General features: G+C 45.3%; 55 protein-coding genes (2 of these 55 running past the window's edge). 18 read left to right on the forward strand and 37 right to left on the reverse strand.

Going from position 1 to position 57,671, the window contains the following annotated elements:
- The 11 genes from FEM55_RS06805 to flxA all read right to left on the reverse strand — a co-directional run.
- Window positions 1-1,157, reverse strand: partial view of a beta-ketoacyl-[acyl-carrier-protein] synthase family protein gene (locus tag FEM55_RS06805; protein ID WP_138280524.1) — the 5' portion only. 28 nt of this gene lie to the left of the window's left edge; 1,157 of the gene's 1,185 nt are visible here — the first part of the coding sequence; it begins with the start codon at window positions 1,155-1,157; its stop codon lies beyond the left edge, outside the window.
- Window positions 1,158-1,174: 17 nt separating this feature from the next.
- Entirely contained in the window at window positions 1,175-1,432 is a 258-nt protein-coding gene (locus tag FEM55_RS06810; RefSeq protein WP_138280525.1) for a phosphopantetheine-binding protein, read from the reverse strand.
- A gap of 2 nt (window positions 1,433-1,434) precedes the next feature.
- The gene (locus FEM55_RS06815) at window positions 1,435-2,085 is read right to left on the reverse strand and encodes a hypothetical protein (protein WP_138280526.1); all 651 of its coding nucleotides are present in this window, start codon (window positions 2,083-2,085) and stop codon (window positions 1,435-1,437) included.
- Window positions 2,082-3,092 (reverse strand): beta-ketoacyl synthase N-terminal-like domain-containing protein, encoded by a 1,011-nt coding sequence (locus tag FEM55_RS06820; protein ID WP_229209113.1) that lies wholly within the window; start codon window positions 3,090-3,092, stop codon window positions 2,082-2,084. The genes FEM55_RS06815 and FEM55_RS06820 overlap by 4 nt, the downstream gene beginning before the upstream one ends.
- A 93-nt stretch (window positions 3,093-3,185) precedes the next feature.
- Window positions 3,186-3,605, reverse strand: a complete 420-nt coding sequence (locus tag FEM55_RS06825) for an acyl-CoA thioesterase (protein ID WP_138280528.1) — start codon at window positions 3,603-3,605, stop codon at window positions 3,186-3,188.
- Between the two features lie 20 nt (window positions 3,606-3,625).
- Window positions 3,626-4,045, reverse strand: a complete 420-nt coding sequence (locus tag FEM55_RS06830) for a hotdog family protein (protein WP_138280529.1) — start codon at window positions 4,043-4,045, stop codon at window positions 3,626-3,628.
- Complete coding sequence (locus FEM55_RS06835; RefSeq protein WP_138280530.1) at window positions 4,045-4,911, reverse strand: lysophospholipid acyltransferase family protein; 867 nt, start codon at window positions 4,909-4,911, stop codon at window positions 4,045-4,047. Before FEM55_RS06835 ends, FEM55_RS06830 begins: the two co-directional genes overlap by 1 nt.
- A gap of 3 nt (window positions 4,912-4,914) precedes the next feature.
- Entirely contained in the window at window positions 4,915-5,160 is a 246-nt protein-coding gene (locus FEM55_RS06840; RefSeq protein ID WP_171036487.1) for a phosphopantetheine-binding protein, read from the reverse strand.
- A gap of 217 nt (window positions 5,161-5,377) precedes the next feature.
- Complete coding sequence (locus FEM55_RS06845) at window positions 5,378-6,595, reverse strand: beta-ketoacyl-[acyl-carrier-protein] synthase family protein (protein ID WP_138280532.1); 1,218 nt, start codon at window positions 6,593-6,595, stop codon at window positions 5,378-5,380.
- Window positions 6,596-7,327, reverse strand: a complete 732-nt coding sequence (flxB, locus tag FEM55_RS06850; RefSeq protein ID WP_138280533.1) for a flexirubin biosynthesis SDR family reductase FlxB — start codon at window positions 7,325-7,327, stop codon at window positions 6,596-6,598.
- Window positions 7,324-8,853: a flexirubin biosynthesis tyrosine ammonia-lyase FlxA gene (flxA, locus tag FEM55_RS06855; RefSeq protein WP_138280534.1), complete on the reverse strand. Its 1,530-nt coding sequence runs from the start codon at window positions 8,851-8,853 to the stop codon at window positions 7,324-7,326. Before flxA ends, flxB begins: the two co-directional genes overlap by 4 nt.
- A gap of 143 nt (window positions 8,854-8,996) precedes the next feature.
- Here flxA and FEM55_RS06860 point away from each other — a divergent pair, with 143 nt between their 5' ends.
- From FEM55_RS06860 to FEM55_RS06870, 3 genes are read left to right on the forward strand one after another with little or no spacing between them, the layout of a single operon-like run.
- Window positions 8,997-12,848 (forward strand): trifunctional MMPL family transporter/lysophospholipid acyltransferase/class I SAM-dependent methyltransferase, encoded by a 3,852-nt coding sequence (locus tag FEM55_RS06860; RefSeq protein WP_138280535.1) that lies wholly within the window; start codon window positions 8,997-8,999, stop codon window positions 12,846-12,848.
- 38 nt (window positions 12,849-12,886) lie between these two features.
- Entirely contained in the window at window positions 12,887-14,419 is a 1,533-nt protein-coding gene (locus FEM55_RS06865) for a phytoene desaturase family protein (protein WP_138280536.1), read from the forward strand.
- Window positions 14,420-14,421: 2 nt separating this feature from the next.
- Complete coding sequence (locus FEM55_RS06870) at window positions 14,422-15,672, forward strand: NAD(P)/FAD-dependent oxidoreductase (protein ID WP_138280537.1); 1,251 nt, start codon at window positions 14,422-14,424, stop codon at window positions 15,670-15,672.
- A gap of 120 nt (window positions 15,673-15,792) precedes the next feature.
- Here the strand turns inward: FEM55_RS06870 and FEM55_RS06875 are convergent, their stop codons facing one another.
- Entirely contained in the window at window positions 15,793-17,424 is a 1,632-nt protein-coding gene (locus tag FEM55_RS06875) for a glycerol-3-phosphate dehydrogenase/oxidase (RefSeq protein WP_138280538.1), read from the reverse strand.
- Window positions 17,425-17,614: 190 nt separating this feature from the next.
- On the opposite strand from FEM55_RS06875, the gene lysM reads away from it, so the two are divergent.
- A complete protein-coding gene (gene lysM / locus FEM55_RS06880; protein ID WP_138280539.1) occupies window positions 17,615-18,073 on the forward strand; it encodes a peptidoglycan-binding protein LysM in 459 nt (152 codons plus the stop codon).
- Between the two features lie 99 nt (window positions 18,074-18,172).
- Here lysM and rplI read toward each other — a convergent pair whose 3' ends face one another.
- The 4 genes from rplI to FEM55_RS06900 form a co-directional block, all read right to left on the reverse strand.
- Complete coding sequence (gene rplI / locus FEM55_RS06885) at window positions 18,173-18,619, reverse strand: 50S ribosomal protein L9 (RefSeq protein ID WP_138280540.1); 447 nt, start codon at window positions 18,617-18,619, stop codon at window positions 18,173-18,175.
- A 20-nt stretch (window positions 18,620-18,639) separates the two neighbouring features.
- Window positions 18,640-18,891 (reverse strand): 30S ribosomal protein S18, encoded by a 252-nt coding sequence (rpsR, locus tag FEM55_RS06890; RefSeq protein ID WP_138280541.1) that lies wholly within the window; start codon window positions 18,889-18,891, stop codon window positions 18,640-18,642.
- A 3-nt stretch (window positions 18,892-18,894) separates the two neighbouring features.
- The gene (gene rpsF, locus FEM55_RS06895; RefSeq protein WP_138280542.1) at window positions 18,895-19,275 is read right to left on the reverse strand and encodes a 30S ribosomal protein S6; all 381 of its coding nucleotides are present in this window, start codon (window positions 19,273-19,275) and stop codon (window positions 18,895-18,897) included.
- A gap of 140 nt (window positions 19,276-19,415) precedes the next feature.
- On the reverse strand, window positions 19,416-20,357 hold the full coding sequence (locus FEM55_RS06900) for a DUF8428 domain-containing protein (RefSeq protein ID WP_138280543.1): 942 nt from the start codon (window positions 20,355-20,357) through the stop codon (window positions 19,416-19,418).
- A 138-nt stretch (window positions 20,358-20,495) separates the two neighbouring features.
- On the opposite strand from FEM55_RS06900, the gene FEM55_RS06905 reads away from it, so the two are divergent.
- On the forward strand, window positions 20,496-21,158 hold the full coding sequence (locus FEM55_RS06905; protein WP_138280544.1) for a YggS family pyridoxal phosphate-dependent enzyme: 663 nt from the start codon (window positions 20,496-20,498) through the stop codon (window positions 21,156-21,158).
- 4 nt (window positions 21,159-21,162) lie between these two features.
- On the opposite strand, the gene FEM55_RS06910 is transcribed toward FEM55_RS06905, so the two are convergent.
- A complete protein-coding gene (locus tag FEM55_RS06910) occupies window positions 21,163-22,227 on the reverse strand; it encodes a glycosyltransferase family 9 protein (RefSeq protein ID WP_138280545.1) in 1,065 nt (354 codons plus the stop codon).
- A gap of 183 nt (window positions 22,228-22,410) precedes the next feature.
- Between FEM55_RS06910 and FEM55_RS06915 the strand changes: the two genes are divergently transcribed.
- Window positions 22,411-22,788, forward strand: coding sequence for a DUF423 domain-containing protein (locus tag FEM55_RS06915; RefSeq protein WP_138280546.1), 378 nt, complete (start codon window positions 22,411-22,413; stop codon window positions 22,786-22,788).
- Window positions 22,789-22,792: 4 nt separating this feature from the next.
- Here FEM55_RS06915 and rodA read toward each other — a convergent pair whose 3' ends face one another.
- From rodA to ruvC, 8 genes are all read right to left on the reverse strand, one after another.
- Complete coding sequence (rodA, locus tag FEM55_RS06920) at window positions 22,793-24,076, reverse strand: rod shape-determining protein RodA (protein ID WP_138280547.1); 1,284 nt, start codon at window positions 24,074-24,076, stop codon at window positions 22,793-22,795.
- A gap of 39 nt (window positions 24,077-24,115) precedes the next feature.
- Entirely contained in the window at window positions 24,116-26,011 is a 1,896-nt protein-coding gene (gene mrdA / locus FEM55_RS06925; protein WP_229209114.1) for a penicillin-binding protein 2, read from the reverse strand.
- A gap of 67 nt (window positions 26,012-26,078) precedes the next feature.
- Window positions 26,079-27,650, reverse strand: a complete 1,572-nt coding sequence (locus FEM55_RS06930; protein WP_138280548.1) for an NFACT RNA binding domain-containing protein — start codon at window positions 27,648-27,650, stop codon at window positions 26,079-26,081.
- 191 nt (window positions 27,651-27,841) lie between these two features.
- The gene (locus FEM55_RS06935; RefSeq protein ID WP_138280549.1) at window positions 27,842-29,416 is read right to left on the reverse strand and encodes a DHA2 family efflux MFS transporter permease subunit; all 1,575 of its coding nucleotides are present in this window, start codon (window positions 29,414-29,416) and stop codon (window positions 27,842-27,844) included.
- A 33-nt stretch (window positions 29,417-29,449) separates the two neighbouring features.
- The gene (locus FEM55_RS06940) at window positions 29,450-30,562 is read right to left on the reverse strand and encodes an HlyD family secretion protein (protein ID WP_138280550.1); all 1,113 of its coding nucleotides are present in this window, start codon (window positions 30,560-30,562) and stop codon (window positions 29,450-29,452) included.
- Window positions 30,563-30,623: 61 nt separating this feature from the next.
- Entirely contained in the window at window positions 30,624-31,967 is a 1,344-nt protein-coding gene (locus tag FEM55_RS06945) for a TolC family protein (protein ID WP_229209115.1), read from the reverse strand.
- Window positions 31,945-32,589: a TetR/AcrR family transcriptional regulator gene (locus FEM55_RS06950; protein WP_138280551.1), complete on the reverse strand. Its 645-nt coding sequence runs from the start codon at window positions 32,587-32,589 to the stop codon at window positions 31,945-31,947. Before FEM55_RS06950 ends, FEM55_RS06945 begins: the two co-directional genes overlap by 23 nt.
- Before the next feature lie 193 nt (window positions 32,590-32,782).
- Complete coding sequence (gene ruvC, locus FEM55_RS06955) at window positions 32,783-33,367, reverse strand: crossover junction endodeoxyribonuclease RuvC (RefSeq protein ID WP_138280552.1); 585 nt, start codon at window positions 33,365-33,367, stop codon at window positions 32,783-32,785.
- A gap of 67 nt (window positions 33,368-33,434) precedes the next feature.
- On the opposite strand from ruvC, the gene FEM55_RS06960 reads away from it, so the two are divergent.
- Window positions 33,435-34,388, forward strand: coding sequence for a lysylphosphatidylglycerol synthase domain-containing protein (locus tag FEM55_RS06960; RefSeq protein WP_229209116.1), 954 nt, complete (start codon window positions 33,435-33,437; stop codon window positions 34,386-34,388).
- Between the two features lie 12 nt (window positions 34,389-34,400).
- The gene (locus FEM55_RS06965; protein ID WP_138280554.1) at window positions 34,401-35,549 is read left to right on the forward strand and encodes a glycosyltransferase; all 1,149 of its coding nucleotides are present in this window, start codon (window positions 34,401-34,403) and stop codon (window positions 35,547-35,549) included.
- Between the two features lie 17 nt (window positions 35,550-35,566).
- Here the strand turns inward: FEM55_RS06965 and FEM55_RS06970 are convergent, their stop codons facing one another.
- A complete protein-coding gene (locus FEM55_RS06970; RefSeq protein WP_138280555.1) occupies window positions 35,567-36,376 on the reverse strand; it encodes an XRE family transcriptional regulator in 810 nt (269 codons plus the stop codon).
- A gap of 135 nt (window positions 36,377-36,511) precedes the next feature.
- Here FEM55_RS06970 and FEM55_RS06975 point away from each other — a divergent pair, with 135 nt between their 5' ends.
- From FEM55_RS06975 to FEM55_RS25165, 7 genes are all read left to right on the forward strand, one after another.
- The gene (locus FEM55_RS06975) at window positions 36,512-37,402 is read left to right on the forward strand and encodes a MerR family transcriptional regulator (RefSeq protein WP_138280556.1); all 891 of its coding nucleotides are present in this window, start codon (window positions 36,512-36,514) and stop codon (window positions 37,400-37,402) included.
- Window positions 37,392-38,897, forward strand: coding sequence for a bifunctional phytoene desaturase/3,4-desaturase (gene crtID / locus FEM55_RS06980; protein ID WP_138280557.1), 1,506 nt, complete (start codon window positions 37,392-37,394; stop codon window positions 38,895-38,897). The genes FEM55_RS06975 and crtID overlap by 11 nt, the downstream gene beginning before the upstream one ends.
- A gap of 3 nt (window positions 38,898-38,900) precedes the next feature.
- Window positions 38,901-39,737, forward strand: coding sequence for a phytoene/squalene synthase family protein (locus FEM55_RS06985; protein WP_138280558.1), 837 nt, complete (start codon window positions 38,901-38,903; stop codon window positions 39,735-39,737).
- A gap of 71 nt (window positions 39,738-39,808) precedes the next feature.
- On the forward strand, window positions 39,809-40,330 hold the full coding sequence (gene idi / locus FEM55_RS06990; RefSeq protein WP_138280559.1) for an isopentenyl-diphosphate Delta-isomerase: 522 nt from the start codon (window positions 39,809-39,811) through the stop codon (window positions 40,328-40,330).
- Window positions 40,331-40,378: 48 nt separating this feature from the next.
- Window positions 40,379-40,852 carry a sterol desaturase family protein gene (locus tag FEM55_RS06995; protein ID WP_138280560.1) on the forward strand — a complete coding sequence of 158 codons (474 nt, stop codon included), beginning with the start codon at window positions 40,379-40,381 and terminating at the stop codon, window positions 40,850-40,852.
- Window positions 40,849-41,163, forward strand: a complete 315-nt coding sequence (locus FEM55_RS25160; protein WP_229209117.1) for a lycopene cyclase domain-containing protein — start codon at window positions 40,849-40,851, stop codon at window positions 41,161-41,163. The genes FEM55_RS06995 and FEM55_RS25160 overlap by 4 nt, the downstream gene beginning before the upstream one ends.
- On the forward strand, window positions 41,109-41,573 hold the full coding sequence (locus FEM55_RS25165; protein ID WP_229209118.1) for a lycopene cyclase domain-containing protein: 465 nt from the start codon (window positions 41,109-41,111) through the stop codon (window positions 41,571-41,573). The genes FEM55_RS25160 and FEM55_RS25165 overlap by 55 nt, the downstream gene beginning before the upstream one ends.
- On the opposite strand, the gene FEM55_RS07005 is transcribed toward FEM55_RS25165, so the two are convergent.
- From FEM55_RS07005 to FEM55_RS07025, 3 genes are all read right to left on the reverse strand, one after another.
- Complete coding sequence (locus FEM55_RS07005) at window positions 41,550-42,683, reverse strand: NAD(P)/FAD-dependent oxidoreductase (RefSeq protein WP_229209119.1); 1,134 nt, start codon at window positions 42,681-42,683, stop codon at window positions 41,550-41,552. The two genes, FEM55_RS25165 and FEM55_RS07005, sit on opposite strands and share 24 nt — an antisense overlap.
- Window positions 42,684-43,084: 401 nt before the next feature.
- The gene (locus tag FEM55_RS07020; RefSeq protein ID WP_138280562.1) at window positions 43,085-43,999 is read right to left on the reverse strand and encodes a family 2A encapsulin nanocompartment shell protein; all 915 of its coding nucleotides are present in this window, start codon (window positions 43,997-43,999) and stop codon (window positions 43,085-43,087) included.
- 178 nt (window positions 44,000-44,177) lie between these two features.
- Window positions 44,178-45,287 carry a glycoside hydrolase family 26 protein gene (locus FEM55_RS07025; protein ID WP_138280563.1) on the reverse strand — a complete coding sequence of 370 codons (1,110 nt, stop codon included), beginning with the start codon at window positions 45,285-45,287 and terminating at the stop codon, window positions 44,178-44,180.
- A 195-nt stretch (window positions 45,288-45,482) separates the two neighbouring features.
- On the opposite strand from FEM55_RS07025, the gene FEM55_RS07030 reads away from it, so the two are divergent.
- Entirely contained in the window at window positions 45,483-46,433 is a 951-nt protein-coding gene (locus FEM55_RS07030; RefSeq protein WP_138280564.1) for an EamA family transporter, read from the forward strand.
- A gap of 142 nt (window positions 46,434-46,575) precedes the next feature.
- Here the strand turns inward: FEM55_RS07030 and FEM55_RS07035 are convergent, their stop codons facing one another.
- Genes FEM55_RS07035 through FEM55_RS07050 form a run of 4 tightly spaced genes read right to left on the reverse strand, consistent with a single transcriptional unit; the run spans window position 46,576 to window position 49,151 of the window.
- Window positions 46,576-47,472: a ThuA domain-containing protein gene (locus FEM55_RS07035; RefSeq protein ID WP_138280565.1), complete on the reverse strand. Its 897-nt coding sequence runs from the start codon at window positions 47,470-47,472 to the stop codon at window positions 46,576-46,578.
- 26 nt (window positions 47,473-47,498) lie between these two features.
- The gene (locus FEM55_RS07040; RefSeq protein WP_138280566.1) at window positions 47,499-47,693 is read right to left on the reverse strand and encodes a TBP family protein; all 195 of its coding nucleotides are present in this window, start codon (window positions 47,691-47,693) and stop codon (window positions 47,499-47,501) included.
- Window positions 47,694-47,749: 56 nt separating this feature from the next.
- A complete protein-coding gene (locus FEM55_RS07045) occupies window positions 47,750-48,442 on the reverse strand; it encodes a DUF421 domain-containing protein (RefSeq protein WP_171036488.1) in 693 nt (230 codons plus the stop codon).
- A 13-nt stretch (window positions 48,443-48,455) separates the two neighbouring features.
- Entirely contained in the window at window positions 48,456-49,151 is a 696-nt protein-coding gene (locus FEM55_RS07050) for a DUF421 domain-containing protein (RefSeq protein WP_138280568.1), read from the reverse strand.
- A 178-nt stretch (window positions 49,152-49,329) separates the two neighbouring features.
- On the opposite strand from FEM55_RS07050, the gene FEM55_RS24910 reads away from it, so the two are divergent.
- Window positions 49,330-49,686, forward strand: a complete 357-nt coding sequence (locus tag FEM55_RS24910; RefSeq protein WP_171036489.1) for a hypothetical protein — start codon at window positions 49,330-49,332, stop codon at window positions 49,684-49,686.
- 661 nt (window positions 49,687-50,347) lie between these two features.
- A complete protein-coding gene (locus tag FEM55_RS07060) occupies window positions 50,348-52,561 on the forward strand; it encodes an outer membrane protein assembly factor BamB family protein (RefSeq protein ID WP_229209121.1) in 2,214 nt (737 codons plus the stop codon).
- Between the two features lie 37 nt (window positions 52,562-52,598).
- On the opposite strand, the gene FEM55_RS07065 is transcribed toward FEM55_RS07060, so the two are convergent.
- From FEM55_RS07065 to FEM55_RS07080, 4 genes are all read right to left on the reverse strand, one after another.
- Entirely contained in the window at window positions 52,599-53,471 is an 873-nt protein-coding gene (locus FEM55_RS07065; RefSeq protein ID WP_138280570.1) for a hypothetical protein, read from the reverse strand.
- A gap of 402 nt (window positions 53,472-53,873) precedes the next feature.
- Entirely contained in the window at window positions 53,874-54,065 is a 192-nt protein-coding gene (locus FEM55_RS07070; protein WP_138280571.1) for an SH3 domain-containing protein, read from the reverse strand.
- A 15-nt stretch (window positions 54,066-54,080) separates the two neighbouring features.
- On the reverse strand, window positions 54,081-57,056 hold the full coding sequence (locus FEM55_RS07075; protein WP_138280572.1) for a glycosyltransferase family 117 protein: 2,976 nt from the start codon (window positions 57,054-57,056) through the stop codon (window positions 54,081-54,083).
- Window positions 57,057-57,479: 423 nt separating this feature from the next.
- A protein-coding gene (locus tag FEM55_RS07080) for a hypothetical protein (protein WP_138280573.1) crosses the window boundary here: on the reverse strand, window positions 57,480-57,671 show its 3' portion. 15 nt of this gene lie beyond the right edge of the window; the window shows 192 of its 207 coding nt (coding positions 16-207); its start codon lies beyond the right edge, outside the window; it ends in the stop codon at window positions 57,480-57,482.

Here is a 57,671-nt window from a genome sequence, read left to right on the forward strand (position 1 = left end):
GAATTGTTTCCGCCGAAGCCGAAAGAGTTGGAAAGCACCGCATGAACCGGCTTTTCTGTCTGCATAATCGTGACCGGTTCAAGTCCGGTTTCCATTATCGGAGTTCTGAAATGGATATTGGGATAAATCAGCTGGTTCTGAATGGCGAGAACGGAAAAAATGGCTTCAATGGCGCCGGCAGCTGCGAGCGTATGGCCTGTAAACGATTTGGTTGAGCTGAATGCGGGCACCTGATCACCAAATACATTTATCAACGCAACAGATTCCGAAAGATCATTGTTTTTTGTACCGGTTCCATGTGCATTGATGTACGAAATCTGTGACAGACTGATACCGGATTTTTCTATTGCTTTCTGCATAGCGAGTGTTGCGCCTTTTCCTTCCGGCGAAGAAGCCGTCTGGTGATAAGCATCCGCTGCATTTGCCCAGCCGTTCAGAAAAGCCAGCGTTTTGTTACCGGAAAAGCGGATGCTTTTTTCATTTTCAAGCAGCAGAAATGCGGCCCCTTCTCCAAGGTTCAGTCCTTCCCGGGATGCGTCAAACGGCCGGCACCATTGTTCGTCGTAAATCATCAGCGAGCGAAAACCGTTTACGGTAAAATTCGTCAGCGCGTCTGCTCCGCCAACCAGAACCCGGTCCAGTTTTCCCTGCATCAGCAATCTTGCCCCGAGCATTATGGCATTCGCGCCGGACGAACAAGCCGTAGAAAGCGTGTTCATGTAGCCCGAAATTCTCAGCTCTGCGGCAATATGTTCCGTTGTGCTTCCGCTGTCATGCGCTTTGAGCATTGCAAAATCCGCATCCGTTCCGTTCAGATATGCCTGATAAAACTGTTCGCTGAGATCCATTCCGCCAACCGAGGTTGCGGAAATAATGCCCGTTCTGATCTGATCGTGATGCTTTGCGCTTCCATATGCCTCCCGCGCAGCTTTCAGGCCAAGCAAGGTAGTACGCGAGATATATTGGCTTTTCGTTTGTAATTCCTTTTTTAAAACCGGATTTGTTGCTTTAACCGCCCCGGCCATAAACATCTTATCCTCATCCGGAAACGAGAACGGCATAATGCCGGTTCTGCTTTCTTTTAAGGCAAGCAGATTTTCCTGAACACCTAGTCCGATGGCAGAAACGATTCCGATCCCGGTTATGCGCACACTCATGGATAATTCGGGTAAAATCAGTTTTGTCGTTTGCGAATGTACTCGGCCATCGAATTGACTGACCTGAAAACTTCCTTGCCTTCCTCCGGTTTTGTTACCTGGATGCCGTGGTATTTTTCAAGCAGCACAATGAGTTCCAGCGCATCAATCGAATCCAGACCAAGACCTTTGTCGCTGAACAGCAAAGTGTTGTCGTCAATATCAGCCGGTGTAATTTCTTCCAGATTGAGCTGCTCGATCAGTTGCCTTTTAAGTTCTTCCTTTAAATCATCCATGACTAGTAGTAATAATTGGCGTTAATTTCAGTTTTATGAAAATTGCCTTCAAAGGCAATTTTTGACAAGGTATTTGTGGTCAGTTCAAACCTGCTTTCACCTTCTTTTTCAATCAGAAACGTAAAAACATCAATTTGGTTTCCTGCTATCTCATGCCAGCTGCAAAGTACTGCTTCCGAACCTGCCGAAAGCAATAGATTACAATGATTTATATAAAACTCCGCATCAAATGCAGGCAAAACGGCAAACAGGCTTTCTCCGTACCATTTGTTGAGAATGGCAATTTCACCCATGACGATATTAGGCAAAGTATACACAAACAGCGACGGACTCGGCGTACCGTTCTGATAAGCATGAACAAATTTCTGATCCGTTTCGGCGCTGCCTGACCTGTTGGCAAAAAGCATTGCTATTTCGTCATCCTTATACTTTCCGGCAAATTGCGGATTAGCCCGTTTGATCAGTTCCGAAGTCAGGAATCCAGCCTGCGAAAGCACGTCCATCTTGTGAAATTTGGGATAAACGAATTCCTGTTCCTTGTAAATTTGCCTGAACCACGGGTCGCCGGAATTCTTGTCACGCCTGCAGATCGTTTCTCCGTTGACTGCACAGCTGTTTTCCTGCAGATGGCCGTATGCCGTTATGAAATTCATATGCTTCTGATGATAAGGGAAGCATTTCCGCCTCCGAAGCCCGATGCCGTTTTCAGAATAGTTTCAGGATTGGCAACCGTGTTTCCGGAAACTATGTTCAATGCTTTCGAAGTGCCTTGCTCTTGAAAACCAAGGCTTTTAAACAAAATACCGTTTCGGATCATTTGCATGGAAGCTGCTGTTTCAATAATACCCGCCGCGCCAAGCGTGTGTCCGAAATAGCCTTTCAGACTGTTTAACGGAATGTTACTCATACCCAGACGGTCAAAAGCAATGGATTCCATTTCGTCATTAAACACCGTTGCCGTTCCATGCGCCGATATAAAATCCAGTTCATCTGCTGTAATTCCGTTTTTTTCCATCGTTTTCTTGACGCTACGGAAAAGCCCCTCGCCGGTTCTCGAAGGTCCGGAAATATGATTGGCATCGTTGGCAGTCGTGCCGGCAAGCAATTGCAAAGAAGGATTTCTAAAAATATGTTCAGAAGCTGAAACGACAACTGCGCCGCAGCCCTCGCCGATTGAAATTCCGTTCCGCGCGGCATCAAACGGCCTGCACGGCGCGTCACCCATGGCAAAAAGCGATTGGAAACCGTAAACAACAAAGTCTGAAAGCACATCGCAGCCAATTACAACGGCATGGTCGTAAAGTCTGGCCCGGATCAGATGATGCGCCGTATTGATGGCAACGATTCCCGAAATACAGGCATTTGAAATAACAATCGGACGATTTGCAAGACTGAATTTCTGCTGGACCGCCGAAACCGCTGCATTGAAAGGATCTTTTATCTGCTCCGGATCCCCTTTGGTTGAACTGATTATGAATATAGTCCGTGCCGAAAGCAACACAGCGTCGTCTATTTCATTCTTAATCGTTTCAATGGCTTGTATGATCAGTCGCGTAAATTTCCCCTGACCGTCCGGATCATTGATTTTTGATAAAAAAAGACTTTTATGGTCGAAACCTGCATCTGCGATCAGAGAAATCCCGGAACGGTTCGCGATCATTGCCGTGCAGTTTTCTTCTGTGGTTTTTCCTAATGGGCTAATTATCAACTCCGCACCGATGTAGGTCATTTCCAGTTGCAGTAAAATGGATTTTTATTTACCAACTCCGTTTTTTTCTTTCCAGTTTCTGTAAAAATCCGGTGTGACCAGTTCCAGCGTCCGCGTTTCCTTGTTCAGAAAAACCTGCATGGTTTTGCCAATTGCACTGATTTCGCCCGTTGTAAGATTGATTACTTCATACTCAAAGAGCAACTTGGCCGATTTTGCCGGAATATAGCGCGTTACAACTTGAATAACCTGCCCGTAATAAACCGGTGACTTATGCTCGATTTCCGACTTGACGATGGGCGTAAAATAACCGTTATCAAAAATGGTCAGATATTCCAGCCCGTATTCTTTTCCGAAAGCTTCGCGCCCGTCCTCAAAAAATTTCAGGTAGTTCCCATGCCAGACAACGCCCATGGCGTCGGTTTCACTAAATCGTACATCAATCCTGATTTCGGAGGTAATCATGTTTTTTGAATCATTGAAAATTACTGCGAAACCACAATTTTCATTTCGCAACGGAGCAATTTACGTCCGTCCTGCCAGTTCTCACCTTTTACAAGATAGATGTTTTCCAGCTGGTGCAACGGATTTACAACCGTAACAATGCCGGAATTTACTGCCGGAAGTTCGTATACTTTTAATTTGGTAATGGCACCTATAAAACCCATCCGCGGAATTTCACGATTTTCCGCATCCAGATAGCTGAACGCGGCGGCGCAGGTTTGTGCAATGTTTTCAATCAGTCCGGTTTCCTGAAAAAAGCCGTTTTGCGCCAGCATGTTATCACTATTTATAAAAAAGTCCGACTCGAAGGTTTCCTTTGTTGCAAGCAGCAGATTATCAATCATGATAAAAGGCTCCCGGTGCGGAATCCAGCTTTCCATGACATTTCTGGCGATCAGCATCAATTGAAAAAGTTGAAATAGTTAAACCATTGTTCGGGGTACTGCCTTACTTTCTTCTCCAGTTCCGCCACGTACAACTTTGCAATAACCTCCGGTTTCAGCTTTTCGGTAATCGGCAACGTTGCGCTCAGATGATAACTGTACTTGCCGTTTTTGGCTGCGAATACAAAAGTCACCGGTGCCTCGAATTTGGATGCAATGACAAACGGCCCGTACGGAAATTTTGCTTTTTTACCCAGAAAATCCAGCTCTATGTATTTGGCACCGTCCAGATAACGGTCGCAGTGAATGGCAATGAACTCGTTGCCGAGCAATGCATTGCGAATGGAAATAATATGCGACAGATCGTCTTTGATGGCAATGACCTTGAAATGCGAACCGCCCGTTGAAAGATCCATGTACTGCTTGATACTTTCCACTTCTGCATCGAGCATTACAATATTGATGGCGGAAGCAACCCGTCCTTTCAGCAGATTCCCTGCCGTTTCCCAGTTACCGAGATGTGCGCTGAGCAGTATTCCGCCTTTTCCCGCATCCCGTATATCCAGCAAATATTGCTCATTTTCAAAGGTATGGACAAATTTCTCGTTTTTACCGAGCAGAAAAGCAGCACGGTCCACAAGGGTCTGCCCGAAAACATAGAAATTTTTACGGGCAAGCAATTTTGCTTTAATGGACGGAATCTGAAGTCCGTTCTGATAGAAATCAAGCAGCGCATTTCTGGGCTTGGCAGCCATCAGAAAGTAATAACCTGTAACGATACGCAGCAGGCGGTATGCAAAATCAATCCCGAGGGAATTAATAAAGAACAGAAATATTTTATAACCCGCAAGTGATCCTCTTGTCTTCCCGTCCCAACGGCTCATAAGTTACAGGGCGAGTTTCTTGCGGACGAGCTTGAAAAAATCACCAAAAGTGACAATTTCCTTAAAATCTTCTCCTGTAATCTTGATATTCAGATTTTCCTCAATCAGCACGACAAGATCAACGTAATCAAGGCTGTCCAGATCCAGTGTGTCTTTCAGGTTATTTTCAGGAAGAATAAGATTTCGGTCTATCTCAAATTCCTCGGACAAAAAATCACGGGTTTCTTCAATAACTTCTTCCCAATTCATTTTTACATCATTAATATACATGGCTACAAAATTAATTTATTCCTGCTGATAGTTTAAAATTTCCGGATTATTAAAATGATAATTTCTGATATAATTGTACCCTTTAAACTGCAGACTGAATCAATTTACATGTTTTCAGTATAAAACAAAAATACATCTTTTTCACGGCAGGCCATTGCCGATTACGAAATGGCACGATAACCACGGGTGACGAATGTTAAACTTTCTTCAAAATAAGCGTAGAATTTGTTCCTCCGAAACCAAAGGAATTTGATAAAAAGCAATTGATATGCTGCTCTCTGGTTTCTGGAATGATGTTGATCCGCGCGGAGTCTTCATCCGGATTTTCAAAATTAATGTTGGGCGCAATAAACGAATGCTGCATCATGAGTATGGAATAAACGATTTCACTCGCTCCGGCCATCCAGCATTCGTGCCCCGTCATGGATTTGGTTGAACTTACCGGAACGTCCGCTCCGAAAACGTCATATATGGCCTTTGCCTCGCTGCCGTCGCCAACGACCGTGGAAGTAGCATGAGCGTTGATGTAATCAATTTCATTCGTTGTAACCTGCGCCTGTTTCAGTGCCATTTTCAGCGAGCGGATCTGGCCGTCCACATTGGGATTTGAAATATGGTCGCCGTTGGAAGAAAATCCGTAACCGATCAGTTCGGCGAGGATCGGCGCACCTCTTTTCACAGCGGCTTCATACGATTCGAGGATAACGGTGGCGGCCCCGCCGCTCGGGATCAGGCCATCGCGATCTTTGTCAAACGGCCTTGAAGCTTTCTGCGGTTCCGATTCCCGGACTGAAAATGTTCCCAGACCGTCAAAGCTGGCCATGGAAGAAGGATTGATTTCCTGCGCGCCGCCGCAGATGACTCTTTCCTGCAATCCCTGACTGATCATCAGATAACCCATGCCAATGGAATGCGAACCCGAAGCACATGCGGCACTCAGCGTAAAATTGATGCCTTTCAGCTTGAAAATAGTAGACAGATTCATGTTCACCGTGCTGTTCATATTTTGAAATATGGCACCGCTTCCAATGAGCGTCGTATCCTTTTTTTCCTTTGCCCTGTCAACAGCTTCAATAATGGAAGCAGCCGTGCTGTCATTTCCGAAAATAATGCCCGTTTCCGATTTTTCAAGAAAATCAATGTCCAGCCCCGACATATCAAGCGCTTCTTTCGTGGCTACATACGCATATACGGCGGGCTGGTGCATGCCAAGCCGCTGCCTTCTGGAAAGCTGGTTTTTGAGATCCGGCTCCTGAACCATTCCCGTCAGCGCGGAACGGAAACCAAAATCCTTCCGCTGCTGATCAAAAATAATCCCGCTTTTGCCGGCATACAATGACTGGGTTACCTCGCCCGTGTTCTGGCCAAGGCAGGAATAAATCCCGATTCCGGTAACAACAACTCGCTGACTCATTTATGAATAAATCCCTCCGTTAATATTGATTACTTCTCCTGTAATATAACCTGCTTTGTCCGAAACCAGAAAACTGACCAGATGCGCCACTTCCTCGGCGCTTCCGAACCGGTTCATCGGAACCATCTGTTTGAGTTCGTCCTCGTTCAGGTCTTTGGTCATGTCACTGGCTATAAAACCCGGCGCAACAGCATTTACCGTAATTTTCCGCTTGGCCACTTCCTGCGCCAAAGCTTTGGTCGCTGCAATCATGGCCCCTTTTGCCGCAGAATAATTGGTTTGTCCCGCAACGCCTTTCAGCCCGGACAATGATGCGATATTGACAACCCGGCCGGATCGTTTCCGCAGCATTTGCTGAATGACATGCTGTGTAACGTTATAAAACCCTTTTACTGATATATTCATGACGTCGTCCCAGTCATTTTCCGGCATCCACATCAACAAACCGTCGCGCGTAATGCCGGCATTATTCACCAGAACGCTGATGAACTTGTCATTGTTTTTTTCCTTCCAGTCATTCAGTGCGGCGTCCACTTCCGTTTTTACCTGCACGTTGAAATGGATGATTTCACCTTGGCCACCGTTTGAGGCGATAGCAGCCAGCGTTTCTTCGGCAGCTTGCAGGTTAGAAGCATAATTCACCAGCATGTACAATCCGTGATCTATCGCTAACTGAACGGCAATGGCTCTGCCCAATCCTCTTGAAGCACCGGTTACCAATGCACAGTTCATAATTTAAACGGGTTTTCTTTGATGTAATCACAAACTGCCGCTATATTTTCCGCCTGCGGCTTATCTTCTTTTATAAAATAGGCCTTTTCACGAATCTGTTTATAAACCGATTTGGCATTCGGAGAAAGTTTATCCATTTCCTCAGTATGCAGCAAATCGATTGCCTGACAAATCGCCATGATGTGAATGGCCATTACCTGAAATGAATTTTCCAGAACCTGCCGCGCAAGCACGGCACTGTTTGTTCCCATGCTTACAATATCCTGATTATCATTGTTGTTCGGTATACTGTGAACGTAAACCGAACCGGATAACGCCTGATTTTCCGCCGTGGTGGAAGTGGCCGTAAACTGTATTCCCTGAAATCCGAAATTAAGGCCCCAGGTTCCGGCATTGAGGAAAGGCGGAAATTTGCCGTTCAGTTTGCTGTTCATCAAGAAATTAAGCTGGCGTTCGGCCAGCATGGAAAGTTTGGTCAGAACGATTTTAACCTTGTCCATTTCCAGTGAAATATAATCCCCGTGAAAATTGCCGCCATGGAAAACATTGTTGGCTTCTATGCTGACAACCGGATTGTCATTGGCTGAATTCAATTCGTTTTCAACCACTTCCTGCGCATAATGAATGGTATCCAGAATGGGCCCAAGAATTTGCGGAACACAGCGGATGGAGTAATATTCCTGAATTTTACGGTCAAATTCCTTGCGCTGCATGGCCGTATCGTCTTTGAAAAGTTCTTCGCGGCTGCGTATAAGCCTGCTGCCGGCGACAAAATCACGCATTTGCTGCGCTACAAGCTGCTGACCTTTATGGTGTTTTACAGCATTGAGCTCTTTTGAAAACGAATCGTCAAATGCTTCCACGATTTCGTTCAGCATGGAAGATGCCGCAATGGCCCATTGGAAAAGCCGCTTGGCATATATCAGGTTTACAGCCGCTATGCCGGTCATGCAGGAAGTTCCGTTGATCAGGCCGAGGCCGTCACGCAATTCCATTCTGAGCGGCTCCAATCCTTTTTTTGCCAGCACTTCGGCCGTTTTAGTACGGATTCCGGCTTCATAAACGTACCCTTCACCGATCAGATTAAGCCCTAAGTGCGACAACTGCACCAGATCGCCGCTTGCGCCTACGCTTCCGTGTTCAAAGATTTCAGGGACGATTCCTTTGTTCAAAAACAAAACCAGCTGCTGGATTACACCCGTACTGATGCCGGAACTGGCCTGTAAAAAGGAATTCAGCCGGGCAACCATGACGCTGCGGGCATACGTTTCATTCAGCGGCTTTCCCGTTCCGCTGGAATGGCTGCGGATCAGGTTATATTGCAGCTGGTTCAGTTTGTCGCTTTCAATCCGGTACTGCGCCATCGGCCCGAAACCCGTATTGATCCCGTAGATAATTTTGTCTGTGGAGAAATCGGTTAGAAAATGGAACGATTCCGAAACTTTGCCGAGCACGTCTTCGGCCAAGATAAATTCCTTCTTTTCAAAAGCATACTGCTCAATCTGATCTAAGGAAATATGATTCATTTAAGGATGGCTAATTAAATATCTGTAAAATAAATCTTTTTTGACGGTTTTGACAAGCCGTAAAGCGGCACTTTCCTTGTAACAGCAAGTTGTCAGATCTTCACAATTTTGTAATTTTGCTTCACATCCACGTTCCCGTTTCAATGATCGGAGATTTACTTGTAAGGCTGAACAAATTCCTTTCCTCTTACAAAACGGCCTTTTTTCTTGGGCTGATTTTTCTTACCGGTTTTCTGCTTGTCGGGATTTCGCGTTTAAAAGTAACGGAAAGTATTTTTGCCACCTTGCCGAAAGGTAAAAGCTTCGAAGAATTCAATCAGCTGGTCGAAAGCAAGAACATCATCAATCAGATCGTATTTTCTGTTGACATTCCGGCTGAAACCACAACCGACGATGCGCGCGCTCTTGCAGAAGCTTTTTCGGATTCGTTACGAAGATACACCAAAGGTTACATCAGAAATATTCAGGCCGAGCGGCCCGATGTTCAGGAAGATGTTTATCAGTATGCGTTCACGCATTTTTCCCAGCTTATCGATACTTCCTATTATGCGCATATCCGTTCCAGGCTGATTCCCGACACGATCCGCTCGGCTGTAAAATCTACTTACAACCAGCTTCTGACGCCCGGCGGCACTTTTTTGAAACAATTCATTATCAACGATCCGCTCGGCATTACGGGAAAATATTTCCGGGAACTGAATGACGTCAGTAACAGCAGCCGAATTGTGATGGAAGACGGAATCATGTTCAGCAGCGACCGCAAACAGTTGCTGATTCTGGCTTCCACAAGTTTTGATTCCGGCGATTCCGAAAAAAATGTGGAACTGTTCAACCTGACCGAAGCATTCAGATCGAAATGGAACCGACAAAGCCGGTTGAATCATTTCAGTTATTTCGGCACTTTCGAGATAGCTGCCCGGAATGCAATTCAGGTCAAAAAGGATTCCTACCTTACGGCATTCATTGCGCTTGCAGGCATACTGCTTTTACTTGTTGTTTATTACCGCAAGCTGCTGATTCCGGTTTACATTATCCTGCCCGGGTTGTTCGGGGGTGTTTTTGCACTTGGAATCACCGGCTATTTTCGTCCGGATATTTCCGGCATTTCACTGGCAACCGGCGCGGTCATCTTCGGGATTTTGCTGGATTATGCTTTTCATTTTTTTACACACCTGCGGCATACCCGGAATATTCAGCTGGCGATCCGGGAAGTAAGCGGGCCTTTGCTTACGGGAAGTTTTACAACGGTTATGGCATTCAGTGCGCTGCATTTTGCCAACTCGGCCGTATTGCAGGATTTCGGCTTTTTCTCTTCTTTAAGCTTGCTTGGTGCAGCGCTTTTTACGCTCATTGTTTTACCGGTCATCCTTTCGTCTTTTTCATTCGATTACCATAAGATTCCGCAGGAAAAACAATCATTCCGCTTTCCGCAAATAAATTCCAGATCCCGTTCTGTCATTCTCGGCATAATTGCTTTGCTCACGCTGGTTTTCCTTTATTTCGCTCAGTTTACAACTTTTGACAGCAGCCTCGAAAACCTCAGCATCCAGAATGAAGACCTGAAAAACCGCGAAGAAGCACTTACCGGAATCAATCCGAGAACGGAAAAGAGGATTTATGTTTTTGCAGCAAACCAGTCCGACGAAACGGCACAAAATATCAATTACACTGTTTATCAGAAACTGAAAGCATTGAAGCAAAGTAATAAAATCAGCAGTTTTGTTTCGTCAGGACTGTTCCTGATTCCGGAAAGTCTGAGAAGGCAGCGCAGCAGAGAATGGTATGCATTCTGGAATTTCAGGCAGAAAGAAACGACATACAGCATTCTGGACCGGGCTGCGGCAAAAAACGGTTTTAACGCGTATGCGTTCAATGATTTTAAAGACTGGATTGCAGGCCAGCATCAGAATGCGATTTCGCTGGATACGCTTTTTCAGGAAACAGGAATTGGTAACCTGATCGACTCCGGAGCATCGGGAACAACTTACATTTCCACGCTGATCGTTCCTCAAAACCAGCTTGCGCATGTCAAAAAGGAACTGCGCTCTGTCAACGGCGCCGTGGTATTTGACCGTGGCGAACTGGCCGGTGAACTGCTTACGCTGGTAAAAGACGACTTCAATTACCTGTTGCTCGTTTCTGCCTCCATTGTGTTCTTTACGTTATTGATTGTGTACGGAAGAATCGAACTGACGATTTTGTCTTTTCTGCCGATGGTCATAAGCTGGATCTGGATTCTCGGGATTGCGGCTTTGCTGGATATTAAATTCAATTTTGTCAATGTCATTGTCACGACCTTTATTTTCGGGCTTGGCGATGATTTCAGTATTTTTGTAACAGACGGGCTGCTGAGTAAATACAAGTACGGAAAAGACACACTCCGCTCCTATCAGTCGGCCATTGTGTTATCCGCAACCACTACAATCATCGGTACCGGCGTGCTGATTTTTGCCGAGCACCCGGCCATCCACTCCATTGCGCTCATCAGCGTGCTGGGCATTGTATGCATTCTGTTTATTTCCTTTGTTTTTCAACCCGTTTTGTTCGATTATTTCGTCCAGAACCGCATTTCGAAAAAAAGGGCGCCGGTGACCATGCTACCCTTTCTGATCAGTATTTCAAGTTTTACCTATTTTGTGGCCGGCTGTTTCTTCTTGCAGTTCCAGCTCCTGCTCATTTTGCTGCTGCCGGTTCCGGGCAAAAAGAAAAGGGAAATGATCAACCGTTCGCTTTCATTCTATGCCAGGACCGTCATTTATTCCGGGCCGCATGTAAAAAAGAACATCTCAGGGCTTGAAAACCTTCAACCGGCCCAGCCCGTTATTTTCATCGCCAATCATACTTCTTTTCTGGATATTCTGCTGACCATCATGCTGAACCCGAAAATCGTGCTGATGGTGAAAGGCTGGGTTTACAATTCTCCTTTTTTCGGTCCGATAATCCGGCATGCGGGTTATGTCTATACCGAAAACGGGCCGGAAGAAAACCTTGAAAAAGTAAAAGAACTGGTGGCAGACGGCTATTCACTGCTGATTTTCCCCGAAGGCACGCGTTCAGAAGATGGTAAAATCGGAAGGTTTCATAAAGGCGCTTTTCATCTTGCCGAACAGCTTGGCCTTGACATACAGCCTATTCTCATTCACGGCGCTTCCGAAGTTCTGCCAAAAGGCGATTTCCTGATCCGTTCCGGTGCATTGAACGTGCGCGTGCTTCCGCGCATTCATTTTCAGAACCCGAAATGGGGCACACAACTTCGGGATAAAACCAAATCCGTTGCGGCTTATTTCAAGTCGGAATTTGCTTCCTATCAGCAGGAAATGGAAAATCCGGCGTATATGAAGCATAAAGTATTCACCAATTATGTCTTCAAAGGGCCGGTTCTGGAATGGTATTTCAAGATCAAATGGAAGCTGGAAAGCCGGAACTATGCTTTTTATAACGAGCTTGTTGCAGACAAAAAACGCATTCTGGATATCGGCTGCGGGTACGGCTATCTTTCCTTTTACCTGCATTATAAAAACGAAGAAAGACAAATTACCGGAATGGATTATGATGAAGAAAAAATCCTGATTGCCCGGAACAGCTACAACAAAACGGAAAATCTGAAATTTGAATTTCAGGATGTGATGTCTGCCATTTTTGACAAATGCGATGTCATTTTCCTGAATGACGTCCTGCATTATTTATCCGGCGAAAAACAGCTTATCTTACTGGAACGCTGTGCATCGGCACTGAATGCAGACGGCATTATTTTCATCCGGGACGGTATTGCGGACAACAAGCAGAAACACAGAAATACTCAGGCAACTGAAGCATTGTCAACAGGAATTTTTTCATTCAATAAAAAAGAAAATCCGTTCCATTTCTTTACTTCCGGAGACATCCGGACATTTGCCGAAAAGCACAGGCTGAGCTGTGAAATGCACGAACATTCCAGCAGTACGTCCAATGTGCTGTTCATTCTGAAACGGCGGCAGCAACAGACTGCCGATTAATAAATACCAGATTATTCACTTTTTCAATTGCCTTTTAAATGCAATCTTCCGCCAGTCAAAAAGAATTTGATTTTGTAATCGTGGGAAGCGGCCTTGGCGGGCTGGCTTGCGCAACTATTCTGGCAATGGAAGGTTTCAGCGTTGCAGTTCTTGAAAAAAACAATCAGCTAGGCGGCAATTTGCAGGTTTACAGCAGGAACAAAAGCATTTTTGATACGGGTGTTCATTATGTCGGCGGCCTGGACGAAGGCGAAAACCTTCATCAGTTTTTCCGCTATTTCGGAATTCTGGACAAACTTAAACTGTACCGGATGGACGATAACGGCTTTGATGTAATCCGGTTTGACGACGGCAGCGAATTCAGCTATGCGCAGGGCATGGACAAATTCCGGGAAAAGCTGATCGGTTATTTTCCGCAGGATAAATCGGCCATTGAAACGTACTGTTCCAAAATCATCGAAATCTGTGCCAAATTTCCCTTGTACAATCTCAGCGTTTCCAACGAGAATTATCATATGGACGGAGAAGTTCTGGAACTGAACGCATACGATTACATTGCTTCACTAACTGAAAATGTTTGTTTACGAAACGTTCTGGCCGGTTCCAATCTGCTTTATGCAGGCGTAAAGGAAAAAACCCCTTTCTACGTACATGCGCTGATCATGAAAAGTTACCTTTCCGGTGCCTATAAATTTGTTGACGGCGGCTCGCAGATTGCCATTCAGATGAGCAAATCCATCCGCCGGCACGGAGGCGTAATCCACAAGCGCAAAAAAGTAGTTTCTGCCCGTTACGATGAAAAAGGCGCAATCCGGGAAGTAGTGCTGGATAACGGCGAAACGTTTGCAGGAAAACATTTTATTTCCAACGTGCACCCGTCCGTCACCATCGATATTTTTGGTCAGGAGCGTTTTTTGGGTGTTTACAAAAACCGCGTTCAGAACCTTGAAAACAGCATTTCTACTTTTCTGGTGCACATTGCTTTTAAAGAAAACACTTTTAAATACCTCAATTACAACATTTACCAGCATCACCTGAACGACGTTTGGGACGGCGTACATTATGATGAAGCGACCTGGCCGCAGACGTATTTCATTTGCACACCCCGAATTTCACGAACAGGAGAATACGCGGATTCCATGTCGGTGATGACTTACATGAAATCGTCGGAGACGGACCAGTGGAGCGAGACTTTCAGAACGGTGGCCGAGCCCGGCGAACGCGATGAAGCGTATGAAAAATTTAAATCGGACAAGGAAAAGAAAGTAATCGCGCAGCTTGAAAACGTATTTCCCGGAATTTCGGAAAAGATAAAACACGTGCACAGTGCGACGCCGCTCACTTTCAGGGACTATATCGGCAATAAGGACGGTTCGTTATACGGCGTCATGAAAGATTCCGCTTCGCCGGCGCGGACACAGATCAATACAAAAACAAGAATTCCCAACCTGCATTTAACCGGCCAGAACATTTCCCTGCATGGAATCCTGGGCGTTACGGTAAGTGCATTTGTAACGTGTTTTTCCTTCGTAAACAAAGATAAACTCATTCAAAAAGTCAAAAATGCCTGATCATGCAAACAGTTGATGTTGTAGTTATTGGCGCCGGGCCAGCCGGAACCGTTGCTGCTTCTTATTTAAAAAAACAGGGTTATAACGTCACCATTCTGGAAAAGGAAACATTTCCCCGTTTCCAGATCGGCGAAAGTCTGCTGCCTTGCTGCATGGAGCATCTGGAAGAATCCGGGCTTCTGGAAGCAGTAAAGGCCAGAAATTTCCAGAGAAAAACGGGTGCAGCATTTGTCCGCGGTGAAAAGAAATGTGAATTTTCCTTTGAAGAACAATTTACCAAAGGCTGGACGTGGACCTGGCAGGTAAAAAGGGCAGATTTTGACAACACGCTTGCCGAAGCCGCAAAAGCCAAGGGTGTGGATGTGCATTTTGAATGTGAAGTCCTGAAGGTGGAATGCAGTGCTGACAAGCAACTTATTGAGTACAAAGATATAAACGGAAAAATTCATCAGATTGAGTCCCGGTTTATCATTGATTCCAGCGGATACGGCCGCGTGCTGCCCAAGTTGTTTGATCTCAGCAAACCTTCGGCATTTAGCCCAAGAGGAGCTGTTTTTTCTCATCTGGAAGACAAGGAACGTACTGAAAAAGCAGGAAACAACATATTCGTACATTCATTTGACGACAACAAATCCTGGATCTGGGCAATTCCTTTTTCCGATGGCTCCACTTCCGTCGGCATTGTCGGAAACAAAGAGAAAATTATAGAGCTGGCTGAAAACGGCGGCGAGAAGTACAAAAAATTTATCCGTGAGTTCCGAGACCTTGAAGGTCGTTTCAGTGATTCGGATTTTAAATTCGAACCGCGCCATATTCTGGGTTATTCCATTGGTGTAAAAAAAATGTTCGGCGAAGGATTCGTGCTTTCCGGAAACAGCACCGAATTTCTTGACCCGATTTTTTCATCCGGCGTTACTTTTGCAACTGCTTCGGGTTTACTTTCCGCAAAAATGACGCACAAACATTTACAAGGTGAACCTGTGGACTGGAAAAAGGATTATGAAGATGTAATCCAGAAAGGGATCAATGTTTTCAGAAGTTATGTTACCGGCTGGTATAATGGTGATTTTCAAACAATCGTGTTTGCCAGTAATATTGAAAAAGGCATTAAGTACCAGATATGCTCTGTTCTTGCCGGTTACGTATGGGATGAGACGAACCCGTTTGTAAAAAAGCATGATTCCATTTTGCAGACATTGGCCAAAGTCATCAGAATGGATGAAAAAGACTTTAAAAGTTCGACTGTATTTTGAAGCTGTTGGCTTTTAGCTGTTGACGGTTAATCTCAGATTCAGCATGAATAAGAAATCCTTTCGGTTTTAAAACTGAAAGGATTTCTTTGCTTGATTAAGCTTCATTATTTAAGTAGATCGTTAACCGGCATCTGATATATATTTTTTTAATTCCGCCGAATAACCTGCAATTTGCTTTTGCTTTTCTTCTTCATTCCAGCCAAGTGATTTTGACATCAGTTCCGCAACAACCGGCAGACAATGCAGCGTTTCTTTCCAGTCTGTGATTTCCAGACGTATCCTTCTCGCCAGAAAATCTCTGGGCGTAACAATCATTTCATGCTGAGTGCCATAAACTACTTCCGCTTTGATGTACGGATAGCGAGCGCTGAGCCGCTGTTTCAATGCCGGATCGTTTAAAGTCAAAGCACCTATCTGTATTGCCCTTGAGCCGTATTTTCTGACAAGATGCCTGCAGATATCTTCTTCAAATCCAAAATCCGTTTGTAATTGTTGCCATAGTTCGGGATTGTAGTTTTCCCCGCCTGCCAAAGTATACTGATCTGTTACACAGCTGTTTTTCTTTGCAAAAACTTCATCAGCCACATCAATTGTATCTTTTGCCATCAGCCGGTATGTTGTCCATTTGCCGCCAAGCAAGCTTATCAAACCGGAATGACTGTCAACCTCAATTTCATGGTCTCGCAACAGGCTTTTTGTAGATTTGGAAGGATCGGCAGAAAGCAATGGCCTCAAACCTCCGAATCCGGCTTTCAGCTGTGAAATGTCGATTTTTCTGGCCAGATATGGATTCAATGTATCAACTAAATACTGCTTTTCTTCCTGATTCAAAGTCGGTTCCGCATTTATGTCCTTGCATTCCGTATCCGTAGTCCCGATGATCATGGCGCCTTCAAACGGAATTGCAAACACAACTCGTCCGTCAGAAGTTTTTGGGATCAGCATCGCATATTCGCTGTTCAATGTTTCATAAGGCAGCACCACATGCACGCCTTTGCTTGGGCGTATCCGTTCCGGCAGCTTCGGATTTGCCGCCAACCTGATTTTATCCGAAAAAGGCCCCGTACAATTGATGACCATCCGGCTTTTGATCGTAAAGGAATCCCCGGATTGCATATCGCTGACCGTTACGGCATTTATCTTTCCTTTCTCATCTTTTTCAAAGCTGTTCACCTCGATATAATTCGCAGCAACAGCGCCTGCTTCCGAAGCCGACTGCACCAATGCAAGGCAGTAACGTGCGTCATCGAGCTGCCCGTCGTAATAAAGCACACCGCTATGGAGCGTTTTCCGGTCCAGCGAAGGCATTTTTTCAAGTACTTCCTTTTTACTCAGCCATTTACTTTTCGGAAGCGAATCCTTTGTTGCAAATGTGTCATAAATCTGCAATCCGACTTTATAGTACAAACCTTCAATCCAGGAATTTACCGGCGTCAGCAACGCCAGTGGCCGGGCCAGGTGCGGCGCATTGTTCAGAACGATATGCCTTTCTTCCAGCCCGTGTTTTACCTGTTTCAACTGCGCAAAATCCAGCTTTTTAACAGCTTGCTCGAGATATCTTACGCCTCCATGGATAAGCTTTGTCGATCTGGAAGAAGTTTCGGAAGCAAAGTCCTTTCTGTCAATAATGGCCACTTTATATCCGCGTAAAACAGCGTCCAGTGCACATCCGGCACCGCTGGCTCCTGCCCCTATAATGCAGATATCAAATTCTTCACTTTTAAGTTTTTCTAGCGATGTGTTGCGGTTCATTTATTTTGCGATACGGGCCGGCGTTGTTTTTACCTGCTGTAAAAGTACAAAGTGCAGGCTGAAAACCGGTTTAAGCCTCCGTTATTTATAGATGATGCTGGTATAATAATTGCTCTTGCTTCAATATGGTTCATTATACCAGTTTCAACAACAGTAATTCAATTAATCACTCAAGCAAAATCACTAACTCATGGGCTTATTATCGTTTTTAAAAGGTGTCGGAGAAAAAGTACTTAAAAAAGAAGAAACGGCTGCGCCTACTCCTGAAACTGAACCGCTGAGAGCAAGCGCATTACTGGCACACGTCAAGTCACTTGGCCTTGCATATAACAAACTGACTGTGAAGACATCCGGTGATACCGTCACGATTGAAGGTGAAGTCGCCAAACAGGAAGATGCAGAAAAGATAGCGCTTGCCGTCGGAAATGTGGAAGGGGTTCAGTTGGTCGATAACCGCCTGACTGTCGCAACACCGTCTCCGGAAGCAACGTATCATACGGTTGAAAAAGGCGATACGCTTTCCAAAATTGCGCAAAAAGTATACGGCGATATGATGAAATATCCGGTTATTTTTGAGGCAAACAAGCCAATGCTTTCCGATCCTGACAAGATTTATCCCGGACAGGTTCTGCGCATTCCCGCGTTATAAGTATCTGTGGTTTATTAGAAATCAGATTTTTACCAGTATAGATAAAGAAAATGGCAACCCTTCCGGATTGCCATTTTCTTTATCTGAAAACATCAAAAATTAATCTTCCGCTGCAATAACGTTCAATGTAACTTTGTGCTTAACTTCCTTATGCAGATCAATCAGTGCAGAATAGGTGCCTACGGATTTAACATCATCAACCGTAATTTTCTTACGATCAATATCAAAACCTTTTGATTTCAGGATATCTGCAACCTGCGTATTGGTTACGCGTCCGAAAATACGGCCGCTTTCACCTACAACTGTACGGATGTCGATTGTCATGTCGCCGATTGCTGCTGCAATGTCTTCAGCATCTTTTTTAAGCTTTTCTGCCTTGTGCGAAGCCTGACGCACGTTTTCAGCAACGATTTTGCGGTTAGAGGCGTTTGCCAGTAATGCAAATCCCTGAGGAATAAGGTAATTACGTCCGTAACCTGCTTTCACATTTACGATATCGTTTTTATAACCTACACCTGCAATATCAGTGATTAGTATGATTTCCATTGTTTGTAGCTCTGTCTGTTTTATTTCAATTGATCAGCAACAAAAGGCAATAAAGCCAGATGACGTGCTCTTTTTATAGCCTGGGAAACTTTACGCTGATATTTCAGGCTTGTTCCTGTCAGACGGCGAGGCAAGATTTTTCCCTGCTCATTTACCAGTTTAAGTAAAAAGTCAGGATTCTTGTAGTCGATGTATTTGATGCCGGATTTTTTGAAACGGCAGTATTTTTTGCGGTTAATATTTTTCTCAACCGGTTCGTTTACGAGTGACATAGCTTATGCGTTTTCGGTTTTTGATTCAGTTGATTCTTCTCTTTTCTTTCCAACCAGTCCCTTGCGTTTCTTTTCGTTGTAAGCAATGGCATGCTTGTCAAGAGAGATGGTCATAAAACGCAGAATGCGTTCGTCACGACGAAATTCGGTTTCCAAAACGTCCACAACGTTTCCTTCCGCCGCAGTGTATTCCACTACATGGTAGAAACCGGAGTTTTTCTTTTGAATCGGGTAGGCCAGCTTGCGCAATCCCCAGTTTTCTTCATGTACAATCGTTGCACCGTTTGCAGTGATGATTGTCGTGAATTTTTCAACGGCGTCCTTTGCCTGGGCCTCAGACAAAATGGGAGTCAGAATGAACACCGTTTCATATTGCTTAGACATACGGTAATTGATTAATTATAAAATTGTAAATAAAACCCTCATTCCGGCACAACTGCCAAAATGAGGGTGCAAAAATAAGGCTTGGAATTTACAATTCCAAGCCTTGTCATGACTTAGCGTCAGGTTATTCAGCCTCGGCGCTACTTTACCGTAAATTCGCCCTGACCGATCTTGAAGCCTTCGGTATATACTTCAATAGAATATTTTCCATCTTTGAGCGGAATGCCGCCGCGGCCATAGAAAATGTCAACAGACTGACGGGAATTATTGAATGCAACGGTTTCTTTGGAACTGTAAATCAGCTCCTGGCCATTATACATAAACGAACCCGAGCCCGTTGCCATATCGGATAAAACGGCTCCGTCCGGATCCAGGATACGCAGGTAAATTTCCTTGTTGTTCTGCTGTGCAACGGCATTTTCTCCCAGCTGAAAGTTCACTTTCAGTTTATCAATCCTTTTTGACCTGTATTTTCCGCCTTTGCTTTCCTTTCCTTTGGACGAAAGTGCATTGACAGTCAGGTTTTCGGCACGTAAGGCAGAAGCAATATTCACCTTTTCACTTAATTCCCTGTTTTGTACCGAATAACTCGTGACAGAATCTGCAAGCTGCTGCCTTTCGGATTCCAGGCCGGTTACTTTCTGGTTCAGTTCTTCATTTCTGGAAGTGGCAACGCCAAGCTGTTGCCTCAGCTGCGTGATTTCACTGTCCTTTTCAGATAAAATGGTTTCGTAAGACTTGATTTTCTTGCTGTAATTGGCTGCTGAATAAGTATTGGCGTTTTTCAGTTCACGCTTGTCCTTTTCAAGCCTTTCCTTCAAAACCACCAGTGAATCCACGCTTCCGCCCAGTTTCTGGATTTCTGCAATTTTAACATCCAGTTCTGCCGATATGGAATCCAGCTTGGTTTTTATAAATAAAACTTCTTCTGTTTTGGCTGTAATAATTTCGTCCTTGGCTACATTTTCCTGTTTTTCATGATATATAAAATAAACAAGCACGAGATTAAGCAATAACAATACAGCCAAAGCGGCCCATAAAAGTGTTTTTCTATCTTGCTTTTGTTCTTGATTATAGTCCATACAGAAGGTTAATTTTTGAAATTAGTTGGTAAAAGAACTATGTTTTTTTCAATTTTGAAATAAGTTAACGCCGATTTCTGTTGCCTTGCCTATTTTTTCAGTTTATAATTCAGCTTACCAAAATCTTATTCAATTCTGATGCCTTCCATTGCAGAAAACATTGCACAAACAGAAAGCCGCCTTAAACCGGGAACCCGACTAGTAGCAGTAACGAAAACCAAGCCTGTGGAAATGCTCCTGGAAGCTTACAATGCCGGATCCAGACTGTTCGGGGAAAACAAGGTTCAGGAAATGGCTGCCAAATACGAAGCACTTCCGAAAGACATTGAATGGCATATGATCGGGCATTTGCAAACCAACAAGGTGAAATACATGGCGCCTTTCGTGTCGCTGATCCATTCCGTTGACAGCCTGAAACTCTTGAAAGAAATCAACAAGGAAGCGGCAAAAAACGACCGCGTTATTCCTTGTCTTTTACAGATTTTCATTGCGCGTGAAGAAACAAAATTCGGATTATCCGAAGAAGAAGCCGCGGAAATCCTGCAATCCGAAGAACTGCAATCCTATAAATCAGTTATTATCAGCGGATTAATGGGAATGGCTTCCAATACGGACGATGAAACGAAAATCAGGGCTGAATTCCGCGGATTGAAAAGTCTGTTTGATTCCTTTAAACAATTTGAATCCGATCAGATCAAAATGCAGGAACTGTCGATGGGAATGAGCGGCGATTATCCGATTGCGGTTGAAGAAGGAAGTACACTTGTGCGCGTCGGAAGCGCTATTTTCGGTTCAAGGTAAAGCATCAATTCTGCTTTTCAACTTTGCGGCTGTTCAGAACAGACGCTACTTTTTCACGCACAAACTCAAATGAAAGCGCGGAACACGGCATTCCTTCCTGACGGACAAAGAATGCATTTTCCTGCCGTCCATAACTTCCGGAATACGGATTATACTGTGGAAAATTATTGAGCGAACCCATTAAAACAATCCCGAAAGTGCCCGTTGCATTACCCAGATGTGACGGGCCACTGTCCAGACCAATAAAGAAACTGGCCCGGCGAATAACTTCCGCTGTTTCCAGAATAGACAACTGACCGCACAAATTACGGTATGCCCCGGCTTTGATTTCAAGATTACTTTTCAGCCCGATCTCCACAATTTCATAGTCATATTGATCCGCAAGCCACTGCACCAGCTTTTCCCACTGTTTAGCCGGCCAGTCTTTCGGAGCATAATTGGACTGACAATGAATGACAATGAATTTTTTATCCAGATGCAGAGAATCCACTTTTTCTGTATGTTTTTTCTGCAAATAAAGCCTGGGCTGATCATCAGCCGGAAATGCCGTTTTTGCCGGGATCAGTCCGCCGGATTGCGCAAATACTTCCAGCAGATTTCCGTAATCAAAGTAATTGTAAATGTTTATATCACGCTGTTCCGCCACTGGATTTTCAACATAAACCTGACATTTAGGGCAGTGATTATTGTTTTTAAACTGCAACTGAAATACTTCGTCAAATACGCCGGTTTTAAGCAGTACTTCCCTTTGCGTCACACAAAATTCCTGCAAAACTTCGTCAATGGCCGGGTTAAAACCGACCAGTTCGTTAAAAGCAGGCTTTACAAACCATACCATGTATGCATCCGGGTACAACGACCTTACATACCGGGAAATCGGCTCGGCCGCTACAATGTCGCCAAAATGTTCCGTACGGATCACAGCCACAAGTTTCTGGCCCTGCTTCAATTTGCTTTTAACCGTTTTAAAATGAAGCCCGGATCGATAGCCGAATAAATTGGCTTTCAGAATATGCGAATATTTATGATAACGGTGTGTCCAGAGCTGGATAAAGCGTTCTAACTTCATTTTGGATTTATTTCCGCTATCAACCGCGTGCGAAACCGCTCTATTTTAAAAGCGCGCAAGATAATAAAATAGATTTAAAGAGTTGGTTCTGCCTCCATCGCGGCCTAACTTTACCGCCGGACAGCTGCCCGGAACCCGGCTGCAGTTCCTTAATTTTTAAAAAAACGATTGATTAGAAACAATATGAAATTCATGATTCAGGCTGGCGGAATTCTTGGGGCTCTTGCCGTTGCACTTGGCGCTTTCGGCGCGCACGCATTAAAAGGAATGCTGGAAACTTCGGGAAGGGCGGACACGTTTGAAACAGCCGTCAAATACCAGTTTTATCATGCTATTGCAATGGTTTTGGTCGGAGTACTGATGCAGCGTGCGGGCGCGGATGCAGTTCGTCTGCTGGGCTGGTCGGGCAATGCCTTTGCGATCGGCGTGATTATTTTCTCCGGATCGCTTTATGCAATCTGTTTTACGGGTATTACAAAATTTGGCGCAACCGCACCGATCGGCGGCGTCGCGCTCATTATCGGATGGATTCTGCTGATTATGGCCGCAGGAAAATTATAATCGCCTAACCTCTGGAAAGTGTAAAAGGCCGCTGTGCATCTATTTTCAGGAAAATAAAGAGCAGAATTGAAAATGACCACAAGGAAGAACCGCCGTAACTGAAGAACGGCAGCGGAATCCCGATGACCGGCATCAGCCCGATGGTCATGCCGATATTGACCATAAAATGGAAGAAAATAATTCCTGCCACACAGTAACCGTAAACCCTCGCAAAGCGGCTTCTTTGCCTTTCGGCAAGCACGACTAATCTGGAAATCAATGCAATAAACAAAACGACCACAACTCCCGACCCGATAAATCCATGCTCTTCCCCAACGGTACAGAAAATAAAATCGGTACTTTGCTCGGGCACGAAATCGAACTTGGTTTGTGTTCCCTGTAAAAATCCTTTCCCTGTAAAACCACCCGATCCGATTGCAATTTTGGACTGGATTACATTCCAGCCGATTCCTCGCGGATCAGAATCCGGGTCGAGCAAAACCATAATGCGGCCGCGCTGGTGCTTCTGAAGCACATTATTCATGAAAAAGTCAACGCCGAAAACAATCCCGATCATGACCACGGCAATCAGTATCGTTGCCCAGAGCCCTCCTCTCCTTCTCGTCATCACCGGCATCAGCCAGATTACCAGTCCGGCAATCACGATAATGGCGGCAGCAATATACCATTTGATAAATAATAACGTAATAATCAGCAACGCAGCCATGACAATGCCGATCGCCGGGATAAACCCGGGCATTCCTTCGCGGTAAAGAACAATCGCAAAAGACGCAAAAACCAGCATGGAACCGGTTTCATTGGATAAAAGGATCAGTAAGGCGGGAACGGCAATGATGCCCATAATCGGATAATAATCTTTCAGCTTGCGCGTAAGACTGATTGCGGGATCGCTTAGATATTTGGAAATAGCCAGACTGATGGCCAGTTTGGAAAATTCCGCAGGCTGTAACGAAACCGGCCCGAACTTGATCCACGATCGGGAACCATTGATGTTGGAACCCGCAAAAAGGACCATAACCAGAAAGAAAATCACTACTGCATAAATGATGAACGAGAACGTCTCGTAAAATTTGTAGTCAATCACGAGGATACAGATAATCAGAAGCGCTGCGGTCCCGATCCACATCAGCTGCTTGCCGGCATTGTTGTTGAAGTCAAACATGCTGGTATTCACCTCCGGATTGTAAACGGCCGCGTAAATATTAATCCACCCGATCATCAGGCATGCAATGTAAATGAGCACAACGACCCAGTCTACATTTTTGGTTATGGGCTTGGTTTCCGACATGTTCTGAATGATTGTAATGCTGAATGTTGATTGTGTTGCTTACGGCCTGGCTGCGGAAGGCTTGGTTTCAGTCACCGGCTTCTTTTTTGTCGTGTCCGCAGGTAAAGGCTTCTTTTGTCCGGGCAGAATCACTTTGCTCATCAGGTCCGATTTCATCATTCTTTCTTCAAGAGCCTTGTTTGTGACTTTCCGCGTGAGGTATTTTTCTATGATCAGGTTGGCAATCGGAGCGGCAGCCGAACCTCCGGCGCCGGCATTCTCAACAAAAACAGCAATGGCAATTTTAGGATCTTCAACCGGTGCAAAGGCAATAAAAATGGAGTGGTCATCTCCCCTTTTGTTCTGCGACGTTCCCGTTTTTCCTGCAATCGTAATGCCTTCCACCCTTGATCTTCTCGCTGTTCCGCCTTCCACTGCGCCGATCATTCCTTCAATGACCGGCTCAAAGTTGTGCGGCTCCACGCCTGTTTCATGCCTGACCAGGTATTCAGGATTCACTTTCTTCTTGTCGCCGATCCCGTGAATAACATGCGGCGTATAAAAATATCCTCTGTTTGCAATAATCGCCGCAACGTTAGCCATTTTCAACGGCGTGATCAGCAGTTCGCCTTCTCCGATACTCAATGAATAAATGTTGGAAAACTTCCATCGGTACTCGCCGTAAAACCGGTCGTAATATTTTTTGTTCGGCAAATTCCCTTTGTACTCGCTCGGAAGGTCAATACCCAGTCTTTGCCCGATGCCGAATTTGCTGATCTGATCGTGCCAGTTGTCCAGCCCGACAGCAGACGCTTTGAAAGTATTTTTAATATTGTTCTTGTAAATGATCCTTCTGAACACATTGTAAAAATATGGATTGCAGGAATGCATCACGCCCAGCGCAACGGTTCCGGTTGCCGGATGATTATGGCATCCAACGGGGCAATTCGCATGCGTAAAACCGCTTCCCGGCGTAATCACGCCTTCCTGAAGTCCGATCAATGCCTGAATCAGCTTGAAAGTGGAACCCGGCCTGTAGCTCGCCATAACCGGCCGGTTGAACAGCGGTTTGTAAGGATTTCGTGCAAGCGCCGCGTAGTTTTTGGAAAAATAACGGCTCGCCAGAATATTGGGATCGTAAGTCGGGGCGGAAACCATGGAAATAATCTGCCCGGTTTTAGGCTCGATGGCAACGACGCTTCCCACTTTGTTCATCATCAAACTGTCGGCATACTGCTGCACTTCCAGATCGATTCCGGAATAAAGATTTTCTCCGGCGACGGCCATCGTGTCCAGTTCCCCGCCTTTCCACGGGCCTTTGTACACGCCGCTTACGTTCTGCATCACAAACTTGGTACCGCGTTTTCCGCGCAGTTCATTCTCGTAAATTTTCTCGATTCCGCTTTGCCCGATGTAATCACTCTGACGGTAATAAGGCTCTTCCTGCTTTTCCAGCTGTGTTTTTGTAATTTCACTGACGTAGCCGAGCGTGTTGGCAAGCGTTGGCGCCGTATAGGTCCGCAGCGAGCTTTTAGCAAATTCGAAACCGGAATAATCGACCATAATATCCTGAATGGAAGCAAAATCTTCTTTGGAAAGCTGCCGTAAAAACAGCGACGGTTTCACCCGGCTGTATGCGCTGGCCGCTGCCATCAAACTGTCAAAATCACTTCTTTCAATGCCCAGCACCTGACAAAACCGCAAGGTATCGTCTACACGGGCTTTATACGGCGTTACCAGCAGATCATAAACCGGCGTGTTGTATACGATGAGTTTTCCGGTTCGGTCGTAAATCTGGCCGCGAAACGGAATTTCGGTCACACGTTTGATGGAGTTGCTCGATGACTCAATGGAGTAGCTGTCATCCAGTACCTGTAGGTAGAAAAGTCGCAATAAGTATGTTAGACCTATTAAAGCAAAAAAACCAATGATGACAAAGCGACGATTTTCAAGCATCCTGCACTTATATTCCTGTTCTCAAATTTCATACGAAGATCGTTACATCGCAGGACTTATCAAAGCCCTAACTGCCTTTCGCAACAACCATTATTATATCTTCCTTGTCCACAACCACGGCACCGTCGGGCAAACCCTTCGGTTTTCTCACATATTTTTTGGGTGTATAGATCACCGGGCAAAGCGAATCGTTTTTCCGTTTGGAGTAAAAAGCGGCCAGTTCTGCGGCACGTTCGATCACCAGTTCCGGAAAATTGCGCCCGGGCTGGTTTTTAATGATAACGTGTGAACCGCTTACATCTTTTGCATGAAGCCATAAATCGTCTTTGCCCGCATAATGTTTCGTTAGCAGATCATTGTTCTTCGCATTCCGGCCAATCAGAATCGTGTAACCCAGAAATTCTTCCTTTTTGAAAAGCTCGTCCTGTGAAACCGGCGCTTTCGACTGGTTCAATCCGCATTTTTTGACATAAGCCCGCAGCTCACGCAGCGAATCCATCTTTTCAGTAACGGCAAGATGCTCCTGCAATTCTTCCAGTTCAGCCATTCTGGCTTCGATACTCTCGTTCAGTCTGGCAATTTCGATTTTTTCGTTTTTTGCTTTCCGGTAAAATATTTCAGCGTTTTTCTGTGCCGACAAATCTTTTTTGAGCTTGATCAGAATGGGTTTGTCGCGGTAAAAATCATACAGTTCTGCTTTCTCCGTCCTTTCAGGAATGGCATGCATGTTGGCCATGATGATGTTTCCCAGCTCTTCATTTTTAACGGCACTTTCCAGTTCAGTCAGTTTGTCAAAAGTATTGCTCAGGTAATTGTTAGTCTGCTGAATACGTTTCCGCAATCTTCGGAGCAGGTCTGATTTTTCCTTTTCAAGCCCGTCGAGCCGAACGTAAGCCATGTAAAATGCATTCAGTGCCTCGACCGGGTCGTTGTATGCTGCAATCATTTCACCCGCTTCGATCAGCGACAAAACAGGAACCAAATCTATTTTGGTCAGATAATAAGGCGGCGATTCCAGCTTTTCCAGAAGCTCAAGAATAATCTGCCATCTTTCCGCAGCGGACTGTTTTCCTTGTAGAAGTCCGGAAAGGTGTGCGTTCACCAGTTTTCCGAAAGTAGGAAAAATCGCTTCATGCCGCATGTCGTTGCGTACATATGCTTCAAAAGACTGATCAATATGCCTGTTGAGCGATTCAATCGTAATGGATTTATCAGCGGCCAGCTTATTGTTGAAAAGCAGCGTAGCATTTCCGTCCGGATCAAAAGCAATGAGATTGGAACGGTTGCCGAAAAGCTTGAAAACAAGTTTTTGTCCATCCTGAAAACGGATCTGAATGGCTCTTTCATTTTCGAAAACAGATAAAAATTCAACTTTATTTCCGCTTAAACCGGTAAAAAGGTTCACACTGTTTTTCCGTGCGCGTTCAAATTTATCCGGAAAACTGAGGCATGCAAAATTCGATTTCAAAGTCGCTTTGATCAGGAACGGATTTGAAAGTTCCTCAGCCGCGGGCGCATCTGCAAACACCAGAATGATTTCGTCTTTTTCCTGACTGAATGCTTCAATAAAGATTTTTCCGGCAATTCTGCGATGAAGCGCCGGAGCGAGCTGTTTTAAAAAATAATAATTCTGGTGCACAGTAACTTTGGTAATTTACAAGGCAAAATTAGACAGAATTTATCCGGGAACCAGTTTACCGCAAACTTTGGCTTTTCACAAGGATCAGGGAACAACGGGTTTTCTTTCGTAAAAACCAATTGAAAGGCATAAACAAGAGAAGCTTTCCAGATTGCGGAAAGCTTCTTCATTATTACTACCTACACTAAATTTTAATGCATGGCGGAAGCATCTACTTTAGCTTTGCCGCTTCGTGTCCACAACACAAACGGCACACAAATCAGGAACATAACACCCAGATACAGAAACACATCCATATAGGACAATACCTGAGCCTGTTTTGCAACCGTATAATCTAGTATTTTATAGCCGCTCTGAAGCGCTGCATCCGAAGTCATCCCTTTTGCCATGAACGAATGCTGCAAGCCTTCCACACGCTGCTGAACAACGGGATTGTTCACATCCAGCTTGCTGACAAGATCATTGCGGTGCAGCATATTCTGACGTGCGATGAACGTTGTGATCACCGCCACACCGAATGAACCGCCGAGCTGGCGCATCATTCCGGTAAATGCAGCACCTTCTCCGATTTCACGTCCTTTCAATGTTGAAAGCGACAATGTTGTAATCGGAACAAACAACAATCCCAAACCAATTCCCCTGATAATAAGCATATTGAAGAAGGCATCTTTGCCCGTATCGGGCGTGAGCACCAGATATCCCCAGTAGCTGTAAATGAAGAAGAAAATCATTCCGATGGCAACCAGATACTGCTGCTTGACGCCTCTCTGTAACAATTGTCCTACAATCGGCATCATCATCGCAGTTACAATAGCCGCCGGCACCATCAGCATCCCGGATTGTGTAGCCGTCCAGCCAAGCGTAGCCTGTGTATACAACGGAATGATGAAAGTGGAGCCGTATAACCCGAAACCCAGGATAAATGACAACACCGTTCCCACACGCAGGTTTCCGTTGGACAAAACACGAAGGTTCACAATCGGGCTTTTGTAAGTCAGCTCTCTCCAGATGAAAAAGAAGAATCCGAAAACGGTCGTTACTGTGAGGAGTGTAATGATTTCGTCGTTAAACCAGTCTTCTTCCTGTCCTTTTTCAAGCACATATTGCAGCGATCCGACTGCAATGGCCAGCAGGGCAATACCGATGTAATCAATTTCATTACTTGCCTTTTTCTCCGCGTACTTCGGACTTCTTACAAACTGAAGCGTAAGCATGGCAGCAATGACACCCAGCGGAATATTAATATAAAAAATGTACGGCCAGCTGTAATTATCCACAATATAGCCTCCAAGCGGCGGTCCCAGTGTCGGACCCACGATGACGCCGAGTCCGTAAATGGCCTGCGCAATTCCTCTTTTTTCAGGCGGATAACTTTCCGTGATCAGCGTTTGGGCGGTTACAAGCAAGGCACCGCCGCCAAATCCCTGAATGAGCCTGAAAAATACCAGTTCCCAGATATTATCCGCATTTCCGCATAAAAATGAAGAAACGGTGAAAATGATAATGGATGCAGCAAAATAATTTCTACGGCCAAACTGCTGTGAAAGCCAGCTGGTCATCGGCACAATGATCACGTTACCAATGGCATAAGCCGTAATCACCCAGCTTACTTCGGACAAAGTACCGCCAAGGTTTCCGCGCATATCGTTGAGCGCCACATTGACAATCGTTGTATCCACAATTTCCAGCAATGCGCACAGCACGGCTGTTATCGTAATGATAACACGCCGGAAGCCGTACTCAACCAATGATTCCTGTAATTCCATTTATATTCGGTTTAGAATCAACAATTCGGATTCCTAGTCCAACTCAACATCAACAAACACGTTCATACCCGGGCGTAACTGTGCAATACGTGCATCGTTCGCATTGGTAAATTCTATTCTGACCGGCAGCCTTTGTACGACTTTCACAAAGTTTCCGCTCGCATTATCCGGAGGCAGCAATGCAAACCTTGCACCGGTCGCCGGTGAAAACGAAGCCACTTTCGCTTCAAACTCATGATCGGGATAAGCATCCACATGCACAAGTACATGCTGGCCCAGTTTCATTCTGGTTAGCTGCGTTTCCTTGAAATTGGCAACCACCCACGGTTCGGTGGTGGAGATAATGCTGAAAAGCGATTGTCCGGCCTGCAGATATTGTCCCACCTGCGCATTTACTTTTGAAACACGGCCGTCCGTCGGTGCAGTAATGACCGTATAGGAAAGGTTCAGTTCGGCATTGGCGATATCAGCCTGATGTGCCTTGATATTGGCATTGGCCACACGGCTCTGTACGGAAGTAGCCCGCGTTTGCTGTCCGGCTGCTTTTGCCTGACGTTCGGCTGCGTTTCTTTGTGCAACAAGCACTTCCAGCTGACGTTCGGCAGTTTGTTTTGCTGCGGATGCCTGTTCAAATTCCTGTTGTGTGATGGAGTGGTCTTTAATCAGGTTTTCATACCTTGCAAAATCCTGCGTGGCGCGCCAAACATTTACTTTGGCAGCTTCAATCTGTGCTTCAACAACTGAAATGTTTGCTTCGTATGTAATGCCGCTCGCCTGGGATGCCGTAGTGGTCGCATTGGCAAAACCCAGATTGCCCTGCGAACTGGACAATGCTGCCCGTGCCTGTTCCAGCTTGATCAGCTGATCTCTTTTATCAAGTACGATCAGCGTATCGCCTTTTTTGACCGACTGATTGTCTTTAACCCTGATCTCTGTAACGTATCCTGAAATTCTCGGAATGACCGGACTGATGTTCGCATCGACCTGCGCATCATCGGTTTCTTCATGATGCAGGCCATGATTGTATTTGGTATAGCCCCAGGTTCCTCCTACGGTAACCAGTAAAGCAAGAATAATAATGAAGCGGTAGCTTTTCTTTTTAGGTGCAGCTTCTTCGGCTTCTATTGTACTGTGATTGGTTTCCATAATATTGTAATAGTTGATTTTGAACGAGTGTACGGGTGGAATTAAAAACCGGATTTTATTTTCAGTTAATTACGCCTGCTGTTTGTTCCAGCTTCTTGTATGCTACAACGGCATCCGCTTTTGCAGCTTCATAATTTATCCTCGACTGAACCTGCGCCACATCGGCATCCAGCAATTCGGTCGTGTTCACAAGGCTATTGTCAAATTTGTTTTTGGTGATCCGGTAATTCTCATTGGCCTGCTCCACCGCTTTCGCATAAACATCAATTTTTCTTTTGCTCAAAACATAGTTGTAATAAGCCGTATTGACTTCCAGATGGATTCGGTCCATCAGTATCTCTTCATTTGTTTTCAGCTGATAAACCTGCGTTTTGGCCTGGGCTATTTTCGCACCGGATTTCCAGAATGAACCAATATCATAACGCAGCCCGATTCCGGCATTCATGGCATTCGGGATGACGGCGACGCCGGGAATATTCAGGGCCACATATCCGGCAGTAAGCGCCAGGCTCGGATAAAAATCTGCTTTTGCCACTTTAATATTGGATTCCGCAGCTTTCCGGCGGATTCCGTTGGCAGCCATGTCTTTTCTGTGCGTCAAAGCAGTTTGTTCCCATTCATTTACATTGCCTTCTTCTTTCAGCATGGCAAAACTAGCCGAATCTGCCGCGAGCACTGTATTTTCAGGAAGTCCGAGCAGCAGGTCCATGTTAATAGTTGTTACTTTCAGGTCATTTTCAGCATCCAGCAGGGCAAGCTGTACGTTGGATTCCTGCAATTGTGCTTTCATCAGGTCGTTACGGGCAAGCAATCCGTTTTTCTCACGGTTAGTAAATTCCTGTACACGCTCGCGTTCGCGCAGCAGGTTCTCGGCAACAAGGTCAAGTGATTTTTTTGCCTTGTACAGATTGCTGTATGCCGCAACTGTATTTTGAATCACAGCTTCCCGGTCACTTTCTGCATCCAGCTTTGCAGCCTGTTCCAGATACCGCGCCGATTCCAGACCGTATTTGAAACGAAAACCGGAAAAGATCGGCAGAGATGCGCTTGCCATTCCGTACATGGCCTGATGCACCTGTAAAGAACTGGCTTCGGTCGTAGTGGTGTCCGATCCGCTGGATGTTCTGATCTTTAAATTGATATTTGGCGTGTTCAGTCGTAAATACGAACCAGAGACACTCAGGCTCGGCAACTGATTTTCACGGATTTCCCGGATATTGTATCCTGCAATATCAACATTGGTCTGGCTAAGTTTAAGCTGTTTACTGTTCTGCAGACTCAGCTGAATTGCTTCTTCCAGCGTGAGCGTACGCGCAGTCTGGCCAAATGAATGAGCGGCTGCGACAATCCAAATGATTCCGGTTGTCACAGAAACCATTTTTCTAATTCTGGATGTGGTGTTCATTAGTCACGGTTAATTTAAATAAACTTTTAAGATGCTGGCTTAATTGATTTTTCAGATATTTCTGGAATTCCGCCTCGTCCATATCTTCCAGTTTATGAAGTTTCTTGTAAAAACGCTGGGTGGCGATTGCCTGAATGATGGTACCATATAAAGTCGTGGTCATCAGACTCATATCAATATTGCTGCGAAAATCTCCGGAGGCCTGCCCTTCCGAAATGATTTTCTGCATAATTTCCATGTTGCGGAATTTCAGGTTCATGATATGCTCGGCGATAACCGGCGTCCTTTCGGTTGAAAGCTGCTCGCGCATCATGATATTATGGAAAGACTGGTTTCCCATTAGCCTTTCTATGACACTGTCTATCAAAATATTGATTTTTTGAATCGGCGTTACGTCCTCGGCTGCAAGGATATTTTCCAGACGCGAGCGGGACTCCACCGTACGTAGTTTGAAAAGTGCCTCGATCAGCTTTTCCTTGGAACCGAAGTAGTATGAAATCATCGATACATTCACGTCCGCTTCCTGTGCAATATCCCTTACCGAAGTACCCGCAAAGCCTTTTCGGGCAAACAGTCGTTCGGCAACATCTATAATCTGTAATTGTTTTGCGTTGTAATCCATTTAATGAAGTCGTTCGCTTAATTCCGCATTCCCTGTTAAATGATGTTACAAAGATAATACTTGCATACAGCTTAATCAAACGTTTGTTTGACATTTTTAAACAAACGTTTAATTAAGCTAAAACAATCTTAAATTATTACCATTAAAATTTTTTTAATGTTGGTTTTGGAGGACTGAATGGCGGAGAAAAGCGTTACTTAATTCTACCCGGGTTTTCACTTACAAAAGCGCTCCAGCCTCCTTTTTTAGACTTTCCGGAAGCACCTGAAGTGCTGGATGCGGGCGAATTGGCATGGTACTGATGACAGATTGCAATGGCGATTCCGTCCGTTGCATCCATAAATTCACGGCTCAGTTCCATTGCAAGGATTTTTTCAAGCATATAGGCAACCTGTTCCTTGGAAGCACTGCCGCTGCCCGTTACCGATTGTTTTACTTTTCGTGGCGAATATTCCACGATGGGTATGTCCCGTGCCAGTGCAGCAGCCATGGCAACGCCCTGCGCACGGCCGAGTTTGAGCATGGATTGCGGGTTTTTGCCATAAAAAGGATCTTCTATGGCCATTTCGTCAGGAAGGTAATCTTCAATCAGCTGGGTGATGCGTTCAAAGATTTTCTTCAACTTCAACTCATGCGTAGTATATTTGCTCAGATGAATGACACCGTACTGAACAAGGGTAATTTGCTGCCCTTTTACCGAAATTACGCCATAACCCATCACCTGCGTGCCGGGATCAACTCCAATAATCACCTTTTCGGTAGCTTCGGTCTGCTGCATTTTTATCATGGTGCAAGATAAGGAACTCTCCGGTCCAAAAGAAAAAAGAAACGTCAGGAACCTGCTGATGGCAGGAAAACTGCTGGTTACACTTCTAATAATCAGTTATATATACAAAACCTTCCTGAATGAACAAAAAGGCATTGGCGACGTAAGTATTGTATTTGCACAGCTGCTGACTGCTGATCATTTGCCGCTGCTTTCTCTGATGCTTTTTCTCGTACCGGTAAACTGGGCGCTTGAAAGCCTGAAATGGCAGCGGCTCGCCGGAAAAGTGGTTCCGGTTACTTTCAGGGATGCATTCCGCGGAACGCTCACGGGACTGGCCATCGGCGTTGCTGCACCGGCTCAGCTTGGCGACACCATCGGCCGGGTTGCCGCCCTGAAATCGGACCGGCGTCTGGAAGCTGTTGGCGCTGCTTTGGTTTCGAACGGGATCCAGTTTTATGTTTCTGCGGCGGCAGGTGCGGCGGGCTGGTTTTATCTGCATGAAAATCTGTCTCTTTCGGCATGGAGCAAGCAAGTTCTGCATGCATTGCTGATTACAGTCCTTTTTTCCGGAATAATCGTTGTCTGGCTCAGAAAACCGCTTACAAACCGGAATCCTGAAAAAGCATTTTTCAGAAAAATACATGGCTATATCCGGATCATCGGCAATTACACAGCCGGCGAACTGCTGATCTCGCTGTTCTACGGAATCCTTCGCTATCTGGTTTTTATCAGCCAGTTTGTAATGGCACTGCTCCTTTTCAGATTTCCCGTTTCTGTACTGGAACTTGCGGCATGCGTGTCGCTGATTTTTCTTGCCAAAACCCTGATTCCGGCTGTTAATGTACTTGGTGATCTCGGACTCAGGGAATTTACGGCATTGGTTGTATTTCAACACTATCAGCTTCCTGCCGAGCAAATTATTGCAGCCACTTTTCTGATCTGGATGATTAATGTGCTGGGCCCTATTCTGATCGGGATTTTCCTGATCTGGAAATACAAATGGAGAAATGCCGGAAATCTGAAATTGTAACCAAACCAACGGATGACAGAACATTATATATTACCGTGGCTTGTTCCGTTACTTTGGACGGTTATCCTGAGCTATGCGGTGTTCACTTTCCTGTTAACTTTTTTCTGGGCCAGAATCAAAAAGCTGCCTTCCGGCATAAACAGTTCGGACTTCGTTTCAGTCATTATTCCGGTCAGAAACGAAGAGGAAAACATTGCTGCATTGCTGAACGATCTTGAAAATCAAAGCTTCCCGTTTTCACAATTTGAAGTGCTGGTCATGGACGACAGCTCTACGGATCGGACTGCTGCACTCGTCGATGAAATCGCAAATCGTTCGCGTTGCAATATCAGACTCATTTCACTGCCCAATACGCCCACGACTTCCCCGAAAAAAAGGGCAATTGAAACGGCCATTGTTCATGCAAAAGGAAACCTGATCGTTACAACTGACGGCGACTGCCGGACCGGAACACACTGGCTGCGCACCATTGCAGACTGTCACGCGGCAACAGGCGCAAAGCTGATCAGTTCGCCAGTTACATTTTCTCAGCCCCGATCACTGGCTGATCATTTGCAAACGGTTGAATTTGCCAGCCTCATCGGAAGCGGGGCAAGCGCTATTTCTGCCGGGCATCCTTCTTTATGCAACGGTGCCAATCTGGCTTACGAAAAAGATGCGTTTAATCAGGTCAGTGGTTTTGATGGCGTAAGACATATTGCTTCGGGTGACGACGAATTCCTGATGCACAAAATGGCAGCTGCTTTTCCGGGAAGCATCCGTTTCCTGAAAGATTCCAGTACTGTTGTTTACACAAGACCACATAGCTCATGGACCGGCTTTTTTCGTCAGCGTAAAAGATGGGCAAGCAAGTGGAAACATTATCAAAGCCGTACGCCGCTGGTGCTGGCACTTTACATTTTCATGTGTAACTTTTCTTTGCTGACGGGTATTGCACTGAACATATCCGGTTTGATTGATCTTCGGACATTTCTGATGCTTGCAGCCGTAAAATGTATTCCGGAATGGCTGTTTCTTGGCATGATACTGAACTTTCTGCGAAGGCCAAAATCCATTTTGTACATCCCCGTTACACAACTTGTCTATCCTTTTTACGTCTGCTTTTTCGGGCTTGTTGCCCAAAAACCCGAATATGAATGGAAAGGACGCAAACTTGTCTGATCCGAATGGTTTCCAGATCAGGCGCGTCCTTTTATTTCCTTGATCTCGTTCTGCATTTCCTGTAACATACGCATGAGTTGCTGCATGTCCGTTTGCGCTTCGGGAAGCTGTTTGCTGTGAAAACTGTAATATTCCCAGAGTTCGATTACTTCTGAAATGGGTACGGTATAAGCAAAATACTGTTTGTTGAACGATTGCAAAAGCATGGTTCCGTCCGGATTGATCGTCACCTGTTTGAACACAAAATCCTGATCGCCTTTCAAAATGACAATGCACGGCGTTTCGGGCTTAAGGCTTGTCCAGTCCTGTACATAACGCGTAATAATATCGCTGCCTTCCGGAACCGGGAGCATGGAATCGCCGACGGTCGGGAACATCCGGAAAGTTCCGCTTCTGGGCAGAGTCGGCAAACTGAACCTCGGCAGCGTTGCCAGAAATTCCGGATCGCTGTAACCCGAGCGGTACCCGGCTTTTGCCTGCACGGGAACATATTCGATGTTTTCTTTTTCCTGTTTATCAACGGTAATGGCAAGAACCCGCACCTGGCTCCCTTTCATGAACAGTTCGCTGCCTTCTTCCAGGTCTTTGATCTTCTGCTCCGAAAGCTTGCTGATGTCAATTTTCAGCAGACTGTCAATGCTCATTCTGAAAAGCTCTGAAAAGTTAATAAGATCATCAATCGTCGGGTTGGCTGTCCTTCCGCTTTCATGTGCATTCAGCTTGACCCGGGAAATACCCAGTTTTTCAGCCAGCGCTTCCTGACTGAGTTTGCGACGAAGGCGGAGAAATCTGATGTTCACCGGCCAGTAAATTTCCTGAGCTCCCATAATCCGTTGATATTTTTAAAATCAAACAATAGATATTATTAATATCAAATGTACCATCAAATTTTAATATTCAGACAAAAAGACTGAAAAATAATTTTGTTTAACTATTTTTGATAAATGTTAAACAAAAAGCCGATGTACTCGATAAAAGATCTGGAACGGATCAGCAGCATGAAAGCACATACCATCCGGATATGGGAACAGCGGTATGGCCTTCTGGAACCGGAGCGGACGGATACCAACATCAGGCTGTATAATGACGAACAGCTTAAAAAACTGCTGAACGTGTGTACGCTTCTGAATCGGGGGATGAAAATTTCAAAGATCAGCAAACTGACCAAAGACCAGCTTGCAGGCGAGATAGAGAGGATTATTGCAGAGCCCGTGCACGATGACGTACAGGTTGAAGCGATCATCAGTCAGGCGCTTATAGCCATTGCCACTTACGACGTCCTGCTTTTCGAATCCTTGTTTTCGAACGCGGTCAGAACCTTTGGCATGCATGAAATTTATGAAAAAATTCTTTACCCGCTGCTGGTCCGTACCGGATTGATGTGGATCAAAGACGACCTTCTGCCATCGCAGGAACACTTTTTGTCTAATCTTATCAGACAGAAAATATTCTCCGCTATCAATCATTTACCCTATCCGCAAAATCCGGAACAGAAATGGGTGCTTTTCCTGGACGAGCAGGAAGATCATGAAATCGGGTTACTTTTCGCACACTATCTTATACGCGAACACGGACATGCTGTAATTTATCTGGGTGCCCGCGTGCCATATAAAGATCTTTTGTTCGTAATTGCACAATGCAAGCCTACACACATTTACTCATTCATTGTCAGTAACCGGCCGGAAGACCGTGTTGAAAAATATTTTCATCAGCTGAAAACGGATTTCAGTGATCATGCCGTATGTATTTCAGGCGGTGATAAAAAAACGGTGGAAATGGCGCAGAAAATGGGAATTATCAGCATTAAATCCATAAGCAGCCTGATCGAAATTCTAAATAAAAATGCAAACTAAAAGGGTAACAACATTGGGGAAATCGCCGGAAATAGCAGTAATCGGATCAGGGTTTTCGGGCTTGGCTGCTTCCGCGGTTCTGGCCATGCATGGAAGCAAGGTAACGGTCTATGAAAAAAACCCGGAAGTCGGCGGTAGGGCAAGGACGTTTGCACAGGATGGATTTGTATTCGACATGGGCCCGAGCTGGTACTGGATGCCAGACGTTTATGACAGTTTCTATCAGCTGTTCGGAAATATCACAGCTGATTTTTACGAGCTCAAAAAGCTGGATCCGGGATTTGCAGTGATTTTCGGGGCCCATGAAGTTATGGACATTCCGGCCGGTTTCGATGATGTTTGTACACTTTTTGAAAGCATAGAACCGGGAAGCGCGCAAAAACTCAGAAAGTTTATTGCTGAAGGCGAATTCAAGTACCATGTCGGCATGAACGATATGGTTTACAAACCCGGGCATTCCATTACGGAGTTCTTCAGTTTTCAGCTGTTTAAGGATGCAATGAAATTACAGTTGTTCACTTCTTTCAGCAAACATGTAAGGCAGTATTTCAAAGACCCAAGGCTACTTGCGCTGATTGAATTCCCGGTTTTGTTTCTTGGCGCAATGCCAAAAGATACGCCTGCACTGTACAGTCTGATGAACTTTTCAGGATTGAAACAGGGAACTTTCTATCCGATGGGCGGTTTCGGGAAAGTAGCCGATTCTTTCAGGCAAATTGCTGAAAATATGGGTGTTAATTTTAAAACTTCCCAAAATGTTGAAAAATTGGAAATCCAGAAGGGCACGATCAGTCATATTCATGCCAACGGCAACAGCCAGCAAACCGATGCCGTGATCGGAAGCGCTGATTATCATCATATTGAAACTGCCTTACTTGAAAAGAATTACCGCTCCTATCCGGAATCTTACTGGGAAAACCGGGTTTTTGCACCTTCCTGTCTGCTGTTTTATCTGGGTGTTGACAAGAAAATTGAAAAGCTGCGTCATCATAACCTTTTTTTCGATGAGGATTTTGAACAGCATGCGGTGGAAATTTACAAAGACAAAAAATGGCCTGCCAACCCGCTTTTTTACGTTTGTTGCCCGTCCAAGACCGATCCGTCCGTTGCACCCGAAGGCTGTGAAAACCTGTTTGTGCTGATGCCTATCGCCATCGGGCTGGACGATCCGGAAGTTATACGAGAACAATATTATGATGCATTGATGGACAGATTGGAAAAATTTGCTGGAGAAGATATCAGAAGCCATTTATTGTATAAAAAGAGTTATTCGACATCCAATTTTGTGAATGATTACAATGCATACAAAGGCAATGCTTACGGACTTGCCAACACACTGATGCAGACGGCTATATTCAAGCCCAAGCTGAAAAGTAAAAAAGTAAGTAATCTGTTTTATGCCGGCCAGCTTACAGTTCCGGGACCCGGCGTGCCGCCTTCCATTATTTCAGGACGTATAGCAGCTAATGAACTATTAAAATTCCTAAATAGGTAAGTTATGAAGATCCTTTTTGACAATTTATCCGCTACATGCAGCAAAACCACAACCCAATTATACAGCACTTCATTTTCACTGGGAATCTATTTTCTTAAGGCAGAATTTCACAAGCCGATCTACGGCATTTACGGCTTTGTAAGACTTGCCGATGAAATTGTGGACAGCTTTCACGATTACAACAAAGAATTCATGATGGCTAAAATACGGCAGGACACCGTGGAAGCCATTCGTGACAAAATCAGCATCAATCCCATTCTGAACAGCTTCCAGCACGTTGTCCATACTTATAATATTGAGTGGAAACTGGTTGATACATTCCTGAAAAGCATGGAAATGGACCTGATGAAAACAGAACACACGCCTGATTCCTACAACGAATACATCCTCGGATCGGCCGAAGTGGTGGGGCTGATGTGCCTCCGCGTTTTTACCGAGGGAAACAACAAGCTTTTTGAAGACCTGAAACCATTTGCCATGAAACTCGGTGCCGCTTTTCAGAAAGTCAATTTCCTGCGCGATCTGAAAGCGGATTATCAGGATCTCGGAAGGACCTATTTTCCGGGCGTCAACTTCAATCATTTTTCTTCCAGAGACAAGGAAATCATCCAGCAGGAAATTGAGGACGACTTCGAACAGGCACTTGTCGGGATCCGGCGCCTGCCGAGCGGTTCGAGAAGAGGCGTTTATCTGGCTTACTATTATTACAAAAAACTTTTTCTGAGAATCAAGGAAACGGCTCCTGAAAACGTGATGAATGCACGTATCCGGATTCCGGATTATGATAAAGTCGGCTTAATGTTTCGTTCACTTGTAAGGCATCAGTTTGATCTTTTATAACGTTTTTTTGTTATAACCAATATCAGCGAAGGATAACTCACATTATCCGGAAATCCTTAAAATCCTTATTTATGAACGATCAGGTTGTGCTAGTAAATGAAGATGACGTGGAAGTGGGCCTCATGCCAAAGCTTGAAGCGCATCAGAAAGGCGTGTTGCACCGTGCATTTTCCGTTTTTATTTTCAACTCCGAAGGTGAAATGCTTCTGCAGCAAAGGGCTTTCGGGAAATATCATTCCGAAGGTCTCTGGTCCAATACATGCTGCAGTCACCCGCTGCCGGACGAATCCACGCATGACGGCGCCATTCGCAGACTTCAGCAGGAAATGGGCATCGAAGCAGAATTACAGTTTCTGTTTACGTTCCAGTATCATGTGGATCTTGAAAACGGGCTGGCAGAAAACGAGCTGGATCATGTTTTCTGGGGCATTTCGGATGCCGTTCCGGAAATCAATACGCTGGAAGTGAGCAATTACAAATACATCCGGATGGAAGAGCTTAAAGCCGATCTGATTAAAAATCCGGAATCCTATACGGAATGGCTGAAAATATGTCTTTCGGAAGTAGAGGATAAAATTTCGTTACCAAAGTAAATTCATCATTTCGTTAACCGGCAGCAAACTGCAACCAATAAAAAGCTTATGAATCCCTGGATTGCCAATACACTGATTGTCATTGCCTCATTTGTAGGAATGGAATGCATGGCATGGCTTGCGCACAAGTATCTAATGCATGGCGCTTTATGGTCGTTGCATCACGATCATCATCAAAGAGACGACGGTGATTTTTTTGAGAAAAATGATTATTTCTTTGTGATTTTTGCTACGCCCGGCATTACTTGTCTTTTGCTTGGACTTAATACAGAAGCCACGTATCTTTTCTATATTGGGCTGGGAATTACGATTTATGGATTTACGTATTTTCTGGTACACGACATTTTTATCCATCAGCGTTTCAAAATGTTCCGCAATACGGATTCCGTTTATCTGAAAGCAATCCGGCGGGCACATAAAATGCATCATAAACACCTTGGAAAGCATCAGGGCGAATGTTTCGGAATGCTTTGGGTTCCCCTGAAATATTTCCGGGAAGCCAGAAATTCAATGTCCAAATGAATTTCCTGTATCTGATTATTGATCTGTGTGCAATTTCGGTTCCGCTGCTGTTTTCTTTTCATCCCAAAATCGGACTGAGTAGAAAATGGCATCTTATATGGCCGGCAATTCTGATTTCCGCTATTCCATTCATCATATGGGACCGTTTTTTCACACAGATCGGGATCTGGGGATTTACACCGGAATACCTGACGGGTATAAGGTTTTTTCAGCTACCTGTTGAAGAAATTCTTTTTTTCATCTGCATCCCATACGCATGCCTTTTACCTATTACTGCTTCCGGATTTCTGCCGGAACGGATTACAGGCTGAAATACCAGAACGCCGTCACCTGGATTTTTCTCGGTATTAACGCGATGATGGGCGCTGTGTTTTACGATCGTTATTACACCATTTACACGGCTGCGGGCCTAACTTTATTTCTGCTGTTTTTGAAATACATAGTGAAAGCAAAATGGCTGAGTCTTTTTTATTATTCGCACATGTTCCTGCTGATCCCGTTTTTTATCGTTAACGGCATCCTGACCGGAACGGGAATCAGTGAGCCGATCGTATGGTATAACGATGCAGAAAATATGGGTCTGAGAATACTGACCATTCCCGTTGAAGATGTTTTCTACGGTATGCTCCTGTTGCTGCTGAATACCTCCCTGTTTGAACTTTTTCTTGAAAAATACCCGGTTAAAGAAGAAAAACGGCTAGAAACGGTTTCCATGCGTTAAAGAAACCAGCTTGTTTGTCAAGGCCGGACTTTTGCTCAGCAATTTCAATGTAATGTCCGTTAAATTTCTTTTGCCAAACAAGTTCTGAAGATAGGATCCAGCCATAATCCGGTTCTGAAATGCCTTGTTCCACTCCGATTGATACTGCATTGCTGCATCTTTCAACGATTGTTCTTTCCGGTAAAAACGGATGAGTTCATTTGCCAGCAGTTTCGAAGCACGCATGCCCATGCTCATACCGTTACCGCATAACGGCGTAATGGAACCCGCCGCATCGCCCAACAAAAAAACACCTTCTGCCTGCGTCTTTTTTTTGCTGAAATGCACATTGCTGATCACGAGCGGCTGCGAAGAAACAAATTGACTATTGGTAAAATACGATTTCAGAAACGGATTCCTGTAAAGCACGTTTTCTTCCATCCTTTTAATGTCCTTGCCATTTTTCAGCAGGTTTTCCGACGTTGTAAGATAGCACAGACAATGCCAGTCATGATCCACTTTGGAAATGCCGCAATAGCCGTCCCTGAAATTATGCAGCTCGATACGGTCCGGTGAAAGGTTTGTTTTTAAATGATATTTGACGCCAATGTAATTGGCACTGCCTGTATTTTTTTCAGCTTCGTTACGCAGGTTTATAAAAGAAGGCGTGTATTTTCCATAACTGCCGCAGACGATACCGGATCTGAAATTTCCATGTGATGTTGCGATGGTAAAATTTTCCGGATCATGCTGCTGAACGTCATGAACGCGGCAATGCTGCAAGATCGCTACGCCCTTTTCTGATGCAATCCGGAAAAGGTTTTGATCCAGACTGTATCTGCTAATGCCGAAACCGCCCATTTTCAGATCATGTTCCAGCATAAAGCCCTTTTCAGAACTGATGCCGAGTTTATTGATTAAAGGAACTTCAAGCTTTTCAAGCGGCAGGCCAAGTTCTGACAGGAAATCAAAGCTTTCCATCGAAATGTACTCGCCGCAGACCTTGTGAAACGGGTATTGGTTTTTTTCGAAAAGTACAACGGAAATCCCGTTTCCGGCAAGCTGAATAGCAAGGCACAAGCCGGCAAGCCCGCCTCCTATAATGGCACAATCGTACTTTTTAGCCTGCATTTCCATATACGATCACCTCATGCCTGAAAGCCCATTTATTCCGAACGGTAAATTGATCCGCACCTGATTTCCGGATAATTTCAATCCACTCTTTTTTTAATCCTTTTAAAACCGATACAGGTGCATCGTTTTTCACCAGATATGATTTTGAAAATAAAATTGTAATGCACGACTGTTTCCGCCTGACTGTAAGCAAAGAGAAACAAAGGCATCAGAAAAAAAAGAGAACGGGATTTTCAGCAGTTTAATCGTGTTGCCATGAATGAGCATGGCCAAATTTAAGAAAATTTGGTGCATTAACCGATTCTTTTTCGGTTGAAACGCCATTCTGCTGGCAAATTGATTTAGAAGTAATGTTTCAGAATGGAAAGGAAATGAATGCAAGAATGACCGCTGCAGAATCAGGATTTCTGTTCCTGGTAATGATCGGTTTCCACATTTTCAAGAACAGCGGCTGCATCATCGACCGTTACAGCGAGTGAACAGTTCAGGGAAACAAGGTAAGATGCCGTTGCTTTGTCATTTATTCCCATAAACCGGACCGATAGTCCGGGCGATTGTTCGTCGGGCAACCCTGGCTGATAAAGTCCCACAACGCCCTGCCGGGCTTCTCCCGTCCTGAGCAGCAGTATTTTGGATATGCCGTTCTGAACAGGAATTTTATCCGAAGGCATTAAAGGAATTCCGCGCCATGTTAAAAATGCAGAGCCGAACAGGGAAATCGTCGGAGGCAAAAGTCCTCTGCGGGTACATTCCCGGCCAAATGCAGCAATGGCTTTTGGATGCATGAGAAAAAACCCTGGCTGTTTCCATACTCTCGTTAAGAGTTCGTCCAGATCGTCCGGCGCAGGCGGTCCTGTTTTGGTGGAAATGGTTTGTGCAGGCGCAACGTTGTTCAGTAAACCGAATTCCTGATTATTGATCAATTCATTTTCCTGACGTTCTTTCACGTATTCCACAGCAATACGGAACTGCTCGTTGATCTGGTCAAAGGGCTTGATGTGAAATCCCGAAACTCCGGCCTTGATATTTACAACTGTTTCTATGGCTTTCAGCGTATATTCCTGCGAATTCTCATCGTAATCCATAAACGTACGATGTACATCCGGAGCAGTCGGACGATACTGATCCATCCGGACTGAACCTGTTTCGCGTACTTTGTTCATTCGGTATACGCCGGATTCTGCCGGAACCCAGTTGAGCAAATGACAGAGCCAGCGCGGAGAAACCGCTTCAAACTGGGTGACCGTACGTAGGGGTCCGGACGTCTGCATCACAGGCATTTCTTCAAGCGTGCTGAAATCAGGGTGCAGCATATTTATTTCAGGTTAATTGTTCTGAACAGTCCAATTTAACATGTTTGCATGATTCCATTCCGCTTTGGAAAGTCATGGTTTATCCTGCGGCCGTATACAATTTTTAAACGGGCAATAAAATACCTGTATCCGCCCACTGAATGAATGGATGCCTGTAATCAGCCGGGTATCCGAATACTTACTTGTAAATATTTTTAAGGTCTTTTTCGAACAATGTGTAGGGATGATTGTAGAACTTTACAAAATCAGCAGCACTGACCTGTCCGGGAAAAGGCGCATAGAAATGCGTCGGGCTTCGGGTATCATTTCGCCAGACCAGCACGTAAGCAAGATTCATTTTTTCAGCGCGCAGGGTTTTTAGCAGCGATTCAGTCCACCAAGCCGGATTGGGTATGGTTTCAAGACCGGTTTCTGTGAAGGCTGCCAGTTTTCCGGCTTTTGCAGCATAATCCGAAACGATTTTGAGCTTCTTCAACCCTGCTTCCAGATTGTATTTTCCATCTCTTCCGAAATCCGCATAATCATCCATTCCGACCATATCAACCCATTCGTTTCCCGGAAATCTTTCCAGGTACTCTGCTTCCGTACTGAACCTGCAATCGGGTGAAAATGCGTATATGAAATTATGAACATGCAGACTGTCACGCAAGTAGGAAACGGTAAATTTCCAGACATCCATGAAATCTTCCCGGGACGTATGCTTTTTTCCCCACCAGAACCAGTCACCGTCCAATTCATGATAGGGCCGGAAAATAATCGGTGCCAGCTGGCCGTCCCTGCCTTTTACCGAACCTGCAAAATCAGCGATGGTCCGGAGAATCTGCCTGTACTTTTCATGATGCGAACCGCCGGGTTTGATAAGTGCTATTGCTGCAACTGAAACGGTGTCAACCCAGTAAAACCCTCCTCCGGAAGCCGGATTGGAAAAGTGCCACGCGGCTGTGGTGACACCGCCGCGATCATACGTGTCCACCACATTCTTTCTGAGTACCTCTTTTGTTTTGGCAATTTCCTCTTCCGGTCTGCCCGATAATCCGCTGAAATCCACACCGATTACAGCCGGATGCGAACCGGTGACAGACTTGACATCGGATCGGTTTGCGTCTCCGTTCCATCCGTGGCCGTATTCCGTTGCATGCTGATGACCAAACAGAATATGTTTCTGCGATAACGATTTCAGGTTTTTGTACAAAGCTTTTGTCTCTCTGGTTGCATCTGGATCAATCTGAGCCATGCCGTCAGTACCGGACAACAGCACAGCAAACAGAAGCAAAAAATAATTTTTCATTATAAACAAGAAGATAACGGACCCTTAATAATTGGAATAGATCTGGCTGGCCGGATAAACGAGTCAGGTAGAATGTACCTGTACATTCGTATACCCGATTGGTTACAATACCGGCCGTTCCGTAAATATCGGTTGCAACTGGATCATTTTAAACAAAATATTGATTGCATATTTGAATTTAATTTAGTCACAATCATGCAAGCTCAAAGTAAAACACCTTCCACCCTGCTGATAGTACTGGCTTTTGCAACCGTTTACATCGTATGGGGCTCAACCTATTTCTTTATTCAGCGCGCACTTTCCGGCCTGCCTCCTTTTTTCCTGGGTGCATTGCGTTTTATCATTGCCGGCATACTGATGCTGGGATGGAGCCTGCTGCAGAAAGAAACCGTTTTTTCATGGAAAGTCATGAAGCCAGCTATTATTACCGGTTTGCTGCTGCTGTTTGTCGGCAACGGGATTGTGATCTGGGTGGAACAATTTCTTCCCAGTGCGATGGTTGCTATCATGGTTTCCTCGTCGCCTTTATGGTTTATACTGCTTGATAAGCCAAAATGGTCCGAAAACCTGCGCAACAAATCCACCATTTCAGGACTTCTGCTAGGCTTTGCAGGCGTAGTATTATTGTTCAGTGAAAAAATCCTGAGCACCATGTCGTCCATGAACAGCACGCGAGATCTGTTTGCAATGGCATTGGTTGTACTCGGTTCCATGGCATGGTCCGGAGGTTCTTTGTATTCCAAATACTTTTCCGTTTCCGAATCTGCGACGGTTAACTCAACATGGCAGATGCTGGCAGCAGGCATTGCCTTTATTCCGTGCTGTATGATGGCGGGTGAAATGAAGAATCTTGATCTTGCTGCTGTTCCGGCCGATGTATGGCTTGCAACAACCTATCTGGTTCTGTTTGGGTCCATCGCCGGTTTCAGTGCTTACGTATGGCTGCTTAAGGTTCAGCCTGCTACCAAAGTCAGTACTTATGCTTATGTCAATCCGGTAGTGGCTGTTTTGCTGGGAATATTTTTCGCAGGTGAATCCATTTCAGCTTTACAGATCGCTGGCCTTGCCATTATTCTGGGCAGCGTGCTGATGATTAATATTCATAAATACAGAAAAAGCGCAAGGGTGCTTTCCGTGAAGGATTAAACAACTTGAATGTAAACGTGCGGTGTAAAACAGATCTTAAAAATATCATGCGGGTAGAGCAGGGCATGAAGGTGACCCCTCCGGGGTCCGGGAAAAAGGAACTTGTAAACTGATAGCTAGAAGCAGAAAACACGGATTGGCTCTAGTTTACTTTTTTGGACAAATCGTCTAATTCATTCTGTGTGGGTGTAACGGAGCGGATTCCGTTTTCGGGTACATTTATCTTTGCAGTCCAGGCGATGGCATTCAATACCAGCTTTCTGAAATTATCATTTTGCCAGTTGTTATGGATATGTCCGCCGGAAAAACCGAATCCCCTTCCGCCATCTGGACGATCAAACGCCCAGGCAACGGTTTGCGGTTCTTTTTTAACCATAACAGATTCTTTAACATAAGGATTATTGGAATGCGTTCCGTCCGGTCGGTTCAGCGTTGATTCCGGCGGCAATGCCTGAAGAATCGGTGTTATGTTCTTCTTGTTTTCCGCAAAGCGGAAATGATAGTACCATTCATCCGAAATCGAAAACGGCTTGATGCCGCTTGCAACCGGATGACCGGGATAAGTAGAAAAGCCAGCTTCCCAAACCGGGTTCACAGACCAGTTGATCTCGAAATACCCTCCTATCCAGTTCAGAAAATAATTGCCGGCTTCACCCTGCGGTACTTCGAGTGCAAAGTGCAGCACAACAAGCCCTGCACCTTTTTTCATTGCTTCATCCAGTTCTTTCAAATGCGGAATCACCATATGATCGCCGCCGCCATCGCCATACAGAACAATTGCATCCGCATCGTTCAGTTCAGCCGGATCCTTTGGCCAGCCGTTATGAACAACAACGGCATGAACGCCGGGCAAACTGTCGTTCAAAGCTTTGGCCAGTAATGTACTTCCGCCTTTATGCTCATGCTCGCCTTTTCCATGACTGTCAGGACCTGCAATGAAGACAATATTTTTGATTCCTGCACCGGCCTGCTGATCCTGCGCAAAAACCTTGCTGAATAGCAGCAATGTGCAAGCGAGCATCAGAGAACAGATTTTCATTGCGGTGCGGTTTACAGGTACAGTTCTTACTGTAATTTGACGAGGTAAGTGCCGTCCTCACCTTTTACAGGCAGGGCAAATTCCAGTTCTTCTTTCTTGTTTACCCGCAAGTAATTTTCAACGGCAAGAAGCACTTCATCTTCGGATTCGGCGCCTGTAACGGCAAGCGTGGCACCTGACTGTACTTTTCCTGACGGGTCCTGATTTTCAATATTCGGCATAATCGTAAATGTTGTTGGATTTTCTTTTAATGGCTTTAAAATTATGCCATGCGATTTTATTTCGTTACTGCTTCAACCCAGTTTGTATCATTGCAATGGCTGCACGGCGTATTTACCTCAAAAGAGTTAGGTTCTTTGTGCCCGCATTTGTAACAGACTATTGCTTCCGGATCTTTTTTCATTTTTGCCAGCAGTTCTTTTTCCCAGGTGGGAAGCACAGCTAAACCCGAAACTTCTTCTTCATTTTTCAATAATGAAAATGATCCGTTTGCTTCAATATAAAAACGCTTGACTTCGCCGAGATGCCTGACATCCATATGTCTGAGCTGAGCAAATACACGTTCGCGGGAAATATTTGAATTTGAAAAGTTCTTCAGTATCATTTCAGAATCCTCGACCAGAATACCGATTCTTCCTTGCGTGATGGCTTCAAACTTCTCACTTTTTGCAGAACCACTTGCTATAAAACGCTGTATGTTGACGACAGCAAAGGCCACAACTACTGCCGGTAAAAGTCCGCGGTCAGGCGAATGAATGGGAACCCCGATTGCTGCGGCCATTGCCACCATTGCAACCAGGTCACTGGCTCCCAGCTGTGAAGCCATGCGTTTGCCCATCATTCTGATGGATGTCAAGAGTATCAAATAGACAACTGCTGTCCGCAGAATTACTTCAATATAAAATATTCCCGGCGCCTCTCCTACAAATATCCGGTGCCAGTCCTGAATGGAAATCTGATCCAATGCCATTTTCTTCTCTTTATTAATATTCTGTTGATGCCTGAACCCACTTTGCTTCTCCGCAATTGGAGCAAGCTGCATTTGTGTCCTGTATCTTTTCTACATTCCCGCAGTTTGTACAAGCCTTTCCATCCGCTTTATGCTCTTCACTGACTTTCTGGATATGCTTGTCGGAAGCCGGAAAAATAGTGAGGCCGGGCATGACTTCCGGGAAAGTGTAGATACTGAAAATTCCGCATGCTTCCAGATAAACACGTTCTACTTTACCCAGATTGTAGATTTTTTCATTTCGAAGTGCGGCAAAAAGCTGCTGCCGTGAAACCCTTTCACTTTCAAGCGTATCCACCTGAATAATGCCGTCCTTGACAAGTGTGGTTGCCCTGCCCTGCACAAGCAGTTCAAAATTGCGGTTTTTAACTCCCCAGAAATTCACACCTCTGTGAAACAAAAGAGCCAGAATCAGGATGAATAATCCCTGTAGCAAACCTCTGTCGGGAACTTCCATCGGAGCTGATACAATTGCCCCGAGCGTGATCATGACTGCCATTTCCATAATGGTCAGCTGGCCGCTCATTCGTTTCCCCATCAATCTGGCAACAATCTGAAGCATCAGGTACATAAAGATGGTTCTTCCAAGTACTTCCAGAAGAAAAATGGCAGGTGCTTCCCCGAATAAAATGCGTTTCCAGTCATCAAGAAATATCAGTTCTTTTCTCATAAACGTCTGTTGGTAATTTCATTGTAACAAAGCTTCTTAGGCAATTGCAAGTGTGGAAAATGCGCCTAGTGTCGTCTTATTATTATTCCTGTGCCAAATTCGGCAGATTCCATCCTGCTCCTATTTTTTTATAATTAATGAATCCAATGGTTACAAAACAGGACGGACAATCCGGGGAATGTACAGGACTGCTGTGCTCTGTGTAGAATTTGAACAGCATACAAACAAAAAATGCCCGCCAATTCTGGCGGGCATTCGGTTCTCATATTTAAAACCTGACTTATACCTTAATTATTTTGGTGTAGTCGTAGTTGCAGGAGTTGATGATCCCGGAACGGTTGAAGGCGATGTTACAGTACTGCCCGGATTGGTTGACGGACTTGTGGTTCCCGGAGTTGTTGACGGTTGGGTAGTAGAACTGTTAGGAACACTGCCCGGTTGTGTTGAACTTCCCGGAATGGTGCTGGATGGCTGTGTAGTACTTCCAGGTACTGTTGATGGTGATGTGGTGCTGCCCGGAACGGTTGTTGACTGAGTCGAACCTGGCAATGTAGAGGGTTGTGTTGTACTTCCCGGCATTGTTTTAGGCTGGGTTGCGCTTCCTGTTGTGCTGGATGGCTGTGTAGTACTTCCTGGCGTCGTTGACGATGGCGAAGAAGACGGAGTGGATGTTTGCGCATACGCACCAGCCGATGCAAATAGAGCTAATGCTATGATATTCAACTTTAAAGCTTTCATGACAATTTGTTTAGTGATTAATCATTTACAGTTATAAACTTGATTGAGGTCAAAAAACAATCATACCAAATACCCTACACAAACCAAAAATCGCCTATAAGACTGATTATACGGGTTTATACTATACTTTTCTTTAATTTGTTGTCCCTAATTTGCCGCATTTTGAGCGTATAATACCCCTTTTTTCTAAAAAATACAACACTGCGCAATGCGTCCGCGAAGCCGTTTATCCTTGCAACTTCACTCTGTCAGTTGAAAAGTTCGTAGATGCCGGCATTCCTCTTTTTTGTTGGCCTTTGGAAAGGACAACTGGATACTTTATATGAAATAATCATTCAAGGGAATTCCCGAATATGGAAAACGCTTGCATTTGTATTTTATATGGCAATGATAAAATTCCGGAACATGCCTGGAAAATAGTAAAACAACCCGGAAAGCTTCTTTTATAAACAGCTCGTTTGTATGAAACTGCACAATGCATCCGTGAAGCTGAACTTCATCTTTTTATGATCGGAACAGTCAAACTTCAAAGGCAATTTATAATCAAAAACTTTGTCCTTGCACCTGCTATACTGGCTTTTGCCGCATTGGTCGCTTACCAGACCAGAAATGATGACCGTTCGTGGAGCATTTATAAAGCAGATGCCGGAAGCACAAGCTATTCCGCTCTGGACCAGATCAATACTTCCAATGTAAACCAGCTCGTTCCCGCATGGACGTTCGAAATGAAAGATATGAAAGACGGTTCCCGTTCCGGAAGCAGCGAATGCAACCCGATTATTGTAGATGGCGTCATGTATGCCACTTCCGCGAAACACTGGGCATATGCCGTGAATGCAGAAACCGGAAAGCTGATCTGGTCTTTTGATCCTTTTGAAGGTGCAGAAGGCGGCGGCGTCAGCAGAGGCGTAACGTACTGGGAAGACGGAAGCGACAAGAGGATTTTGTTTACCGGCGGAGACGTGCTTTTTGCGCTTGATGCACGTACCGGGAAACCGGTCCAGGAATTTGGCAAAGGCGGGAAGGTAAGCATGAACATCGGACTCCGGGACGATCCCGAAACGATCTCTGTCATTCCTACTTCCCCCGGAATTGTATATAAGGACCTGCTGATTATGGGAGCGGAAGTTTCTGAACTTTACGGCGCGCAGCCGGGCTATATCCGTGCCTACAACTGCCGGAACGGAAAACTGGAATGGACCTTTCACACCATCCCTTTGCCCGGCGAACCCGGTTACGAAACCTGGCCGCCGGATGCTTACAAGTATGCAGGCGGTGTGAATGACTGGGCCGGCATGAGCCTCGACATCAAGCGGGGAATTGTGTTTCTGGCATTGGGGTCGCCTTCTTACGACTTCTACGGCGCCGACCGGAAGGGGAAAAACCTGTATGGAAACAGTGTAGTTGCGCTGGATGCAGCAACCGGGAAATACATCTGGCATTATCAGCTTGTGCACCATGATTTGTGGGATTACGATCTTCCGGCACCTCCGAACCTGGTGACGGTACAACGAAACGGCAAAGCTGTTGATGCCGTAGCGCAGGTTACCAAACACGGTTTTGTCTTTGTTTTTAACCGTGAAAACGGCGAACCGCTTTTTCCGATTGAAGAACGGAAGGTTCCGGCCTCCGCAATTCCCGGCGAAGCGTCATGGCCAACGCAGCCCTTTCCTGTTCTGCCAAAGCCTTTTGCCCGACAATTTATGACCGAAAAAGACCTGACGCATTATTCTGATGCCGGAAATGATTCCATTGTAAAGAAATTCCGGTCTATGCGTTACGAAGGTCTTTTTACTCCACCCGACCTTAAAGGAACACTGATGCTTCCCGGAACGCGCGGAGGTGCGGAATGGGGCGGCGCAGCTTACGATCCGTCGAGCAGCGTGCTTTTTGTAAAATCAAACGACTCGCCTGAAATCCAGACAATTGTAAAAGTGGATGCTGAAAAGGAAGCCAAAGACCAGACGGTTTTTGATCAGGGTAAAAGCATTTACATGACTTACTGCGTGGCATGCCACGGCAAGGATAAAAACGGCGACGAACCCACTTACCCGTCTTTGATCAGCCTGAAAAACCGCATGACAAGAGAAGCTGCACTGGACAAAATCAAAAAAGGAGGCGGTAAAATGCCGGCTTTCGCCAGTGTTGTCAAAGGAAAGGAAAAAGGAATTATTGCATTCCTGTATGAAAAAGAAAAGGATTCAGGCAAGGTAACAAAAATGGAAACGGGTCAGACAAAAGCAGGCGCGGACAAATATTTAAACCTGACTGCCTACGGACATTTCCGCGACCCGAACGGCAATCCGGCATTGCGGCCGCCCTGGGGAACGCTCAGCGCCATTAACCTGACCAACGGCGAATTTCAATGGCAGATTCCGCTCGGAAACAATGAACGCCTGCACCAGGAAGGCATGCCTGAAACTGGTCAGGAAGGCTCTGCCGGCCCGATTGTTACAGCAGGAGGACTGGTTTTTATCAGCGGTACCAATGACAGAAAGCTTCGGGCACTGGATAAGAAAACGGGAAAATTACTCTGGCAAACGCTGCTTCCAGGCGTGGCTAATGCCACTGCCTGTACGTATATGACGCATGGCAAGCAGTATGTGGCACTTTCTGTGGGCGGAAACAAGGAAAATCCATCGGGTTATATTATGTCCTTCAAACTTCCCTGATCTTTAAAATCTGTTGAAACAGGAAATCGAGTAAGCCTTACTGCTCGGGAAGTGAAACAGTAATATGCCACATATCTCCGGAATTGGTTACCTTTTCCGTTCCCCAGATGCCGGGTCCGCCGTCTGTACGCAGAAATACACCGAAAACAAGGTTGCTGATGGCAGAACCATTCACGACAATGCTTCCGCATGCAGCTCCGGATTCACAATTGCCGTTGATGAAAGTTCTGGCATGCAGGATTTTGGTTCCTGTATCGTCAAGCTCCAATTGATCGTTACCTGAAATTTTCACGAGTTCAAGGCCTGGAGTCTGTAATTCCAGCTCAGTGGAAAATCCCAGATGTTTGCCCGCAAAATTAGTAGTTGCGCCCAGTCCTGCCAATGACAAAACCGGATTGCTGACCGGGCGGCTGAAATGAAGCCGGAGTTTGCCATAATAATAGCGGCTTGTATCCGAAGTAGCAGCTGCTTTTGCCAGTAACGGCTTGGCCGACAGAAAAACATGAAGACTTGCATTGGTATGAAGACGGATTCCCCGTCCGGCGGGTCCTTCGGGATGTGCCGTAAAAACGGTTCTTGCGGAGTCAAAGAAATAGTAGCTGTTATTAACAACCTGTGTGGATCTCACATGGTTGGCAGCTGCACCCGATAAAGCTCCGAAAGTCATTCCGGTGATATGCTGCGGAACAGTTAAAAATTGCTGGTCGTCGAAGCCGAATGTAAGCGTAAGCGCAGACTGTGGCTTGTAAAAGTAAATTCCTTCATCGTGGCTTCCGTCTTTGTTGGTAAAAAAAGCAAGAGTCTGCGGAATGGAAGTCGGGCCTATTGGAATGGGCGGCTCGTAACTGTTGAAAGTCCCGTCCTGCACAAACTCCATTGTATTTTGTGCAAAGAGTAGCGTTTTATTCAAGATAAAAAAGACTACAAGGATAACCAGCACCATCCGATTTAAAAACCCGGCTATGCATGTATTTGCAATACCTGAGGGAAATTGTTCAGCATTTACTTTTTGAGCCAACATTTCTGTACACCGAATAAATAATCCTATAAAGTAAACCGGAACAATCCATTTGCGGATTTCCCTTTAGACGCATCATTTACAAATCGGTCACATACCAGTCCGCACATCTGTGCATAGGCTTATTACAGTGATTGCGGTGAAAAGTTTTTGGGCAAAAGCTGACATGTAGTTGAAGCCTGTCATCTATTTTATAACCTAAAACCTTGTGATTTTCTGATGGCGTAAAAAAAACTCAACCCGGAACTGCATGCCTGTATTGCATTTCCGGGTTCGTGCCAGCATAAAGGATGTTCAAGGTTCATTCATGTATTCCCAGGTTAAAATATCTGTGCTGTTGTGCGTTACAGGCTCTGCAGCATATATTTCAATGAACATCCCGATCCCGGAATCGTATTCACCTTCCAGCCATGCATCATCGTCCTTTCTCCGGAACCTGACCAGAGAGCCGTTTTCCGGCATTGCATTTTCTTTCATTGGTATCATATCAAATCCCTTTTTTCAGTTTTCGCCGCTGTACATGCCGAAAGCGGCAAGATGGTTTTTAAAAATAGCTTCGTACTTGTCTGCAAATGCATTTTGTCCGGCTTTCCGGCTTTCCTGAACAACGGTCTGAAGAACATAAAGGTCCACGTTTACGTCCCGGTTCCGCTGCCTGCCGTTTTTCTTTGCCCAGGAAAGGTTTTCATCTGCGCGCAAGGCCATTATACCGGCCGAATCCAGTGCTTTCTTATTTTCACCAACATCAAAGAGCATGCCTACAAAACCGGCAGAAAACTGATCGTACGGAATCGTGTCGTCTGGCATGACCGTAAGTGCTTTGTTCAGCACCTTTCGGGCTTCTTTTAAGCGGCTCTCTGCAATGAGCTGCTGTGCAAGCCGGAGAAATGCAATGCGGGCAGTAGCGACGGGTGCTCCCAGGTATGTATCGTCATAGTAAATTTCAGGATTGTCCATACCGCGCCAGTACATGTTGTCCATGACATTCTTGTACATGACATCTGCATTGACGTAACCATCGGCTGCACCCGCCACACGGACCGGAAGCAGCCGGTATGCATAACCTTCCAGCTGCATGAACTCCTGAAGGCCGAGATTGCTGGAAGCGCCCATTGTAGAGGAAAAATAAACCGGCCTTTTCCAGTTGTTACTGGCAATGATGTCCAGCATGACGAGATCGCCCTTGTAAAGGTTCCGGTTTCCAATATCCCAGCTGATGGAATCGCTCAGAAGAGGAACCAGATCTTTTTTTACAATATTCATTTTCCTGATCTGACTGCTGTCAACAGGCAAAAAAAACCTTGAAGAAGGCAGAACCGAAGTCATGTCCCCGCTTGTAAGCGGAACCTGAATGGCTTTGTTTTCCTGTCTGACCAGTTCCAGATATTCCTTGAGATTGATCCCGCTTTTAACCGACGGAATTTCATAGAAAGGTATAAAATCATTTTTTCCGCTTGCATAATTGTCTTCACTCAGGGAAAAAGGCAATGCGTCCGATTGGTTGATCTTCCGCATCAATTGCTGAATATACCAGTCGGCTCCGAGGAAAGTCTGCACACAAACCCTTACATCCGTCCTGAAACCTTCTACTTCCTGTACGTACCAAAGCGGAAATGTATCATTGTCACCGCCTGTAAAAAGAATGGCATTCGGCGCGCAGGAATTCAAAATGTTTCGTGCAAAATCGACCGAATGAAAGCGGTTGCTGCGGTTGTGATTGTCCCATCCTTTTGCAACCATTATGGCGGGTACGGACAAACCCAGCGCTGCTGCCAATACTGTACGGACATTTTCCGGATGAATGAATTTTCTTAACCCTTCTGCAACGGCAATAACCCCGCAGCCGATCCAGATACAGAAAACATAGAATGAACCGACATAAATGTAATCCCTTTCACGCGGCTCCGAAGGCGGCGAGTTCAGGTAAAAAACCAGTGCGACGCCTGTCAGTACAAAAATCAGTGTCGTCACCAGCAGATCGCGCCTGCTGCGTGCATACATAAACGTAATTCCGGCAATGCCCAGTAAAAACGGCAGCATGTAAAAGTTGTTATGCCCGCGGTTTCCGGCAATGGATGAAGGAAATTCTCTGGTAAAACTCCAGGGTTCCAGCGTTCCGGCACCTTCCTTGTCACTTTCCCGCCCGACAAAATTCCAAAGAAAATAACGCCAGTACATATGCCCGAACTGATGTGTAAACATAAACGACAGGTTATGCATCATGGTTGGCTTCTGGCCGGGTGCCAGACCGGTCATTTGCTGATAAAGTTCCGGATGTCCGGGCTGTGCACTGTACATCCGCGGCAGAAGCATGTTGGCAGAAGGCTCATATTCGTAAACCGGCCGGTAATCGCTAATCACATATTTTCCATCTTTCCTGCTGTAAACCGGAGCGCCCCGCTTCTGGCTTACGGGCTGGGAAACGAAAGTAGGGCCGTAAAGCAGCGGCCTGCTTTCATATTGTTCCCTTTTCAGGTACGACACAAACCGCAACACGTCGCTCGGATTATTTTCATTGATCGGCGGATTGTACTCCGATCTCACCAGAACCACCATGTACGAACCGTAGCCGATCAGAATGAATGCAAGCGATAATAGTGCGGTATTCAGCAGTACTTTGCCCTGAAAATGTGAATAACGGATTCCCCAGACCAGCAACCCAAGAAAAAGTATAATGAAAAAAATTACACCCGAGCGGTAAGGCAAGCCGAGTGAATTGACAAAGAAAATCTCGAATTTGCCCGCCAGTTCCGGCAGTCCGGGAATGATGCTGGAATTGATGAGGGCAAGAACCAGGAGACCGGCCAGAAAAGCCATTGTACCTCCGAAGATGCCGGGTTGCGGGTATTTTTTAAAGTAATAAATCAGTGCAAGCGCAGGAATTGCAACAAGGTTCAGAAGATGAACGCCGATGGAAATGCCGACGAGATATGCAATCAGAATGAGCCAGCGGTTTTCGGTAGCAGGATCGGAAATTTGTTCCCATCTAAATGCAGCCCAGATGACCATGGATGTAAAAAAAGAAGACATGCCGTACACTTCTGCCTCGGAAGCCGAATACCAGAAGGAATCCGACCAGGTGAATGCCAGCGAACCGATCAGGCCGGAAGCGATGACCAGTACGGAATCCGGAAGTGTGAATTCCGCTTCTTTCTTGCCGATCAGTTTTGCTGTAAGAATCGTAATCGTCTGAAACAGAAAGAAGATCGTAAACGCACTGCTCAGTACGGAAACCATGTTGATCCAGTAGGCCACTTTGGTAAGATCGCCGAACGCCAGTAAGGAAAATATTCTTCCGATGAGCAGAAAAAAAGGTGCGCCCGGCGGATGAGGCACCTGCAGCTTGAATGCACAGGCGATGAACTCGCCGCAGTCCCAGAAACTGGCGGTGGGCTCTACGGTCATTACGTAAGTGACAAGCGCAATGGCGAACGCAGTCCAGCCGGCCATGTTGTTCCACTTTTCAAAACGGGTCATATCAGAAAGGGATGATGGTGAAAATAGTGCTCCAAAACTATTCACACGGCTCCGTCTGCAGAAAGGACAAATCTTAAAAAACGTTAAGCAATCGCCTGTTAAAAAGGCATTTAACTTAATTTAACAAACTACGCTGCAATAAAGCCACCGCCTTGCAAAGCGTTGACTTCTGCCCAAGTAAGTCAACGAACCGGAAAGAACATTCAGTAATCCGGAGCCGGATGAAGTGGGAGAAATCAGGCAAAAAGAAGAAAATCAAACCTGAAAACAACGTACAGCCATCCGGCAGAAACTGCAACTTGGATGGCTATACGAAGTTTCAATCGACTGTTCCGGCAAAAGCATTTGAATGCCTGCATTGCAGTCTTACATCATCAAGAAATAAAGGAGGGAAGTAAAAAGCGTTTTTTCTATACCGACGGGTTACTTTTCAGAATTGTCCTGAGACTTTTTTTTGGATCTTTTCACGTCGCCGGGCGTAAATTCTCCGTTGATCCATCTAACAAAATTTTTTGATTGCACCTGGTAAACCTGGGCGGACAAAGGTTTAAGATCAGAATCCTGAATTTCTTTCAGGTAATCAGCAAGCAGTCTGTTGATTTCCTGTAAATATTG

The sequence above is a fragment of the Dyadobacter sediminis genome (assembly GCF_005860765.1).
Taxonomy (GTDB): domain Bacteria; phylum Bacteroidota; class Bacteroidia; order Cytophagales; family Spirosomataceae; genus Dyadobacter; species Dyadobacter sediminis.

Coding starts and splice junctions, on each gene's coding strand:
- FEM55_RS06810 (WP_138280525.1), bottom strand. CDS start 1,432: ATGGATGATTTAAAGGAAGAACTTAAAAGGCAACTGATCGAGCAGCTC.
- FEM55_RS06815 (WP_138280526.1), bottom strand. CDS start 2,085: ATGAATTTCATAACGGCATACGGCCATCTGCAGGAAAACAGCTGTGCA.
- FEM55_RS06820 (WP_229209113.1), bottom strand. CDS start 3,092: ATGATCGCGAACCGTTCCGGGATTTCTCTGATCGCAGATGCAGGTTTC.
- FEM55_RS06825 (WP_138280528.1), bottom strand. CDS start 3,605: ATGATTACCTCCGAAATCAGGATTGATGTACGATTTAGTGAAACCGAC.
- FEM55_RS06830 (WP_138280529.1), bottom strand. CDS start 4,045: ATGCTGATCGCCAGAAATGTCATGGAAAGCTGGATTCCGCACCGGGAG.
- FEM55_RS06835 (WP_138280530.1), bottom strand. CDS start 4,911: ATGAGCCGTTGGGACGGGAAGACAAGAGGATCACTTGCGGGTTATAAA.
- FEM55_RS06840 (WP_171036487.1), bottom strand. CDS start 5,160: ATGAATTGGGAAGAAGTTATTGAAGAAACCCGTGATTTTTTGTCCGAG.
- FEM55_RS06845 (WP_138280532.1), bottom strand. CDS start 6,595: ATGAGTCAGCGAGTTGTTGTTACCGGAATCGGGATTTATTCCTGCCTT.
- flxB (WP_138280533.1), bottom strand. CDS start 7,327: ATGAACTGTGCATTGGTAACCGGTGCTTCAAGAGGATTGGGCAGAGCC.
- flxA (WP_138280534.1), bottom strand. CDS start 8,853: ATGAATCATATTTCCTTAGATCAGATTGAGCAGTATGCTTTTGAAAAG.
- FEM55_RS06860 (WP_138280535.1), top strand. CDS start 8,997: ATGATCGGAGATTTACTTGTAAGGCTGAACAAATTCCTTTCCTCTTAC.
- FEM55_RS06865 (WP_138280536.1), top strand. CDS start 12,887: ATGCAATCTTCCGCCAGTCAAAAAGAATTTGATTTTGTAATCGTGGGA.
- FEM55_RS06870 (WP_138280537.1), top strand. CDS start 14,422: ATGCAAACAGTTGATGTTGTAGTTATTGGCGCCGGGCCAGCCGGAACC.
- FEM55_RS06875 (WP_138280538.1), bottom strand. CDS start 17,424: ATGAACCGCAACACATCGCTAGAAAAACTTAAAAGTGAAGAATTTGAT.
- lysM (WP_138280539.1), top strand. CDS start 17,615: ATGGGCTTATTATCGTTTTTAAAAGGTGTCGGAGAAAAAGTACTTAAA.
- rplI (WP_138280540.1), bottom strand. CDS start 18,619: ATGGAAATCATACTAATCACTGATATTGCAGGTGTAGGTTATAAAAAC.
- rpsR (WP_138280541.1), bottom strand. CDS start 18,891: ATGTCACTCGTAAACGAACCGGTTGAGAAAAATATTAACCGCAAAAAA.
- rpsF (WP_138280542.1), bottom strand. CDS start 19,275: ATGTCTAAGCAATATGAAACGGTGTTCATTCTGACTCCCATTTTGTCT.
- FEM55_RS06900 (WP_138280543.1), bottom strand. CDS start 20,357: ATGGACTATAATCAAGAACAAAAGCAAGATAGAAAAACACTTTTATGG.
- FEM55_RS06905 (WP_138280544.1), top strand. CDS start 20,496: ATGCCTTCCATTGCAGAAAACATTGCACAAACAGAAAGCCGCCTTAAA.
- FEM55_RS06910 (WP_138280545.1), bottom strand. CDS start 22,227: ATGAAGTTAGAACGCTTTATCCAGCTCTGGACACACCGTTATCATAAA.
- FEM55_RS06915 (WP_138280546.1), top strand. CDS start 22,411: ATGAAATTCATGATTCAGGCTGGCGGAATTCTTGGGGCTCTTGCCGTT.
- rodA (WP_138280547.1), bottom strand. CDS start 24,076: ATGTCGGAAACCAAGCCCATAACCAAAAATGTAGACTGGGTCGTTGTG.
- mrdA (WP_229209114.1), bottom strand. CDS start 26,011: ATGCTTGAAAATCGTCGCTTTGTCATCATTGGTTTTTTTGCTTTAATA.
- FEM55_RS06935 (WP_138280549.1), bottom strand. CDS start 29,416: ATGGAATTACAGGAATCATTGGTTGAGTACGGCTTCCGGCGTGTTATC.
- FEM55_RS06940 (WP_138280550.1), bottom strand. CDS start 30,562: ATGGAAACCAATCACAGTACAATAGAAGCCGAAGAAGCTGCACCTAAA.
- FEM55_RS06945 (WP_229209115.1), bottom strand. CDS start 31,967: ATGAACACCACATCCAGAATTAGAAAAATGGTTTCTGTGACAACCGGA.
- FEM55_RS06950 (WP_138280551.1), bottom strand. CDS start 32,589: ATGGATTACAACGCAAAACAATTACAGATTATAGATGTTGCCGAACGA.
- ruvC (WP_138280552.1), bottom strand. CDS start 33,367: ATGCAGCAGACCGAAGCTACCGAAAAGGTGATTATTGGAGTTGATCCC.
- FEM55_RS06960 (WP_229209116.1), top strand. CDS start 33,435: ATGGCAGGAAAACTGCTGGTTACACTTCTAATAATCAGTTATATATAC.
- FEM55_RS06965 (WP_138280554.1), top strand. CDS start 34,401: ATGACAGAACATTATATATTACCGTGGCTTGTTCCGTTACTTTGGACG.
- FEM55_RS06970 (WP_138280555.1), bottom strand. CDS start 36,376: ATGGGAGCTCAGGAAATTTACTGGCCGGTGAACATCAGATTTCTCCGC.
- FEM55_RS06975 (WP_138280556.1), top strand. CDS start 36,512: ATGTACTCGATAAAAGATCTGGAACGGATCAGCAGCATGAAAGCACAT.
- crtID (WP_138280557.1), top strand. CDS start 37,392: ATGCAAACTAAAAGGGTAACAACATTGGGGAAATCGCCGGAAATAGCA.
- FEM55_RS06985 (WP_138280558.1), top strand. CDS start 38,901: ATGAAGATCCTTTTTGACAATTTATCCGCTACATGCAGCAAAACCACA.
- idi (WP_138280559.1), top strand. CDS start 39,809: ATGAACGATCAGGTTGTGCTAGTAAATGAAGATGACGTGGAAGTGGGC.
- FEM55_RS06995 (WP_138280560.1), top strand. CDS start 40,379: ATGAATCCCTGGATTGCCAATACACTGATTGTCATTGCCTCATTTGTA.
- FEM55_RS25160 (WP_229209117.1), top strand. CDS start 40,849: ATGAATTTCCTGTATCTGATTATTGATCTGTGTGCAATTTCGGTTCCG.
- FEM55_RS25165 (WP_229209118.1), top strand. CDS start 41,109: ATGCCTTTTACCTATTACTGCTTCCGGATTTCTGCCGGAACGGATTAC.
- FEM55_RS07005 (WP_229209119.1), bottom strand. CDS start 42,683: ATGCAGGCTAAAAAGTACGATTGTGCCATTATAGGAGGCGGGCTTGCC.
- FEM55_RS07020 (WP_138280562.1), bottom strand. CDS start 43,999: ATGCTGCACCCTGATTTCAGCACGCTTGAAGAAATGCCTGTGATGCAG.
- FEM55_RS07025 (WP_138280563.1), bottom strand. CDS start 45,287: ATGAAAAATTATTTTTTGCTTCTGTTTGCTGTGCTGTTGTCCGGTACT.
- FEM55_RS07030 (WP_138280564.1), top strand. CDS start 45,483: ATGCAAGCTCAAAGTAAAACACCTTCCACCCTGCTGATAGTACTGGCT.
- FEM55_RS07035 (WP_138280565.1), bottom strand. CDS start 47,472: ATGAAAATCTGTTCTCTGATGCTCGCTTGCACATTGCTGCTATTCAGC.
- FEM55_RS07040 (WP_138280566.1), bottom strand. CDS start 47,693: ATGCCGAATATTGAAAATCAGGACCCGTCAGGAAAAGTACAGTCAGGT.
- FEM55_RS07045 (WP_171036488.1), bottom strand. CDS start 48,442: ATGGCATTGGATCAGATTTCCATTCAGGACTGGCACCGGATATTTGTA.
- FEM55_RS07050 (WP_138280568.1), bottom strand. CDS start 49,151: ATGAGAAAAGAACTGATATTTCTTGATGACTGGAAACGCATTTTATTC.
- FEM55_RS24910 (WP_171036489.1), top strand. CDS start 49,330: ATGTACAGGACTGCTGTGCTCTGTGTAGAATTTGAACAGCATACAAAC.
- FEM55_RS07070 (WP_138280571.1), bottom strand. CDS start 54,065: ATGATACCAATGAAAGAAAATGCAATGCCGGAAAACGGCTCTCTGGTC.
- FEM55_RS07075 (WP_138280572.1), bottom strand. CDS start 57,056: ATGACCCGTTTTGAAAAGTGGAACAACATGGCCGGCTGGACTGCGTTC.